This is a genomic window from Pontibacillus salicampi (assembly GCF_042434395.1).
Classification (GTDB): domain Bacteria; phylum Bacillota; class Bacilli; order Bacillales; family BH030062; genus Pontibacillus; species Pontibacillus salicampi.
The window spans coordinates 1-57671 of sequence record NZ_JBHLTP010000004.1 but is presented as its reverse complement, the minus strand read 5'-3'; the positions used below and the strand labels follow the sequence as shown (position 1 = coordinate 57671).

Here is a 57671-nt window from a genome sequence, read left to right as displayed (position 1 = left end):
TTAAAAAGAGTTGTCCAATCCCCGGGTACGTAAAAATGGTCTCTGTTATCAGGGCACCATTTACGATTGTCACTACATCAAACCCCAGAAAGGTAATAAGGGGGATGACAGAGTTACGAAGAATGTGGTGGTTATAAATACGGGATTCTGGCGTCCCTTTTGCCCTGGCAGTCCTTACATAGTCCTTCTGGCTATTATTAATAATATCGTTGCGAAGGAATTGGGTATAACTTGCAGTGCCCATTGCTCCTAATACTGTTGCTGGTAATAATACGTGATAGAATCTGGAGAGCCACCAATCTATTGTTCCTTGTGACGCACCTATATCTACTGAACCTGCAAATGGAAACCAGCCAAGCTGAAAGGAAAATATATAAATGGCAAAAACACCCGCTATATAGATAGGAATGGCCAGCATGAAATAATTAAATCCACCTATAAAATTATCTATCTTCGTATAAGGATTTCTCCCTGCATACATCCCCATAGCGAAGGCAAATAGGTATGTAATGATGATAGAGGTAATCCCTAAAAACAGCGTATTCGGTAAACGCTGGGCTATAAGCTCAGAAACAGGAATCTTATATTTCGTTGATGTCCCAAAATCCCCTTTAGCGAAATTTGTAATCCAGCGAATATATTGTTCATGAACAGGATCATTGTATCCAAGCTTCTCTCTCATTCTTTCAATATATTCTGGATCAGTATTGTTCGGATCAATCTCACCAGATAGGGAATCTCCTGGCATTGCTAATGCCAGGAAAAACACTACCACAGAGATAAGGAACAACATTGGTATCATGCCTAATATTCTTCGAATTGTATATTTTAACATGACCATTCTCCTTATCTGGAAACCCTTATTGATTTACTCCGTTATATACCATTCATTCGGATTATTATTTTCCGATACATCGTACTTGACGCCACCTACACGCTCATTCATTCCAACCAGCTCTTGAAGCTCTCCGATATAAAGCATCGGAAGCTCTTCGTTTAGAAGCTGCTGCCATTCTGTGTAGATGTCTTTACGCTTCTCTTGATCATCGCCCACTACTTCTACGTCGAGAGCTTGTGCTAATAGCTCATCACTCTTCTCGTTATCATAGCGAGTATAGTTCCAAAGTGTTTCTGAACTCCATAATCCTGTTGGATCTGGATCAGAACCAGTACTCCATCCACCAAAAAATACTTCAATATCATCGCTGTCTTTTTCCACTTTGTCATAATATAACGATGCTTCAATCATTTGAAGATCTGTTTGCAGACCAATATCGTTCCAATATTGAGTTAATGCTTTCGCCCGGGATTCAAATGTCGGATTAGTTGTTGCATAGTGAGAGAAATTCACCACAAACTCCTCCCCATCTGGATTCTCACGGAAGCCATCTCCGTTTGTATCCTCAAATCCAGCCTCGTCTAGTAACGTTTTTGCTTTTTCTGGATCGTATTCATAATTTGTCAAATCACTCTCATCAGCAGCAATCCAATGGGAAGTAGGAACCGGGGCATTGACAGGACTTCCATACCCACCAAAGAATGCATCAATCCACTCTTGACGATTAATAGCATGGTACATAGCCTGACGCAGCTTCAAATCATCGTATTTATCATTTTTCGAAGCTATTTCCTTCTTCTCATTATCGAATTTCCCAAATTTAAAGCCTACATAATAATAAGAGAGACCTGGGTACGTGACAAGGTTCACTCCATCCAGCTTCTCAATTTCTTCTCCAAGTGTCGGATGGACACTGATCATATCAATTTCACCGTTTTGTAGTGCACCGGAAACGGTTTTGTTATCAATAACCTTCACAATTACCTTATCTAGCTTAGGTGCGCCCTTCCAATAGTCTTCATTGGCAATGAGCTCATAGGACTCACCAGGTACTACGTTGCCCATTTTAAATGGACCTGTACCCATTGACTTTGTTCGTGACTTTTCGTCTTTCAGCATATCTTTCACAGGAACATCTTTCCAATAATCTTCATGCATCGGATAGGCCCATACATTTACAAGGTTATTAACCCGAGCCTGATCGAATGTCACCTTTATCTCATAATCATTAACAACTTCAAGTCCGGAAATGCTGTCCGCTTCTCCTTTGTTGAAAGCTTCTGCCCCTTCAATGGTTTGTACGTTAGTATATCGAGGGCCATCGTAATCAGGATGTGCTAGCGTCTCGATAGCAAACACCCAGTCATGAACCGTCAACTCGTCGCCATCATGCCATTTAACGCCTTCTTCAAATGTAAAGGTAAATACTTTGTTATCTTCTGTTTCCCATGTAGCAAGGTGTGGTTCTGGTTCTAAATTTTCATCGTATTCAATGAGTGGATCAACCATAAACCCAAGGATTTCGTCATCGACTGCAGATCCATAGAAATGAATATTTAATATTCCTTCCGGCTCAGAGTCAATTCCATACGTTAATGTTCCGCCATCAACTGGCTCCTTTGTTGCCTCTTCCTCTGTTTCACCTTCGTCAGCATCTGTTTGTGCCTCCGTATCCTCTCCACTACTACACGCAGCTAATAACAACGACAGCATCAATACCAAGGTTAAAAACCAATACACATTACGGTGTTTCATTAAGGAATTCCCCCTGTTTCATTAATGGAATGAATGATTATTCATAAAGAAAACATGCGACATGCTGTCCTGGCTTCACCTCCTTTAATGCAGGTTTCGTCGTAACACAATGCTCCATCGCCTTTGGACATCTTGTATGAAAGGGACAGCCAATTGGAGGGTTTTCCGGACTTGGCAAATCTCCTTCCAATACTATCCGCTCTCTTTTCCTCCCCTTATCAGCTGGATTAGGTACCGCTGAAATAAGAGCCTCTGTATAAGGATGAAGTGGATTATCATAAATAGCATGCTTGTCTGCTATCTCTACAATATGACCAAGATACATTACGCCCACCCGGTCACTCATATGCTTTACAACACTTAAGTCATGGGCAATGAACAAATAGGTTAACTCAAATTCTGCTTGGAGCTCCTTCAAAAGGTTCAGTACCTGTGACTGAACGGAAACGTCTAGAGCAGATACAGGCTCGTCAGCAATGATCAGCTTTGGCTTTAACGCAAGAGCTCTTGCGATTCCAACACGCTGCCGCTGACCTCCTGAGAATTCATGGGCATATTTGTAGTATGCATCCTCTGGGAGTCCTACTCGTTGCAATAAATCCATTATCTCCCTCTTTCTATCATGCTGATTTCGATACTTATGGTAGTTTTGCAGAGGCTCCCCAATAATATTTCCTACCATTTGCATTGGATTAAGCGATGCATATGGATCCTGAAATACCATTTGAATGTCCTGTCTTATTTCGTGAAGTCTCTTTCCTTTGACATGCGTAATTTCTTCCCCATCATACATAATACTTCCACCAGTCGGCTCAAGCAGGCGCAATATAGACCGGCCAGTAGTTGACTTACCACACCCCGATTCACCTACTAACCCAAGTGTCTCTCCTTTGTGAATAGCAAAGGAGACATTGTCCACTGCCTTTACCGTACCTATAGTTCTTCTGAAAAAACCTCCCTTAACAGGAAAATGCATTTGCAGCCTATCTACCTCCAGAAGCTTTTCTATAACTGCTCTGCTCACAATGTAACACCGCCTCTCGGCTTACTAGATTCATAGAGCAAGCAAGCTACTTCATGATTGCTTTTTTCTTCAGCTAATACAGGGGTTATATCAGAGCAAGCCTCCATTGCTTTCGGACACCGATTAGCAAAGCGACAGCCTGTTTCCGGCATGTTAGTTAAGGAGGGCACAATCCCTTCTATCGTCTCTAACGTATCAACCGTTTCCTCCATTTTCGGGATAGCACCCATCAATAACTCCGTATATGGATGAAGAGGCTTATCGAACAAATTTCTAACCGTCGTTCTTTCGACAATTCTTCCAGCATACATAACCAGCACTTCATCACACGTTTCTGATACAACTCCAAGGTCGTGGGTAATTAAAATGATGGACATATTATTTTTTCGTTGAATATCCTTTAAAAGCTCTAATATTTGAGCTTGTACAGTTACATCCAACGCGGTGGTCGGTTCATCTGCGATAAGAAGCTTTGGCTGACACGCAATCGCCATCGCAATCATCACGCGCTGCCTCATCCCTCCTGATAATTGATGAGGGTAATCCAGAACTACCTTCTCCGGTCTTGATATGCCTACGGCAGCAAGCAGCTGAATTACTTTATTCCTTGCTTCCTTTTTTGTAATGGTAAAGTGGTTGTGCAGCACTTCCTCTAATTGATATCCAATGGTAAAGACCGGATTTAACGATGTCATAGGCTCTTGGAAAATCATCGTTATATCCTTGCCTCTTATCTTGTTCATTTGCTGATTCGACAGTTGGTCTAGCTGTTTTCCGTCAAATAAGATTTCCCCGCCTTTGACTCTCCCTGCACCTTTTGGCAAGAGACCCATGATCGATAAAGACATAACACTTTTTCCACAGCCAGACTCCCCTACCACCCCTATTACTTTGCCAGGCTTGACCTGAAAGGATACCTGATCTACAGCGTTATAATCCTTACCCTCAATTCGAAAAGCCGTCTCTAGTTTTCTCACTTCCAGCAAAGAAGCTTGATCCTTTGAAACATACTTTCTTTCCATGAGCCCACCTCATATGTATTTATTGTATTTTTACTAATATTCTGAATTCTTCTATATAGTAGCCTATTATTGTAAATTAAGTCAATATATTTTTACAAATATGTTTTATTTTCACTTATATTCCAGCATAATTGTAATCGGAATGTAACATTGTAGTCTTAGCAGCCTTTATGAACGAACAAAAGGTTCATCATTTCATTGATGAACCTTTAATAGTATAGCTTATTGAATTAGTTAATGATTCCATGCTGTTCAACTCCAATGTTCACATTAACGTTAAACGTTATCTCTGGATACACCTCATTCCACTTTACTTTCTCCCAAGTTTCATTATGATAAGCCTTTACTCTTCGCCCAATGCCTAATACATCACTATTCGCTTCAATAAGCTTCTTGGTCAGCTCTTTATATTCTTTCTCCAGCTCTTTCCCGAAGTCCTTTTCTACTTGTTTTATTTTCTTCGTTTCGACAAAATCCATTCCTGGAGATTCTGTAATATCGGTTTGTAAATCTAAGGTAATATCCACAGCTATTTTTTCCGGATTATCCGTATGGATCTCAAGGTCTCTCTTCACTTTATTAACAGCCATCGTTATATAATTCTCAGGACGATTCTGTTTCTCTTGAGCTATCGGTTTCGTCAGCCGTGCATGCTTCCCCTTCTTGCCTTTCAATAACATTAATAGGGTGGATTCGTCATCGGATAAAATTGTTCCGCTAAATTTGTCTTCGTGAAACAGGGCAAGCCCGATAAACTGCAGTGTATCCTCCTCTGAATTCTTAGTCAAAACAGGTAAGGTAAAATCTTCACCTGGTTCCAGCAGTTCCGCTCTCATCAGCTGCAAATTTTCCTTAGGAGCCTGGGAGGAGCTAATCTGACCATCAATCAAGCCATTAATATATCCGCTAATTCTAGGCTCATGATCAATGCGTATCTTCAGCATATCCTCCCCTTTTCCGTTGAACATAATCACCTTCGCGTTCAAATTGCTTCGCGGATCCCGGTAAATCACATCCAACACAGGAGCAATTCCCTGCTTCGCTAATTCTTCTCCAAAGGCAATGACACGAATTTTTGAACCATCAAATTGCTTGGAAATCATTTCGTCTATTTTAGACCTTGTTTCTCTTGTTGAATTCCCATCAGCTGAAACAACTTGTATATATTCTTGACCTGGGCCCTCCATTCCAGCCTCTACAGTAGGGATAACGACAGTAGCACGGATATTCTTCTCCTCTGAAGTATCAAAGGAAGCTGCCAGTACGATTTTCAAACTTTTAAACTGCCGTTGGTCCCAGCATCCAGATAGAACAAGCATACAGCATGAGGAAAGAACAAGAAGTAACCTAGTGTTCATATTAACCACTCTCCTGTCGATCTTTCTTGTTTAACAAAAAGGATAGGAAGAGAATTATCAGCGGTACCCCTACGGAGGCAACGAGTCCTGCATTAGATAAGATAGAGTTAACGCTTTGAATAGTCGTATATTTCACTCCTAATCCAGTAGTAATAAAGAACATAACAACTCCTACGATGATTGTGAAATGCTCATGAGAAGGTTGATTAAAAATATTAGCCAGTCCGAGACCTGCTATATACAAATAAGTAGTGACAGAGGTTGCTACAGATACAATCCAGATGGATAAGAAGAACATATCAATTCTTGTAATAAAGGACATCTCAAATGCTTTTAACAAATAAAGCACAGGTTCAGTAATATACTCTATTTCCTTCGTGCCAAAATACGTATAAGAAACAATAACCGTAAATGCATAGAACAGCACTACAAACAAGTTGGCATATGATATGGTTTTTAAACGTTGGGGAGCTGTACCTTCTGTATAAGGGTAGGCGACCAGTATAATGAAATAGCCTAAAAGAGATATACTCGCTTTAATCACTCCTCCCCCTAATTCTTGAAGGCTTGCGTCCCCCACAGGGAAGATGTACATAAGCTGGCTGTCCTGTATTGCAAAAAGAAGAAAGGCAATCAAGAGTCCTAAAAGGAGAGAAACGAATGTATATACTCTTGCTATAATACGAAGCTGATCTTTTGCCAAATATACACTAACCGACAACATGAGCAGAGAGGTAATCCACAATGGAGTTCTCGGGAGAAGCCAGGCATTAATAATCTTCGCGTATAGCAATAAAATTAGCAGGATTACACCAAGGAAATAGATACAGTAAATAAACACTAAACCTTTCCCAAGGAATTTTCCTAACACCCTTTGAATAATCTCAAAATAATTACTTGTAGGAAAGCGACTTGATAATAACCAGAAGAGAATGATGAGAATTTGAATAATAATGCCTGCAATAAGTAAAGAAATCCAACCATCCTGCTTTGCTTCCATATGAAGATCATAGGGCAAGGAAAGGACACCTACTCCAATTTGGGTTTGAACAATGACAAAAAACAGCTGATTCCTAGATATCTTTTCCTGATTAGCGTTCATTCTTCTTCCACTCCCTGGAGCGGCCGCCTGTGTCTTCTTTCATAGGTGCTGCATCCTTAGGCCGCTTATTCATTAAGAACAAAGGAAGTCGAATAAAGGTATCCATCACGTCTCTCGCCCGAAAAGGGGCAACAGGGGCAAGATAAGCTGTCCCAAAGGATTTCAGTTTGATAAGATGAATCAGCAGGAAGAGAAAGCCAAACACTATCCCTAAAAAACCAAGCGTTGAGGCAAGCAGGATTAAAGGGAACGTCAATAGTCTTAAGGCATTACTTAATTCATTTGATGGAACGACAAAGGAGGCTATAGCTGTCAGAGCCACTATAATAATCATTAAGTTCGACACCAAACCCGCTCGAACCACTGCATCCCCAATAACGAGACCTCCGACAATCCCAATGGTCTGACCAATAGGACTAGGCAGCCGTATCCCTGATTCCCTAATTAATTCAATAATGACAACCATCACCAATGCCTCTAAAATCGGTGGATAGGCGATATTATTGATACTGCTTTTAATAGGAATAACGAGAGGATCTGGAATCACCTCAAAGTGAAATCCAACCACTGCAATATAAAAGGAAGGTAGTCCAATAGCAATAATGAAGCTCATTAACCGAAGCAGCCGCACAAAGGTACTAGAGATCCACCGACTATTATAATCATCTGGTGATTGATAAAAGGCAAAAAACGTAACTGGGAGGATTAAACAAGTAGAGCTCCCTTCCAGAAACACCCCAATCCGACCTTCCATAATGTTTGCAGCAACAGAATCTGGTCTTTCTGTATTTAACATTTGCGGAAAAGGAGACATACTATTATCCTCTATGAGCTCCTCTAAAAAACCGGGACTGAGAACAGCGTCCATAGAGATAGCCTTTAAACGCCTTTCCAGCTCTTTGATATTTTTTGGAGAAGCAATACCATCCATATACATTACAGCCATATTGGAATTCATCTTCTTGCCTATACGATAATATTTCACAACTAAATCACGATTTTGAATTCGCTTCCGCACTAGGTTTATGTTAACCATTATGCTCTCAATGAACCCTTCGTGAGCACCTCGAAGAACTTTCTCAGAATCAGGTTCTTGAATTTTTCGATTATGAGAGGAGGTTACGGTGAAAATCGCCATTCTCTTCTCCCCGTCCTCTATATAAACAGCACTTCCACTCAATAAAGCATAAATCACTTCATTAATATCCTCACTGTGACGGGTATTAGGCAGCCGACCTAAATGATGGGTATCGTAATTCGACTGAGGGATAAAGAGTTTGTTTTGCATCTTCTCCTGATCCACAAGAGATTCTATATACACCACTGCCTTATGGCTATGCTCCAGAAAGATGATTTTTATATCTTCTGAGTAGTGCAGCTCAGCCATAATCAGATCAATATTTTTTTTTAGAGATTTAGTCGCTTCGACCATATGTGTATGCTCATGTTCCTCACGCATATAAGGAAGGTATTTATTCTTTCGCTTCGGAAATAACTTATTAAGCACTCTCATGTCATTTCCCCCAATCCAATAAATGGTTTTCCTTATATTGTTTACCGTAAGATACATTCTCATTCTATACTCCAATAAAAAGACATAGAAAAAAGCTCTCCTTAAAAGGGAGAGCTTTCAGATTAAGCTGGCATCATCGCTTTATCCTGATGGAAGAAATGCTTCATTGCATAAAAGACGTCTGCCTTTCTGCGAAGAACGAAGTGCCTGAACCTTGGGTCATCAATTTTCTTATAGGCCGTCATTAGCGTAGAATGACGATTGTATTGGTTTACCTCTCCGTATCCAAACATACTGGATAGATCCATTAATTCATCCACATATTTCACACAACGCTTGTTATCGGATGTTAAATTGTCTCCATCTGAAAAATGGAACGGGTAAATATTGTAGCGCTCCGGGTGATACTTGGAATCGATCAGGTCTAATGCTTTCTTGTATGCAGAAGAGCAAATAGTACCGCCGCTCTCCCCTTTGGAGAAGAAATCTTCCTCTGATACAACCTTTGCTTCCGTATGGTGTGCAATAAATTCAATATCTACTGTCTCATATTTGGTACGGAGGAATCGCGTCATCCAGAAGAAGAAACTACGACTCATATACTTTTCCCAAACTCCCATGGAACCTGACGTATCCATCATTGCTAACACGACTGCTTTGGATTCCGGTTTAATTACATTATTCCACGTCTTGTAGCGGATATCCTCAGGATAAATAGGGTTAAAGGTAGCATCCCCAGCCATGGCATTTCGCTTAAAAGCTTCCAGCATTGTTCGTTTCTTATCAATGTTACCCTGTAAGCCTGTTTTACGAATGTCGTTAAATTCCACATCGGTAATAATAATGTTATCCTTTTCTTTCTCCTGCAGGTTTGGAAGCTCTAATTGAGAAAACAATGCTTCCTCCAGCTCAGCAATAGAGACATCTGCCTCATAATAGTCTTCCCCAGCTTTATCTCCTGGCTTTGATCCTTTACCAGAGGCTTTCTGAGGCGAACCATCCTTCGCAATTACATCTCCAATCTCACTATCACCCTGACCCTGGCCCACATGCTTATTCTTGTCATAGTTATATCTAATCTTATATTCATCTAAAGACCGAATCGGAATCTTCACAACATCTTTACCATTCGACATAATAATACTTTCTTCAGAAATCAAGTCCGGCAGTTGATTTTTAATAGCATCTTGTACTTTTTCCTGATGTCGTTGCTGGTCATCATAACCTTTACGATGGAGGGACCAGTTTTCTTCAGAAATAACAAAGCTTTTCGAACTACTCATCCTTACCCCTCCTAAATAGTATTTACTCTTATACTATGCAGAGATTGTCATTTTGATTAAAAATTCTGATAATTAAATAAAAAGCATACATTCCTGTCCTAAAACGAGGGACAAACTTCGATGGAATGCTAGTTTTACCTAGTAATAATTCATTGATTGACTCTTCATGACCGTCTCTACGGAAACAAAAAACCGGGCCTTTAAACTGCCCGGTTTCTGATTTGTACTATTGTACACACTATGAAGTTGAAATAGAACTAGTAGTTGCTGGCTGAGACGGATATAATTTTTTCCCTAACCACGTCTGGAAAATCAGAAATATTCCCCCGACCGCCCAGTATAGCGGAAGCGCAGCCGGTGCAGGTATAGAAATAATGAAAATCATAACCGGCGATAACAGCCCCATCATTTTCATCTGTTTTTGTTGGTCCTCTGGTACTCCCACAAGAGACAGGCGATACTGGACAAAATACAAACCACCAGCAATGATTGCCAGCATCATATCAGGCTGACCAAGATCAAACCAAAGGAACGAATGGGTAGCGATTTCTTCAGAACCTCGTATCGCATAGAAAAATCCCATAAGGATAGGCATTTGAAGCAGCATAGGGAGGCAGCCCATATTCAACGGGTTTACACCATGCTTCTGATAAAGACCCATCATCTCTTGCTGGATTTTCTGCTGTTCTTCTTTGCTGCTCGCTTCCTTCATCCGTTTTTGAACATCATCCATCTCCGGCTTAATCGCGGCCATTTTCCCCTTCATATCCTGCTGCTTTTTATACATATTCAGCATAAGCGGCATTAGAATAAGGCGAATAATCAACGTAACCAAAATAATCGCTATGCCATAATTGCCTCCCAGCCCTTCCGCAATAAATTGTATTGCATTAGCAAAAGGCTGGACAAATAATCTAGAAAAGAATCCGTCCCCTTCCCCAGGCTGTGTTGAGCAACCAGCAAGCACAAAAACAGAAATCAAAAACAACGTAAGCAACTGCATATAACGTTTCATTTATAGTCCTCCTCATTATTCAATTCGTCATGCTTATTGAATAATGAGGTAATAATCACCGTCTGATGAGCTCTCCTGCTTCTTAATTGTCTTATGAATCCAGCTCACGATATGATTGGCGGATTCCATCCTATTCATCTCACCAGACACTTGGAACGATTGGTGACTTCGTATGTCCCACTGATTCGTCATCCAGCTCGAAGTACCATTTATGAGGGAAATGAATACACGATTTAAGGCAATAGAAAGAAACAGGCTCACGTAAAATGAATATAGCCAGGGATCACTTACTAAATCAAAATCCAGTATATATTCTAGCAGCATATTCATGAATGCCTTCTCCTTATCACGTGTCGTCTATAACCTTCTACGATACAACAGGCAAAAGGTTTCTATTGATTCATTCTAAACCTAGTACCTATAAAATACAACAGAAGGGATTACCGTCATGCTCAACTACCCTACCACCATACTTAATCCAAAAAAACCTCTCTGACAATTGTCAGAGAGGTTCAAGGGCGCTTATCCTTCTAATAATAGGTTGTATGGGTCTTCTAGCATTTCTTTAATGCGAACTAGGAATTGTACGGCTTCTTTACCGTCGACAATTCTGTGATCGTAGGATAATGCGATGTACATCATTGGGCGAACCTCAATAGAGTCATCTGGCATTACCATGGCACGTTTTTGGATGCTGTGCATTCCTAAGATACCAACTTGTGGTGTATTAAGAATTGGTGTAGAAAGCATAGAACCAAAGATTCCGCCATTAGTAATAGTGAAGGAGCCACCTTGCAGCTCATCTAAGGATAATTCTTTGTTTTGAGCCTTTTTACCAAGACGGCCGATTTCTTTTTCAATTCCTGCAAAGCCAAGGCGATCTGCATCACGTACGACTGGTACGACGAGTCCTTCTTCTGTAGAAACGGCAATACCAATATCATAGAAGAGTTTCTTAACGACTTCATCGCCTTGAATCTCAGCATTAAGAAGTGGGAATTCCTTCAATGCACCAATAACCGCTTTTGTAAAGAAGGACATGAATCCTAGCTTCACATCGTGCTTTTTCTGGAAATCATCCTTACGTTCTTTCCGAAGCTCCATCACAGCTGTCATGTCTACTTCGTTGAAGGTAGTCAGCATTGCAGCCGTTTGCTGCGCTTCTACTAGACGCTTGGAGATGGTTTGACGACGACGAGACATTTTCTCTCTGTCTACTGGCTTATCAAATTCTGTTTTCTCAGCATCTTTATCTTTTTTCTTATCGGATTTTGGTTTCTCGGCCTTTGGTTCCGATTTAGACTTCTCTTGCTGAGATTGTTTAGCATGCGCATCTACGTCTTCTGGGCGAATTCTGCCTAGCGGGTCTTTCGGATAAATATCGCTCAAGTCAATACCTAGCTCTCTTGCACGTTTACGCGCGGCAGGAGAAGCAACAGAATCTCCACTTGGATCTTTCGCTTTAGATTCCTCCTGTAATGCAGAAGAATCGTCCCCTTTTGATTCCTGTTCTGCAGCTTTTGGTTCTTCCTTTGGAGCTTCTTCCTTCGGCTCTTCCTCTGCTGCATTATCTTGCTGCTCGTTGGAGGACGCACCTGCTTCGCCATTTTCATCTACTTTGGCAATGGAGTCTCCAACTTCCACGTCTTCTCCTTCTTGCTTTAAGATTTCAGAAAGGACGCCGTCATAATCGGAGTTTACTTCAACGTTTACTTTATCCGTTTCCAGCTCTAAAATCGGGTCCCCTTTTTTAACAGCTTCCCCTTCTTTAACGAGCCATTCGGCAATCGTTCCTTCTGTGATGGATTCGGCGAGTTCTGGTACTTTAATTTCCTTCATTGGAATCTCCTCCTTTAGATAGCTTCAATGCTTCATGGATGATTCTGTTTTGTTCTGTTTTATGAATGTTTGGTTCTCCTACAGCAGGTGAGGAGCGATGTGGACGACCAATATAACCTAATTCGTTATTATCTTTTACAATGTCATGCAGGATTTCTTTGACAAAATCCCAGGCTCCCATATTTCTCGGCTCTTCCTGGATCCACATTACTTCTTCTAAGTTAGGGAATCTCTCCAGAATAGATTGTAATTTCTCTTCTGGGAATGGATAAATTTGTTCTGCTCGTAAAATATGCAGCCAATCCCAGTCTGCATCTTTCGCATTATCAATAGCATCCTCTAAATCAACCATAACCTTACCGCTGCCGATTACTACACGGGTTACCGCTTCTTCATTTTTGCCAAGACCAGGCTGTTCTACTAATGGCTCGAACTTTCCTTCGCTCAACCACTTCCCATCTGAGGCAACACGCTGATTACGGATTAGACTTTTCGGCGTCATGAGTACAAGAGGTCGAGCTTCATCCTTTCCTCCAATCGCTGCCTGACGGCGAAGCAGGTGGAAGTATTGAGCAGATGACGTAACATTGGCAACTGTCCAGTTATGCTCAGCGCTTAACGTCAAATAGCGCTCTAAACGGGCACTGGAATGCTCTGGCCCTTGCCCTTCATATCCATGTGGAAGGAGCATAACAAGGCTTGATTTTTCTCCCCATTTTGCTCTGCCTGCAGAGATGAATTGGTCAATAATAACCTGTCCGGCATTTGCGAAGTCTCCGTATTGTGCTTCCCATAATACAAGAGCTTCTGGAGCTTCGACACTATATCCATATTCAAAGCCGATAACACCTGTTTCATTTAACGGGCTGTTATGAATCGAGAAGGATGCTTTCGCTTGTTCTAGTCCATGCATAGGGCAGTAGGTCGAACCATTTTCCACATCGTGCAGTACGAGATGACGATGGGCAAAAGTTCCACGTTCACTATCCTGACCTGTTAAACGAATCGGTTTCCCATCCGCTAAAATGGAAGCAAAAGCCAATGACTCTCCTAAAGCCCAATCTACTTTGTTGCCTTCTTCCAGCGCATTTTCGCGGCGTTGTAAGATTTTTTCTAGCTTTTTAAATACGTTAAAGTTATCTGGACGTTCCAGCAATCCTTTGTTTAATTGCTTTAGTTCTTCTAGCGGTACTGCTGTTTCGATATCTTCCAACGTGCTTTCCACTGCCTCTGGAAGCTTCTCTACTTCTCGTTCGCCTGCTTCGTTTTCCTTCATATTTTCATAAATATCACGAAGCTTCTTATCGACATCTTCTTTAATTTGCGTGAAATCATCGTCTCCTATAACTTGCTGTGCTATCAGCTGGTCCTTATACACATTCGCTACAGTTGGATGATTATCAATTGCTTTATATAAGTATGGCTGTGTGGATCTAGGCTCATCCATTTCATTGTGACCATATCGGCGATATCCTACTAAATCAATCAGGAAGTCCTTATGAAACTTCTGACGATACTCATAGGCAAGCTGCACAGCTGATAGACATGCTTCAGGGTCATCGGCGTTCACGTGCACGATTGGAATCTCGTATCCCTTTGCAAGGTCACTAGCATAACGAGTAGAGCGGCCGTCACTCTGACCGGTTGTAAACCCGAGCAGGTTATTCGCAATAATATGGATGGAACCGCCGGAACGGTAGCCAGGCAAGTCACTCATGTTCAGTGTCTCTGCAACTACGCCTTCTCCAGGAAACGCTGCATCTCCATGAATTAATATAGAGAACGCTTTACTAGTATCCTGGACAACTTCCCCACGCTCGCTTCTATCATCCTGAGCAGCCCTTGTAAAGCCTTCTACAACTGGATCAACAAATTCAAGGTGAGAAGGGTTGTGGGCAAGTGTTACCTTAGTGGAATGCTCTTCTTCTTGACCATTCTTTAATTCACGACTAGCACCAAAGTGATATTTAACGTCACCTGTCCATCCGTAGTTAATTCCCATAGATCCTTCGGAAGGAACAAGCTCCTTGTTAGGCGCATGATGGAATTCGGAGAAGATATTATCATATGGTTTCCCTAAAATATGGGCTAATACATTCAAACGCCCGCGGTGAGCCATTCCCATCATAATATTCTTCGTTTTTTCCGCATTCGCCTTCTGTACCATATGGTTTAACATAGGCACCATTACATCCAGACCTTCAATGGAGAAACGCTTCTGTGCTACAAACGTTTTGGCAAGAAAATGTTCAAAGCCTTCCACTTCGGTCAATTCTTGTAGTAATTGTTTCTTAGCGTTTCCATCGAGAGAAACACGATAGGATCCTGTTTCAATCTTATCTTGTATCCATTCTCTTTCTGCATCATTGTGGACGTGGTCCACTTCGAAGGATATCTTACCAGCATATTTCTCCTTCAATTCATGAACGACCTCTAAGCCGTCCTGTACACTAGCTGGTGCTTCCTCCCAAATCCAGCTAGCTGGGATTGATTTTAAATCCTCTTCCGATAAACCATACGTCTTTGGATCCAATAGCGGAGAATAACGATCCTCCTGCGGTGGAATTGCATATATATCAGCTTCCATATGGCCATCACGACGGATAGCTTCTACCAGCTTCATAGCAGAAGTAACCTTCTTTACATCGTTAGCAGATGCCCCCTGTGGTGTGGTGGTCTGTCCGCCACCATCAGATTTAAGCCAATCCGGAGCTCCATATGTGTCAAACATCTCTTTAAGAGATGCATCAACCCTTGCCGGGTCTTCTAAATACAAATCATACTGCTCTTCAATGTACCCCATATTTGGTCCATGAAACTGTTCCCAAATATTCTCTTTAGAACCAATGTTCATATTCGACACGATTTACTACCTCCAATAGAAGTTCGCTTTCTTCGAAGTAACCGTTTGCAAACTCATCTACTATTATAATTTTTTTCCTTTTCACTCTTCAACTACTTTACCCTAGTTTTTTTATAGAAAATACAAAAATTTATATTAATTAAGAAAAAAAGTACAAATATACAGGTTTTCTGTACATTTGTACTTTCATTATCAAGATATTTACTCTTCATCTTCTTTAACGGTATACGCCATGCTGAACAATTCCATCTGACTATCAATTTCTTTATCTTCGTCCTGTTTCTTCACATAATGGTAATTTCCATGCTCATCCTGCACTCTAGCCTTCATGTTGTCATTCAGCATAATTTGTAAAATGTTGTAGAGACGGTCTTTAATATCCCTGTCAAAAATAGGGAAGAGCAGTTCAACCCGTTTCTCCATATTTCGAGTCATCATATCCGCAGAAGACAAGTAAAGATTTCCCTTTCCATTATTGTGAAAGTAGAAAATGCGGCTATGCTCTAAAAATCTGCCTACAATGCTCTGAACACGAATATTCTCACTGACACCCTCAATACCAGGGCGTAAACAGCAAATACCACGAACAATTAAATCAATCTTCACACCTGCACAGGAGGCCTCATACATCTTCATAATTAAGTTTTTATCCGTCAAGGAATTCATCTTAGCTATAATATGCCCATTCCCATATTGCCTGTGACACTCCATTTCATCATCCATGTACTTAAGGAAATCGTTTTTGATTTCAAAAGGCGACATAGAAACATGATGGAACGAAGGCTTTTCCGTATATCCACTTAAATAATTAAAGAAGTTCGTCGCATCTACTCCAAACTCACGATTAGACGTTATGATTCCCATATCCGTGTATAATTTAGCTGTTTGATCATTGTAGTTTCCGGTACCAAGATGAACAAATCGTTCAATGCGGTGCTTCCTGCGCCGGACGACCAATGTGATTTTACTATGCGTTTTCAAGAAATTCATGCCGTAAATAACATGGCAGCCTGCTTTTTCTAATTCTTTAGCCCACTGGACGTTATTCTCTTCATCAAAGCGTGCTTTTAATTCTACCAGAACGGTTACTTGTTTACCCTGCTCTGCCGCCCGCTTTAACCCATCAATTACTGGAGAATCACCACTAACACGATAGAGGGTTTGCTTTATGGCGAGTACGTCAGGATCGTCTGCTGCGTCCAGTACAAAATCGAGTACAGGCTGAAACGATTCATACGGATGGTGAAGGAAAATATCACGTTCTGCAGCTAATTGCAGTAGATCCTCGTTTGACCCGATATCCTTCGGTGGCTGCGGAATGAGTCCTTCATAGATTAAATTCTCACGGAAAGGTGCTAGTTCTTTATGAAAGCCAAATAAGAAGGTTAAGTCTAATGGGCCTTCAATCTCATAGACGTCCTTACGATGGATTTCCAGTACGCTCAGAAGGAATTCCAAGACTTTAGGGTCATATTTCCCCTGTTTGATTTCCAGCCGTACTGCCGCTCCCCATTTACGCTTCTTCAGTTCCTTCTCAATCTCTTTCAGGAGATCGCGCGCCCCTTCCTCATGAATGGTCATATCTGCATTTCTTGTAATCCGGAATTCAGTCACTGACTGCACACGATAGCCTGTGAAGAGCTTTTGGATAAAGTGACTAATGACCTCCTCCAGCATAATAAACCGCTTCTCGTCTTCTTGTTCCGTTTCGATTTCAATGTACCTGTCAAGCACCGCAGGGACTTGAACAATTGCAGTCTTGATTTCATTGTCTTCTTCGTCAAATTCGTCCTCTAACACAACTGCTAGGTTAATACTTTTGTTTAATAGCATGGGAAAGGGACGATATGCATCGACAGCCATAGGAGTTAAAACGGGGAAAATTTGCTCATCGAAATATTGCTCCATGACTCTTTGTTTGTCTAGATTAAGCTCATCAATGGTTACAAATGAGATATTTTCATCTTCTAACATTGGTAACAACACATGCTGATACGCAGAATATTGCATATCGACTAGTTTATGATTTTTCTCAGATATTTTTGAAAGTTGCTCTTTTGGCGTTAGGCCAGCTTTATTTTCAGGTTTATTAAAGCCCGCTTTTACTTGGTCTTTTAACCCTGCCACACGAACCATAAAAAATTCATCTAAATTGGAGCTGAATATAGCTAGAAATTTAAATCGTTCTAGTAAAGGATTCCGTTTATCCAAAGCCTCCTGCAGAACACGTTCATTAAATGCTAACCAGCTAAGCTCTCGGTTATTATAATATCGAGGGTTTCCTAAATCGTTTGTCTGGCTCATATGGTTCCTCCTAACCCCTTAGACATAATAAGGCATTTTTCAACAATTTTATCTTACAGGAAAAAGGTTAAAAAATAATTAATATTTTGTTTAGGCAATGTAAAGAACGTTATTTTTCCTATGCTCTTTGACATAGATACGCCAAAAAAAGGGAAGTTGTATGCCATAAATACACACCAAAAGTACCATCTCGTACGAATCACTTCCCTTAACTATACCCTCTTCTACATCTATTCATACAAATAGAGGATGACAATCAATGTCATCCTCTGAATAAATGAAACTGAACAGAAATATTCTTTTTCAACGCTTTTTCCAGATGTTTTTTTTGTTTTTCCACCTGATACTCTTCTGGCATCCATTCTTGATCACAATACACGTCTATATATAAGTCTTCTTCTTCAAGCTCTACTTGTATATCCTTTACAATACTTCTTCTTGTGGAATCAAAGCAATAGGCGAGCTTTAGTAACGAGCCCAGCGTCTTAAGCTTATGTTTCTCTTCCTTCACAAACCAATGCTTATATGGCTCGAGGTATTGCTTGAATATTTGTTTGCTCTTATAGGAAGCGATAAGTGCTACCTTTAAGCGCTCTAAGTGAACCAGGCCATCTATCGTTCGATTGGCAAGTAAATAGAAGGTATGCTGAGAGGAGGACTCCGAATCTATATATTCTCCAAGGTTAAACACGTATGCTCCACGCTTTAGCAGGTTCATATCCGATTTCATCACGTGTCCTACCCCATGCTGACGAAGTTCCTCAAATAATTGCAAAGCAATATTGGTCGCCTGATGGACATGCTTATAATCAATGTCAAAGTCCATCGCAAGCTCTGTAAAGCTCTCCTCAATCACATTAGGAAACATAGATATACCAAAGTCCTGAGTCAGCTGTTCGTAAAACACACCGTCCCTTAACCCTTTGCGACTAAGTATGAAGGATGTCGATTCTACATGCTCATAAAGAGAATGAAACACCTCAAGCGCTGGTAAAATAATATCAGCACGATCCTTGGAAAGCCCTTCTACCTTCTGGAGCTTCTTAAAGGATAAAGTTAATAAGTAATTTTTTATAAAGGCCATATCATTCTCATACATACGGTATTGGTGCACGCCGGCTAATGGGTAGTTCTTTAACGCTTGATCCACCTGCACCATGTTCCGAGCACTTCCTCCAATACCAACCAACGGGACATTCTTCCCTTTTAACCAAGTAAGCGTTTCGAACTGATCATGAAGAAACGTCTTAATTTTATACATTTCCTTTTCAGTAGGTACGTCTCGTTTCACAAACATTTGCTTTAATGTAATCGCACCGAACGGAAAACTGTGAGAATGCATAATGTTCCTGTCTTGAAAATACGTAATCTCCGTACTTCCTCCACCTATATCAACGGTGATTCCATCCGACACAGACGTCGAATTCACAACTGCTAAATACCCATAATACGCTTCTTCCTCTTCCGAAAGAACTTGCATACGAAAACCCGATACTTCTTCCACTCGTGCAATAATAGCATGCTGATTCTCTGCTTGCCGTATAGTAGCAGTAGCCACACATATGATTTGATGTAGATCATACGTATCCGTTACCTCTTTAAAGCTTTTGAGGATTTTCAGTAATACGTCTATTCCGTCCGTATTCAGCGTATTGTCTTCCTCTAGATAATACCGTAATCGCGCTACGGCTTTAACGTTCTCAATTTCTTTGAAACGTCCGCTTTTTTCCCGCACATAGATAACTAGTCGAACCGTATTGGAACCTATATCAATAATGGCATAATGTTCTTTTCCCAACGATAACACCCTTTATGGTCTCTATAGTATTGAGTTTGTTTTGAATTGGCTTCATTATAGCACACGAAATTGTTCTAGTTTATGATTTATGGAAAAAACAAGCTATGTAGTATTCCGTCAGACATTGTAACATGGATCCCTTTACAGCAACAAAAAGAAGCCCATGCACCGAGTAAGCATGGGCTCCTTTATGATTAACGATTAAGCAGGCTTCCTACATAACGAAGTAGTTCATTGGCTGAAGTTGAATTGTACCCATACTCATCAATAAGGGTTGCCACCACTTCATTTACTTTCTTCAACTGCTGCTCATCCGGTGTTTTGGTAGATGTAGTAATCTTAACAACATCTTTTAAATCGGCAAACAGCTTTTTCTGAATGGCTTCTCGTAATCTTTCGTGAGAGGAATAATCAAACTTCTTCCCTTTTCGAGCATAGGCGGAAATTCGTATGAGAATCTCTTCACGGAACGCTTTTTTCGCATTTTCTGATATGCCTATTTGTTCTTCGATGGAACGCATAAGCTTCTCATCAGGATTTAGCTCTTCTCCAGTTAAAGGATCACGCAGCTTTGCTTTATTACAATAAGCCTCTACATTATCCAAATAGTTATCCATTAGCGTTTTGGCAGACTCCTCATAGGAATACACAAAGGCTTTCTGCACTTCTTTTTTAGCAATTTCATCGTATTCCTTACGCGCAGTTGAAATGAAGTTCAAATATCTCTCACGGTCCTCTTTCGAAATAGAAGCGTGACTACTTAATCCATCCTTCAAGGAACGAAGAACATCTAATGCGTTAATAGAAGTCATTTCCTTCTTAATAATAGTAGACGAGATACGGTTAATGACATAACGTGGATCAATGCCGCTCATACCTTCATCGTGATGTTCATTTTTCAATTCTTCAATATCCACATCGCTAAACCCTTCTACTGTCTGCCCATCATACAGTCGCATCTTCTTCAGCAAGTCGATATTATTCTTCGTGGTCTCTTTTAATCTCGTCAAGATAGTAAACATCGCAGCAACCTTTAGGGTGTGAGGTGCAATATGCACATCCTTAATATCACTCTGGTTAATCATCTTCTCGTAAATCCGCTCTTCCTCCGCCACTCGCAAGTTATAAGGAACCGGCATGACAATCATTCGAGAATGGAGAGCTTCATTCTTCTTATTGGCAATAAACGAACGATACTCTGATTCGTTGGTATGGGCAATAATCATCTCATCAGCAGAAATAAGTGCAAATCGCCCTGCCTTGAAATTACCTTCCTGTGTTAACGACAACAGATGCCATAGAAATTTCTCATCACACTTCAGCATCTCCTGAAACTCCATAATTCCGCGGTTTGCCTTGTTAAGCTCCCCATCGAAACGGTAAGCACGCGGATCTGACTCCGAACCAAACTCTGCAATCGTAGAAAAGTCTATCGAACCCGTTAAATCAGCGATATCCTGAGATTTAGGATCAGACGGACTAAACGTACCAATTCCGACTCGTTTATCCTCTGAAAAGAAAATACGTTCAATAATTACATCCTCAATCCTTGAGCCATACTCCTTTTCCAAGCGCATCATGTTAAGCGGTGATAGGTTTCCTTCTACTCGAATGCCATACTCATCGTGAAAATCCTCTCTTAAATGATGAGGAATAAGGTGTAAGGGCTCCTCATGCATGGGACATCCTTTAATAGCATACACCGCTCCTTCATCAGTGTGAGAGAAACGCTCCAGCCCTCGCTTCAACAACGTAACAAGAGTTGATTTACCACCACTTACCGGTCCCATTAATAGCAAAATACGCTTTCGTACGTCCAACCGTTTAGCTGCTGGATGAAAATACTCTTCCACTAACCGTTCCATGGATTCTTCGAGACCAAAGATTTCATTGTCAAAAAACTTGTAATTAAATTTGCCATTCTCTTCCTCAATCCCTGAGTGTTTAATCATATTATAAACACGGGAGTGAGCAGATTGCGCAAGATATGGACGTTCCTTTACCATTTCCAAATATTCCGCAAACGTGCCTTCCCACTTCAAACTCTCTTCTTCTTCCCGGTAGCTCTGGATCTTTTTTAAAATGTCCACTCACTAGACCTCCCCTGTCGATGTTGGGAAATTGCTGAATTAGTAAAGTCTATGAGGGCAAGGCTTAAAAAATGAGTTGATAGCTGATTTAGTAACAGAACCTGTCCAAAAAGCCTGCGTGCGTAAGGCAAAAACCTTTATTATTTCAATCAAGCTCTCCCCTCAGTTCTTAAAGCAAGGTAAAGTGTTGACATTCCACATAATGGCGAGATAGTGGACGGGAAAAACAAAGTATATAGGAAACAAAGAAATTCGTTGAGGAATGGTTTATAGGAATCCCTCTCTATACCAATGTAAAAGAAATGGCACACGCTAATTACAGCATGTGCCTTCTTTTTATTGGGTTAAAAATCAGGGTTAAAACCGTCATCGGTCACATATCCATCATACTCCCAAATCTTATACTTCTCTTGTTTCGCACTATTCTCAGCTTCTTGGAATTCATCAAGGTATTTTGCATTAACTTCATTCGCCTCGATATTCGCCACTCGTGCGTATCCCAAACTTACCATTAATTGATTAAGCATTCCGATACTACCTGAACCCATATTTGTCCAGATAAAACCCACCGTATTTCCATCTTCATCTTGTGATGGTTGCCCTCGCTCTAATAATACCGTTTGACCGGTTTGGGATTCAGTCACATAATTTGTTGCACGCGACGCGTACTCTTGTCCCCCATCTGGTGCATTAGGTTCCGGTGTGTCAATTAACAATAGGTTTACGGTTTCTTTTCCGTTTTCACTTTTTACTACAACGGTATCCCCGTCAACAGCTTCCACGAATTCCACGTGTTCGACTAATCCATCTAGGTTTTGTTTTGTGATGTCTTCCTTTGTAACATAATTTGGTAAATCATTTTCTTTTGCTGTAGATTCTTCGGTTTTTGCTTTTGTGTCCTCTCTTTCTTTTGCTAGTTCATTTTCCTCTTTTTCTTGTAACTTTTTAGCTTCCTCTATATTATCCACTCTAACTAATTCATTATTTTCTGCTGCGCCATCTGGGGTTTTTACAACTATTATTTTGTCTTTATTTTCAAAATAACCTTCAAACAAAAATACATTAGAGCCACTTTCTGGATTGACAACTTCTACCAAGAAGTTATCGTCTTGAGTTTCAGTCAATATGTACTCAGCAGTCATTGATTCTTCTCTGTTTACCAATCTCTCTTCACCTATTTCTAGGTATCCTGTTACTTTATCATCTGCAACAGCTTTCCAACTTCCTATTATCTTACTTTCGCTAGAACTACCACATGCCCCCAAAAGTAATACAGTAGTAACTACCGCCAACATGGCCAACCATTTTTTCTTTAAACGCATTTCTTTAGTCCCCCCCATATTTATTTTTTATACTTTTTTAGGAAAAATGTACCAACAATAGTATAGTCATTTTTCACTAAGTTCTCAACCATTCTTTTTGGAAAATTACATCAATCACGATCTTTTCTCTGCTTGTGAAATGAACAAACTTTGTAGTGTTCAAAAATCTCTATTCATCAAACTCACTATAAAATAGTGAAACGAGACATCTGTTATGGAAGGCTTCCTATCTCCAACAGAATTAACGGCACAAAAAAAGACAAAAGTGGCTTTATCCCTTTTGTCTAGCTGCATGTAATAGTTTTTCAAACGTTTGTGTGAGCTGACTTACTTCTTTTTCTTCTAATACAGAAGCAAATAACCCATAAATATACTGTTCATATTGCTCTAAATCGTTTGCATATTGTTTGCCTTTTGGACCAAGCTCCAGCCGTTGCACACGTTTATCTGCTTCATCTTTGAAACGTACAATAAAGCCATCCTCCTCAAGCTTAGAAAGCATTTGACTAATGGCACTCTTGGTTTTTTCCATTTGATCCGCTAAATCCGTTGTCGTTGGGCTTTCTAATCGAATAATCTTCATTAGCAGCGTCTCTAAAGCGGAAGAGAGATTGTACTTCTTAAATCGATCCTCTACATCTGAAAACGTCATCCAAACTTTTTCAAACCTATCATATAATTCAGCAATACGATCTTCTGTAATCATAATCTCTCCCCATCTACAAGTTAATGAACGGCTCTACCCATGTTCAGCACAAGGACTCCGCCAACAATTAGCATAATACCTAGTATCATCATACCATTTATTTGTTCTTTGAAAAGGAAGGCACCAACAGCTACAGTGAGCGCGGTTCCCCCTCCTGCCCAAACTGCGTAGGCCAAATTAAGCGGCATATGATGTAGGGTGAGCTGTAAAAAATATAATGCCGATAAAAAACCAGCTAACCCGCCGACCATAGCCCACACTTTCGGGAATGTTTCCATAGTCGAAAGTTTAAGCATGGTGCTACCTACTACCTCGCTCAGCATAGCCACCGCTAAAAAAATGTATCCCATCCCGTATCCCTCCTTCATATTTTCCGAAGCTAATTGTTTAGTTAACTTAACTAAATTATATCGTCTTTTCTTTTTTTCGTCAAGTATTCATGGTTGTACTTATTCATGAATAAGCTGTAGCGAGGTGATAGTATGAAAAGTAAACACGCCTTCCCTATTCTTATAATTCTGTTACTCGTATTAGTATCTGGTTGTGGGAATAAATCGACTTCTCTTATAGGGGATTGGATAGTTGTGGAGGAAGGTGATCCCTTTATGAAGGGAGATCAAATGACCTTTTACGAGGATGGTCAGATTGCGTTGGATGGATGGTATTCAACCTATGAATATGTAGGTGATGATCGAATAAAAATCGCTGCCTTTCAGGATAATAGCTTAACGTGGAACGTAGAGGTTACGGAAGACACCGTTACTCTAACGGCCACTAATATCACCACCTCCTATACCATTAAGGCCCGCCGGTTACACTAATATCATGTAAGATGTATATGAGTTTATTCGATGCAGCATTAGATAAAACTAGACCTTAGCACTTTAAAAGAGAAAATAAAGAAGAGAGTAAAATAAAAAAAATAGACAATCAGTTCACAGTTTGTCTAGAATTGGGTATAATACAAGTATCATTGATGAAAACGATAACGCGTTTACATAAGGGGGTAACAACCGTATGAAATTAGCATTGATTATTGGTGTCATTATCACCTACTTAGTTTCCATCTTTTCAGCTGGATACGATGTAAAATAAACCCTTACTAGGCAAAAAGCGAGCAAAGGATCTATCCTGCTCGCTTTTTTTGTACAAACCTAACGGAAAGAAGGTGCTGGTTCTGCTACGCAATATACACGTTTATCTTATCAAAGTAGTGTTCACCCTTGCATTGGTCTACTATGCTCTTGTCTATCTTATCGATGGAAGGGGAGGAATACTCTTTCCGATTCTTGCTGTTACCTATATTATTTGGATCGTAACAGATTACAAAAAGCACCAAAAACATCAATCCTGGAAAAAGCCCTTCACCTTTCGAGAACATGCAAAAAAATAGGCTCGGTTCATTTCACAGTAAAAAGCCCATTCGAGTAATGAAAGCTCTCGATGGGGCTTTTTTTATTTCAATCCAGGAAAACCTTGCTGACGAAGTACTTCATATATAAGAACGGCAGCTGTATTGGATAGGTTCAACGAACGCACCTTATCCGTCATATGAATTCGCAAGCATCGATCTTCTTTACCTTCTAAAAGCGATGTAGGGATACCATCTGTTTCTCGGCCAAAGACAAAGAATAAATCCTCTTCAGGATTACTAAAATCGAAATCTGTCCAATAGCCTGTCCCGAAATTTTCTATATAAAAGAAGCTTCCCTCTGGATAAGATTCGTACAATTCCTCTATAGAATCATAATAGAATATACTAACATCATGCCAATAATCCAATCCAGCTCGACGAAGCATTTTATCATCCGTTGAAAACCCTAAAGGACGAATCAAATGGAGGACGGTATCTGTTGCAAGGCAAGTACGAGCAATATTCCCCGTATTAGCAGGTATTTCTGGTTGATATAACACAACATGGACTGCCATGGTCGTTCACCTCATATTACTTTTTCACAATGGTACGTATTATACCATATTTTAATCTCCAATCCGAAAAAATTTATACTTAATGTTTGCTGTGTAGGCAGTAGAATCCTCATAATCCCAATACCGATGATAGCTGTTGTACGTATGGGCATTGACCAAAGGTTCTCCAAAAGCATCCTTTTCGACTACAATGGTATTATGATTCCACCTGCCATCCCCTTCAAAGTCATAGCAGATAACATCCCCAGGGATTAGCTCCCGTGCCCGTTCCACCTCTGTGCCTTTCAACCCTTTCTTAGCCCCGCTTAAATACCACCTTAACGCATTGGCAACCGTCCAGCTGTAGCTCCACGTCCCTCCAGAATACCACCACCCTTTTCCTCTGGCAGGACTTCCCCACATAGGCGCTCCTCCTGCACGAAGGCATTGAGAAATGAAGTTGGTACAATCATTCTCAAATTGTTTATAAGCAGGATTATAGCTATTCCACCAACGATTTGCATATTGTACGGCCTTCTGACGGTCATATTCAAATCGCAAATCCTCTTCCCAATCCTCATAGTCCCGGACGTACTCAATGGAAGGGATTTCCTCTACCAGCATTGACGGTTCGATGTACACGTCTTTCACAAGACGCTCTCCTTCAAAAAATGCTGCATGTCTCTCCTGTCCTTCTTCTATATAAAAATGTCCTCCTTGTTTTACGAGGAAGGTTGCATAAAGATCGTACTCTACCTTGTATGTAGAATCCCCAAAGGAGAAGGAACGATATGGTACCCCATCTGCTGTTATTCGCACTACTGATGCTCCTCGTTTTTCATGCATCATCCGTTTCCGATCAATCCAGGTAGGGGTAGTACTTCTATGCTTATTGTTCATACGCTCCAGCCAATATTCTTTAATTTTCGTAACTACTGTCATCCGACTTCCCTCCCTCTACTTCCATCATATGAAGCAGGATAAGCTTTCATCATTTATTTTATGAAAAAGGAGATGCAACTTAGAAAAATGCATGGTTAAACAACAAACAAGGATTTATTTCTCATCATTCAAGCAGGAAGCGAGTACCTTAGAATAAAGGATGATGTAGAATGGACATAGTACTTAAACTAGTTATTAGCGCTATATTCGGCTTGATTATTGGGATAGAGCGAGAGGTAAAGCGAAAGCCCTTGGGGTTTCGTACTTGCTTGGTTATTAGTGTCATCGCCTGTATGTTAACAATTACGTCCTTAGAAGCATCGAATATGTATGCTCAAGCATATAGTCAGCCGATGGATGCGGCTCGGATCCCCTCCTATATTCTATCTGGTATCGGATTTCTTGGTGCTGGAGTTATTATGCAGCGGCGCAACGACGCAATTAGCGGCTTAACTACAGCTGCCCTCGTTTGGAGTAGTGCCGGGGTTGGGATTACCATTGGATTTGGGTTCATACTTGAGGCTAGTATTTCCATAGGATTGATCCTTTTTGGGATAAGGTGTCTGCCGTATTTATTACAATGGCTACGCTTTCGACCACTATTAGAGCAGGAAGTGCGAATTTCCATTAGACTGGATGACGAGGAACGCATGACGTCCATTATCACCTCTCTTCATGATGAGCGGTTCTCGATTGTCCGTGTCAAAGTAGACGATTTCAAGACGAAGGATAACTTGATGGAAGTACATTTGCGTGTCCCCAAATCGATGTATCTGACAGACATCTATTATTTAGTGAAAGGCTTGGATGGTGTAAGCCATGTCAAATGTGAAAATTTGTAATGGTAGTAAGGCTCCTACCAGTGCAAAGTACTACACTGCGTGCCCAGCATAAATTATGGAGTGTGTCTCTTTGACCTGTTAGGGAGGTAATGAAAAAGCGCAATCACCAACTATGGTTACGCTCACCGAAAAAAAAAGCCGTCTCCTAGGAGGAGACAGCTTTCACCTGTTCATGTTCTAATAAGTGCTCTTTTTTATCTAATCCGCCTGCATACCCTACTAAAGCTCCGTTACTGCCAATAACTCGATGGCAGGGGTAGATAATGGACATTGGATTTTTATTGACCGCCCCTCCTACAGCTCGAACAGCTTTAGGGGAGTGAATCGCTAGAGCAATGTCTTTGTAGGATCTAGTTTCACCAAATGGAATGTCTACTAGAGCTTTCCAAACTTTTTGCTGAAAGGGAGAGCCATACAAATCCAGCTTTATATCAAACGTTTGTCGAGTTTTTGCAAAGTATTCCTGTAATTGTTTCCTCGCGTCATGGAACTTCTCTTTATCTTGAATCCATTCTGAGCATAGGAAGTACTTCTTAGACCAGCTTGAAAGCTTTGGCTCCAGATCTCGTGGAGTACCATAATCTAAACGACATAACCCTGATTCAGTTGCAACTAGAGTTATGGGACCAACTGGACTTTCCATTTCATCAAAATAAAGAATGGAACGTTTTGCCATAATTACCCCTTCTTTTAAGAAAGATTTTTTATCATTGTACATGGTATTCCATTGGTTTGAAAGTTGTTTATACCATTTTCATAAAAATTATATGCAGCCTACCGTTACGGCAGCACAAAAACCCTTGCAGGCAAGGGTTTTATTTACTACACATTACACAGTAGCATTTGTGAAAAACGCTAAACCTTTATCCATTTCCAGTAGGACTTCCTCATCTGTCTCCTTCTCTTTAGCATGAAGGATGACATCATAGCTAGAAGGTACACCAATCTTCCCTAGCGCCCAAGCTGCTGTTCCACGAATAACAGGCCGAGGGTCTTCCTTCATTACCCGGATAAGCTCCTCTACTGCAGTATCATCCTTATAATGAGCCAGGGCAATAATAGCATTTCGCTGAATAGGCTTCTTCCCTCTCCAAGATCCGGCCATTTTTCCGTATTTCTCTTTGAACTCTCTATTTGAAATAGACAGGAGGGGCTTCAATTCAGGCTTTACTAATTCCGGATCCGGCTCCAGCTCAGGATGCAAGTGAAAATCCTTCTTTTTATTTTTTGGACATACCGTCTGACACGTATCACAACCATATATCCTATTCCCTATCTTATCCCGATATTCATCAGGTAGAAACCCTTTCGTCTGGGTAAGGAAAGCAATACATTTACCAGCGTGTAATTGATTACCTTGAACAAGTGCCCCTGTTGGACACGCGTCCACACAAATATTGCAATCACCACAGCTATCATCAACAGGATCATCCGGTGCAAATGGGATATTGGTTATAATTTCGCCCAAATACACGTAAGAACCAAATTCCTTTGTGATAAGATTTGTATTCTTCCCCGTAAATCCAATACCCGCGCGCTCTGCGACCGCCCGATCGGAAAGCTCGCCCGTATCCACCATCGATCTCCAACGAAAACCAGGATACTTCTCCTCCAGAAATTCCGCTAGTCGGTTGAGCTTATCATTTAACACATCATGATAATCCTGTCCCCACGAGGCACGACAAAACAAGCCCCGCCGCTCCCCACGCTTACTGCGAGGAGCATCCTTCATCTTACTTGGGTACGCTATGGCTATAGAAATGATAGATTTCGCCTCAGGAACGTGCATGTTAGGCGTTGTACGCTCGTCGAGGGAGCCCTTCTCAAAGCCAGACTGATACCCCAATTCCTGCTGCGCCCTAAGCCGCTCCTTCAACTCCGTAAATACATCCGGCGAAGCCACGCCAATCTTATCAATACCAATCTCCTTACTAAAAGCAACCATATCCTCCCGCAAAGCATGAAGATCCATAAAACCCCTCCTTTCTATATATAAAGTGGAAGCGACCGATTAGCGACGTATAGGGTGCATGGCCCTGCATGAGATAAAGGAAACACGAAGAGCGTTAGCGATTCGATGTTGACTTATCGCAAGAAAGGGACAGAACCCCACTAGTCGCTGGGAGCTGCAGCTGGATTATAAAGTGGAAGCGGGTGGTCAGGGGCGTACGCATAAGTCACAGCCTCTGTAGAGGGGGATTTTCCCTCGCAAGAGGTTGTGGCTTATGACGCTAGACCCTACCCGCTGCAACTAGATTTCCTAGATAAAGTGGAAGCGACCGATTAGCGACGTATGGGGTGCATGGCCCATTGGATATGGGGTTCTTCCTCCCCCTCACTTCGCTGTAAGCACCGTTAAAACTGATTGACCTTGGCTGTTCTTAATCTGTTCAAGGTGGCTGCTATTTCATGGCGCCTTGGTCTTGCCAGGTCGCCAGGATGCTGTTCAGGATATGGTGTGAAAGAGGCAAGTCCTTTTTCATCCATTTGCTGTTCGATTGCATCTAATAGCTCATGTAAGCTGCGTTGTTTTTTCAGCCAGCCTTTTTGCTCTAAGTGGAGCAAAATTTCAGCAATCATCGTTGTCTGAGAAGTATCTACTAACTGCTCTACATAATGTAATGATATATCATGCTTGCCCATTAGTATTAAGTGTTGGCCTTTGGCTTGCACTTTAGACTTCTTCCCTTTTTGACTTTGGACGCTTTGAGGAAGGAAATGCCGGTTTGGAATTGAGCCAAAGGCATCATCACTTTCCTTCTCTCGATGAAATGGATGCTTTTCTGCAATTTCTTTCGCTTTCTCCGTTACGTTGTATGGCAAATATTGATCCAGCATAATGACATCGTCTGCTGCGTCAAAATAGTCGCCTGACCCTCCCATTACTAGGATAGTGGAGACGTGTAATTCGTCGCGCATTTGTTTAATGCGATCGATAAACGGAGTGATTGGCTCTTTTTCTTTGACTACCAGTTCCTGCATCCGCTCATCTCGAATCATGAAGTTGGTTGCACTTGTATCCTCATCTATTAATATAGTAGAGGCACCGGCTTCAACTGCCTCCATAACATTTGCAGCCTGGGATGTGCTGCCACTTGCATTATCCGTAGAGAACTGGACTGTGTTCTCCCCATGTGGTAAGTCATTGATAAATGGTGAAATGTTGACACTTGCAACGGAACGCCCATCTTCTGCACGTACCTTTACAGCGTCAGGGTCGGTGATAACAAATTCTCGTCCGTCTCCTTTAATATGAGGATACACTCCACGCTCCATCGCTTTCAACAGGGTACTTTTTCCGTGGTAGCCTCCTCCCACAATTAGAACGATACCTTTCTTTACTGCCATTCCCGTTAGTGGCTCCTCCTGGTGAGGGATGTCTATCGATACTCGGTTCGCTTCAGGGCTTTCGAATGGTACGGCCTGCTTCATAGGACGATTACTAATACCACTTTCCCGAGGAAGGATAGCTCCATCTGCTACAAAGGAAATCCAATTCTCCTCTTTCATTTTGGCACGAACAGCATCATGCTGGTCCGCAAGCTCTGAAGAAGCATCCAGCTCCTGATCCTGTACTGCGAATATGGAAGTATTCATTATAGAAGGTATGGCTTGAAACAGTAATTTTTCTGCTTCCTTCCCGTTAATTCTCCGACCATTTGCCGGCAGTCCAATAGATAAACAGATTACTGTTTGGTTTTCTTCCATTCTCACAGCTGTTCTATCCACTATTTCCTGACCAGGCTTATCAATGGCAACCATACCACTTTTACCTGTCCCTTTAATAAAACTGTTATCTTTATCGATGGATTTCGCTACTTTTCTAGCAATCACATCTTCTGCATATATTTTTCTCGATGTCGTTTCCTTCCATTTAGAATGGATGGGCTTTGCCTTGTCTGGAACGATCACTCTAATTTTGGATGGTGCCGCAAAGGGGTCACCTTGGACATAATCTAGGACAAGGTCATATCCCTTAAAGGAATATCGTCCTTGGATATCTTTATACGCTTTATAGCTCTTTCCATCAATTTGTTTTAATTTGTTTTGAAGGTCTTTCATACTCTTCACCTCTACTCCTATAAGATTTTTGTTATTAGATTATCCTACTGTGTATAAACACCCTCACTGTTCAATGTAACCTTTTTGGAATACGCTCACACAACTTTCTAATCTATTAGCTTACGGACGAGGATCTTCCCCCTTAATAAAGGGTATATTTTAAAAAAGTGCATATAAAAAACGCAATGCTTCGTTTCCACACCTCTAAACGAAACACTGCGTTGGTAACATATAATTGCAATGGAGCGGGTGATGGGAATCGAACCCACGACATCAGCTTGGAAGGCTGAGGTTTTACCACTAAACTACACCCGCATAAAAAAAAATAATGCACCATTAATTGGACTCTTGCACAGAAAAGATATGTGACTAAGCCTCTCGAAATCAATACAAATTTTATATTAACAAAAGCTTAACATTTGTTCAATAGATAATTTAAAAATTTGTCGAAAACCCTCATTTATTCACCTTTTAAGTCGACAATGTAAAGATTTACAATCTTGTAATCTAATTAAACTTCACCTTTTTTCCTTTACTCTACAATGTAACCACATTTTTTATATTATAAACAAATTGTATAAAAAAGTTCCTACAAAAATTGTTGACAAAGATTAGTCTTATCTATATATTTTGCATTAGGGAAACTTTTTGAACCACAACCTATTTTGTATGAAACACGCACATTTGCCTATTTTTATCATATACATTTACAAGGTACTTAAAGATTGTACTGTTTATGAAATATGGATTTTATAATATGATGGGCTGCTATCCTTCTACGAAGAGCCCTGAATGGATATATAAAAAATTTTTACCCAAAAAGTTGCACGAAGGAAAATTAGATGAATTACGCAAACTAATAAACGAAAGTATCATACAGAATTCCAATAAAGGAGGAACACGATGAATAATCTAGCTATCTCCGTAAAAGACTTGCATGTTTCCTATTACGGAACGGAAGCAGTCAAAGACGTCAATTTATCTGTGCAAACTGGTAATCTAGTCGGAATAATCGGCCCTAACGGTGCGGGGAAATCTACCTTTTTAAAGGCTATGCTTAATCTAATCCCGAAGGATAAAGGCGACGTAAGAATAATGGGTCAGACGATTAAGGAGGTACGCAAGCAAATAGCCTACGTTCCGCAGCGTAATGATATTGATTGGGATTTTCCTATTACAGTTCTAGATGCCGTACTTATTGGTACGTACCCAAACCTTAAGCTTTTCCATCGCCCTAAGAAGAAGGAAAAAGAATGGGCATTAGAATGTTTGGAGCGCGTAGGAATGGAAGAGTATAGCAGACGGCAAATCGGCGAATTATCTGGTGGACAGCAGCAGCGCGTATTCCTTGCGAGAGCTCTTGCACAAAAAGCAGAAATGTTCTTCCTCGATGAGCCTTTTGTGGGGGTAGATGCTGCCAGCGAGGAAACCATTGTAAAAATATTAAAGGAGCTGTGCTGGCAAGGGAAAACAGTCATGGTCGTACACCATGACCTCAGCAAGGCGAATGATTATTTTAATCAATTAATATTATTGAATAAGGAGCTTATTAGCTTTGGTTCGGTGAATGAAGTGTTCCAAACCGACGTTATTGAAAGAGCCTACAAAGGACAATTTGCGTTTATGAATGAGATGGGAGTGCAGTCTTAATGGAATTTATCGAAGCCATTATGCAGTATGGGTTTTTACAGAAGGCTTTACTGACCTCTGTCATGGTCGGCATCATATGTGGTGTAATTGGCTGTTTTATTATATTAAGAGGGATGGCTCTGATGGGGGATGCCATATCACACGCTGTCCTACCAGGAGTAGCTATCTCCTATATGCTAGGGATTAATTTCTTCTTTGGTGCCGTGTTTACAGGAGTTATTACAGCTATAGCGATTGGCTTCGTAAGTCAGAATAGTCGTATTAAACATGATACATCCATTGGAATTATGTTTACTGCTGCATTTGCAGCTGGAATTATTATCATTACTATGCTAAAGAGCAGTACGGATTTATATCATATCCTTTTTGGAAATGTGTTGGCGGTCCGAGCGTCTGATATGTGGATCACCCTCGGAATTGGTTTGTTTGTCATAGCGGCAGTCTACTTCTTCTATAAAGAGCTTTTAGTAACATCCTTTGATGAAACAATGGCTGCAGCATATGGATTACCAGTTCGTATCATTCACTATTTCCTTATGACGCTTCTAACGATGGTAACCGTAGCATCGTTACAAACGGTTGGGATAGTCTTAGTAGTTGCTATGTTAATAACACCCGCAGCAGCTGCTTACCTATTGACCGACCGATTATGGATTATGATTTTTCTGGCAGCTGGAATCGGAGTTATATCCTCTGTCATAGGGTTGTATTTTAGCTTCACATACAACTTAGCATCTGGCGCTACTATTGTTATTTCAGCCACAGCTATCTTTGCTCTTGTGTTCTTATTCTCACCTAAGCACGGTTTGCTCTGGAAAATGATAAAGGTGAGAAAGAAACGAGCTTCCTTAATGTAAATAATGTAAAACTTCAACATATAAATTGTCTAACACAAATCGAACTTAGGAGGAATGGATTATGTTTAAAAAGAGTTTTCTATTAATCGCAGTATCTATGTTTATTATCGTACTCGCAGCTTGTGGTGGAGATGAAGCTAATGGTACTAGCTCAGACAACGAAGATAAGGTGCAAGTAGTGACCACTTATTCAATCGTGTATGACATTGTAAAAAATGTCGGCGGAGACAAAGTAGATATTCATAGTCTCGCACCTATCGGCTCCAACCCGCATGAGTATGACCCTCTTCCAGAGGACGTGAAGAAGACGACTGATGCTGACGCTGTTTTCTACAATGGACTAAACCTAGAGGCAGGAAATGCATGGTTTGATAAATTAATGGAAACCGCAGGAAAAGCTGGTGATGATGCTCCTGTATTTCTTATGAGTAAAGACGTCGAAGCTAAATACCTTACCACAAAAGGGAAAGAAGGAGAAGAGGACCCCCATGCGTGGTTAAATATTGAAAACGGAATTAAATATGCTGAGAATGCGAGAGACGGATTAATTGAAGTAGACCCAGAAAATAAAGAAGTATATGAAGAGAATGCAGAGAAGTATATTGCTAAACTTCAAGAGCTCCATAATCAGGCAGTAGAGCAATTTAATGAAATTCCAGAGGAAGAACGCGTACTTGTAACCAGTGAAGGAGCTTTCAAATATTTCAGTGAGGCCTATGGATTCCAAGCAGAATATATTTGGGAAATTAACCAGGAGAATCAAGGTACTCCCGAACAAATTACTAGAATAGTAGATATAATAAACGAAAAGGATATTACTGGTCTTTTCCTAGAAACCAGCATTGATGCACGAAGTATGGAAGCTGTTTCTTCTGAAACCGATGTTCCTATTATGGGCAAAGTGTTTACAGACTCCCTTGCTGAACCTGGAGAAAAAGGCGATTCTTATATATCCATGATGGAGTGGAATATTAAAACTATTAAAGATGGTTTATCTAACTAAGTGGAATAAAAGACAAGAAACATCCTGACAGTCTAAGGCTATCAGGATGTTTCTTTTACATTTGCTTCATTTGATGAAAGGACTTTGCTATTTTATTGTGCTTTTCTTCATCATCCCAGCGAACGACTATGCTTGTAATGGGATCCTGAAATATACCAAGAGATAATTCTTCATTAGACTCTAGAATAAAGTCCTCCTGCTCTGGAATATCAAAGTATTCCGAGCCCATGATGATAGCTCTCACATTAACTGCCTTTCCACTGCCTTCGTTTTTAACGAAGGCATACCAATTCTGCCCTTCATGATAAAAATACGTAGTGACATTAGCTGAATCAGAAACAGCCTCTACCTCCGATTCCTCCTGACGTTTCGCTTGAAGGGTTAACATAATGTAAATCACGGACAGGGTACATAGTAATGTGATATACAGTGCGCCTTCGGTCGTCCATATCCATTTCAAAACACCACCCCTTTATACGATAAAGATTCTATCTCTAGTAAATCGTATGTCCGTTCCTTCTTTCAAGCCCTAAAATGGAGAAAAAAGCCAATATAAATTTGACTTTCTGCAATAATAGTTTTCTACAAAAATAAAAAGACGGGAGCCCCGCCTTTTTAAGCTTCTTTACCTTCATGGATGTGAAAATACTGTATGTGCGATTTGACTACTGTTGTGTTTTCATCAAGCTGAAGTGTTGGGTCCTCAGAGGAGAGCTTCTTACAAAGCTTGTCATTCACTTCTCTTACCGAATGTCCTGACATTACACTGCCAACTTCCCCATTGGTAAGTATAAATTGCACATCAAACTCTTCCACGATCAATCCTCCAAACTAACGTTTTGGTTGAATTGGCTATACCCTGGTTAGCGATAGCCTTATGTATTCTATACCCTATCAAAGGTGTTGGTTAATCATGGTAAGATGAATTCATTCTATTTTCTTATATAATGTTACGACACAAAAAAACTGCCCGAAAGCAGCATAATTTTCCTATAAAAATAATAAATCTAAGTCAGATGGAACACTACCCACTGGTATGGTGGCTATTACCATATCTGTATTTCCATCAATAACAGACACATTATTAGAATACATATTTGCCACATAAATTCGATTATCTACTTTATTCACCGCCATTCCCATAGGATTGACACCGACTGGAATGGTTGCTATGACCATATTGGTTACCCCATCTATAACACTCACACTATTAGATAATGTGTTAGCTACATAAATTTTATTTGTTAGTTCATTTACTACAACGTTTAATGGGCCATCTCCTACAGCAACCGTAGCAATCACCATATTCGTAACTGCGTCAATGATGGATACATCATGGGAGGCTTTGTTGGTGACATATACCCGGTTTGTTACATCATTTACGGCTACTCTTTGAGGTAAATCTCCTACATCAATTGTAGTGACAACGTTGTTGGTCGCTGTATCAATCACCGTAACCGTTCCTGAGCACGTGTTTACGACGTATAATCTTCCTTTTTGCATCCCCATACTATACACCTCCTTTAAGGAAAGGGAATTACCTTCTTGTGGATTGATTACTTCATGGAATTGTTCCTCTTCATCCAACCACGATGATTCATGATCTTCCTATATAAATTCTTATCAAGCTGGTAGAAGCCTTTCACCTCTGGTTGTCTATTTACCTCAAAGATATAAATAAGACCATCTGCCGTTATTCCAAAATCAACACCTAATTCTTGATCAGCTATCTCTTTTCCGATACAACTAACTGCTAAAGTAGCTAAAGCATCCAGTTCTTCTTTTTTGGCAGTTAGTTTATTTCTTGGCATCTGAAGAATTTCTGATAGTAAGATATCTGTAGTTATTACTGTTCCTTTTCTAGATCTGTTCACCACGCCATCTTTAGAAGAAGAAGGAGCTATAACGCCGAGAGACCCACCGACTACCCATTTTTCTCCTAGTTTTTGCATGTGATGTCTAATAATCAATGGTGTCCCATCTGCTCCTATACTTGGAATAGCTTCCTGAACAATATAATCATAATAATGACCAATCGATTGTAGCGGCTGCAGGGCTCTGGTAATGGTGTCCATGTCCCCAACTACCTGTATGGGCTGACCACCGATACCATATCCATGTAATGCATACTGGTTTGCCTCCATCTTTGCTAATTTATATACACCTCTGCCTTGCCCTGACGTATTATGTTTAACGTAGATAGTATTGTAGCTATTTAGCATTTCATCAAGCGCTTTGCTTGAATAGGTAAGGGTGTAGGGAAGGTGTGGTGTTATGGAGGAACAAGCTTCCAGCTGTTCATACTGCTCTCGTTTTCCGATTGAATCCACTATACTCCCTCTTTCTTGTTATTCTGTAGTAGATTCTTTCTTTATCTTTCTTCTATTTTCCATAATCCTCTTCCACATGGAAGCATCAATGGTGTGAAAGGAGGCGATTCCAGCATTTTTGTTTACTTCAATAATGATGGGGATAAGCTGCTGATTCAGGGTAATATCAAGACCAAATTCTTTGGAGTCATAATGTGGCTCTAGCGATTGGCACGCTTTCTTACATACATCCTCCAATTGATCGAGCACCTTCACTCTCTGATCTTCTTGAAGGTATTGCTCAAAGAGTGCCTCAACAGATATAACCTGGGCACCTCGGCAGTTATTCACAATAGCATTTTCTTTTGTGTTCTCTACTCCAATCGATACGATATGTCCGGGAACTTCCCAAATTCCATTGACCCTTTGCACATGACTTCTAATTACAAAGGGAGTAGTAGGACCTGCTGCGCTCTCCACGGCTTGCTGAATGATGTATTTATCCTCCCGGCCTAGCCTCTCAAAAGGCTGGAGCAATTGATGAAAAGCGCTCGCTGACATATCCTCCTTCAGAAGCTGACCGCTAAATGTGTAGCCGTTTATTCTATACACACCCTGCTTCCTTTCGGTAACACGGTACACCCCTCTTCCTTGCCCAGATAAATCCCGCTTCACAAAAACGGAATGGTACTTCTTTACATACCTGCTTAACTCGGCTTTGGAATACTTGGAGGAATCAGGTAGATGAAATGATGTTTCCGGATTTTTCGACAACCACTCATACTGTTCCAGCTTTCCTGCCACAACGATCCCCCGCTTTCTGATTCCATCTACTATCAATTTATTCTGATTCGTGAACTAAGTGTGGGTTTTACGTTAGGGCATTCGACTATTTTCTACTTTCATCCAGTTGTCTGTATGTAGGTAAGAACACAAGCATAATTTGGGGTAGAACCATACCATTAACCTAGAGGAGTGATTTCATTGAAGGAAATATCTATCGTGGAGCTAATCCAGGTAGTACAAGGTACACATATACAGGGTGATACAAATTGGGTCATTGAGGATGCTATTATATATAACCGCCACCCACTAACAAGGGGGAAGTCACTTGTGCTTGTGTACCGAAAAGAGACTATACATTGGGAGGACATCGCTCCCTATACACCATGCGTATTGTTAGTCGATCGAGAGGTAAAGGATGTTCCACATCACCTGACAAACGTAACCATTATTCAAGTAAAAAGTATGATCCAGGCATTTTGGTCGTTTACGACGTATTATCGAAACCTATTCCATATTCCAGTAGTCGCGATTACGGGCACATGCGGAAAAACGACGACCAAGGAGATGATTAAACACATTGGGGAGGCTTTTTATCATGTGCATGCCTCCTACAGCAGTCAAAACGAACCTAGACGCTCCTTTCCGTATTTGATGGGAATGGAGGACAACACAGAAATGGCTGTGTTTGAAACTGGATTAGGCAATATTGGGAACATAAAGCACCAGTGTATGATATATCAACCGACAATTGGAATCATAACGAATATTGGCGCCCATCACTTGGATGGCTGTAAATCACTGGAGGGGTATATTGAAGCTAAAGGGGAAATGATAGAGGGCGTTCGGGAAGGCGGCCTTTTACTCATAAATGCCGATGATACCAATAGCAAAACCCTATCGCTCACTTCGTGTAAGGGGACTGTGCAAACATTCGGGATGAATCAAGAGGCCCACTATACAGCCAAAAAAGTAACTTATGCGCCAGGTGGTATGTCTTTTATAGTAGAAACTCCAGAAACGAGTTGTCAGGCTTTTGTTCCAGGGTATGGAGAACATCAAGTATATAATGCATTAGCCGCACTAGCTGCTATCCAGCACATGGGTATTGCTCTAGAAGCAGCTGTTCAACGATTAGCCACATTCCAAAACATGGAGCGTCATCTAGAAATCTCAACAGGGAAAAAGAATGCCACCATTGTTGACGATACATGGACGATTAACCCTACATCCATTGAAGTAGCCTTAGATGTAGTAGCTACGATTGGGGAAGAGAAGAACATTATAGTAATACTTGGCGACATAAACAGACTTGGAGATTACGAGGAGGAGTTTCATCATAAAATGGGCACCCTCGTTGCACATCACCCTGCCAAAACGTTAATTACAATAGGCAAGAAAGCAAAGAATATCGCTCTACAAGCTGAAAGGGATGGCTTTAAAGGTACTATTTATACGTTTGCTAATGGAAAAGGGGTTGAGGAGGTACTGTTGCCAATGCTGGATGAGAATACACTTGTTTTAGTTAAAGGTCCTATGAGCAGCAGAGCAATGATCGCTCTTGCACAACAACTGAAGGAACACAGCTAGCAGAGCAGCCTTTGCTAGCTTTTTTATGGAATAAATTACATCCTAACCGTGCTGGCTCCCTATGTTAAACTCAACATGTTACATAATAGCCAAACATAGGAGGGGACTATGCGAAACATTATATCCAGTATTACATTAGCAGTTTTCATCACGCTAGGCAGCTTCAGTTTACCTGTAACCACGATGGCTGCTGAGCCCGCTTCTGCAGCAGCACCTGCATCAGAAGGAGTGGAGGAAAAAGCAGATCAGTTGATAGCAACCGCTAAAGACCTTATCGGACAAGCGACGTATAGCACTTCAGAATACAAGAAAACCGCTCCTTATCAGTTTTCCTGTGCTACTTTTTTGAACTTCATTTTTGCAAAGCACGATGTACATTTAGGAACCTATAACGAGGATTATATGATGCAGCAAGGAATGGAAGTATCGAAGCAGGAGCTGCAAAAAGGTGATTTACTCTTTTTTGATGGGAATGACAACGGCAAACCAGACCATGTAGGCATGTATATTGGCAATCAACAAATGATTCATATGGCAGACGCCCAGCATGATATTATGATCTCCGATATTAATGGTAAATCATATTACACTGATCACTACATGTCCGCCAGGAGAGTATTACCAGCTTTAATGGATGAGAGCCCTGTTTCCACGGCAGATCAAGTAGTGAATAATGCCTATGATAGCCTCGATACAGAAACAGCCGAGAACGTTAAGTTCATAAAGGAAATCTACTCAAAGGAACAAATTTCCGTTAATGCCTCGAGTGTTAACAGCTTGATGAATAGTGGCTCCTCTGTCTCCAAGCAGGAGCTGCAAAAAGGCGACCTCGTCTTCTTTGGAGCATCATCAACGTCTAACACTCCATCTATCGCTGCCATTTATGGCGGAGAACACCGAATGATCGTACCTACATCGAATGGCGTGAAGAGTCGAGTCCTATTTGTACCGTGGTACGAGGATCGTTACTTAGGCGCAACGCGTCTACTATCGAAGGATAAGAAGGTTCAGTCCATTTCCACGAAAAAGGACAAGAGAATTGCACAAACAGCAGCAGATTTAGTTGGGGCAGGCTCATACGGATACGATTATGCTCCGTCTTCTTTAACGTTTACCCCCGCCGGCTTTACTCACTATGTCTATGCAGAGAATGGCATAGAACTATCATCTACTATGGCAGCTAATCAGGCAACAGAAGGCAATGTCATCTCAAAGGATAATCTTCAAGCAGGAGATTTATTATACTTTTCATTAGATGGAGAAGGGAAAGACATTCGACATGCAGCGATCTATGTAGGAGATAATCAGATGGTGCATATGACAAAAGAAGGTATAGTGAAAGAATCCATTACAACACCATGGGCACAAGCAAATTTCGCCACAGCACGTCGTCATCTATAAAGAAAAGTGGCTGAAACCTAACGATAAGCCCTAGTTATAAACCCAGTCATATGATTAAGAAAAATCCGAACTATCTCGAGATAGTTCGGATTTCTTTGTAGGCTAATACACTTCTGGCCCAGCCAGATACTTATATACCGTACGCTTTATCTCGATTAAATAAGGGCCTTATGTTCTCCATCCGTTGGTAGAAAAATTGTATGGAAGGACCGAGGCATAATGAAATGACAAAGGTACCAATGCCAATAGGTCCTCCTAATATAAACCCAGTAAACAGCAAGGAGAATTCATACATAATTCGGTTCACACGTAAAGACCAATGATTTTTACGCATTAACGTTTTGATTAAATCGTCCACAGGGATTTTGGGTAGAGAGGTATGAAGATACATACCGAGACCAACTCCCATTAACACTAACCCCACTACTAACAACAGCCAACGGAATAGCAAGAATTCCAGCTGTAAATCCGGAATAATATAATTCCAAAAATCAACAGTTACTCCTCTTAGCAGAATAGGTACAAATACGAATAATTCCGGTCTTGTCTTACTTAAGAAAGTGTTTAATGAAATGACTATGATGTGAATGAACATCATTCCTATTCCGACTGTAACAGGAATATGAGAGGATAGCCCGATGGCAACACTATCTGTCGTTCCCACTCCCACATCTGCCTGAATAAAACATATAATACCAAGGCTGGACACAATCATGCCTAATAGGTAGAAAACATAGTTCATTCTTTCCTTCCCTCCTTACAATCATGACAGCCTCTTTATTAAACCCTCTATCCCCTTCACCATGCAACTTATTTGTTCACACCAAAACGAAAAAGAAATTTTTCACTTTTCTGGGCAGGTGCCCATTCCAAAACCTACATTTCTTTATACGATGGAAGTATGTCATTCTTTCTTGGAGTTGAATTAAATGAATACTATTATCTTTATCGGCTTAAATAAATCCGGTTCCAGCCGCGATGCAGTACGTGCTGCATATGACCTTGGCTACCATACTATCGTTTTTACAAGAAATGAACGTAAAATAAAACAACGGGAGCAATACCCAGATGTCCACCAGCTATTTTGGGTGGAGGAACTTGATCAACACACATTAACGAAGGAAATAATCATGCTGCAGCAAAGAGGTTTTGTGATAAAAGCCATCTCCAGCTTCATCGATCAGCATGTTCACCTCGCCTCCACACTAGCAGACACCTTTTGTCCAGATCATCCATGCTGTACCGATGCCATTCATATTATGGAAAACAAACAAAATACTCGAGTTTATTTCTCTGAAGAGCCATACACCCCTAACTTTATACTAATAGACAAACAGGAAGATATAGCATCCATCCACCTGGATATATGGACAGACTACCCAGCCATGGTGAAGGTGTCCAAATCTACAGGATCAAAAGATGCATTACAGGCTGTAAATCTAGAAGAGCTCACCAGGAACATTCAAAAGCTCCGCAACAAATATCCAGAGGAAACCATTATTGTAGAGGAGTTCATAGACGGACCCCAATACTTAGCCGAGGTACTCGTCTTTAACGGAGAGATCCACTTAGCCGCCATTATTGAACAAGAAATTACGAAAGGAAAACGTTTTATCATTACAGGCTATGGCGTACTAGCCGAATGCGATGCTGACATAGAACGAGGTATCAAACGAGTTGCTGCCTCTATCGTACAATCCCTTCATATGACCAATGGCACCTTCCACCTAGAACTGCGCCACAAACCAAACGGCTGCTGGAAGCTAGTAGAAATAAACCCCAGAATATCAGGGGGTGCCATGAACCGTATGATTGAAGCAGCCTTTGGAATCAACCTTGTTAAAGAAACCTTAAAAATCCAGCTTGGTGAAGCACCAGATCTCACCAAAACGAAAGAACACTTTGTATTTACCCAGCACATCTGCATCGCCCGCCAAGGAATTCTAGAACGCGTCCTCGGAAAAAACAAAGCCCTCCAATCAGAAGGAGTGGTAGACGTGTACATCAAACCAAGAAAAGGCACCACCCTCTTCCCACCAATGTCCATGGGCCACCGTTATGCTCATGTCATCGCCATCGGCTCCACCCTTGAAGAAGCCACCCATCGAGCCAAACAAGCAGCCAAACTCATCCAATTCCACCTCCATACCTCCGATACCTTGACCGCCATATACTGATTAATGGAAAAAGAAGCGCTGGCAGACTGCCAGCGCTTCTTACAGATGAGATGGGGAGCGAGGGGCGGGTTTTCTGCCATAATTAGCTCTATTTCCGCCATGGTCAGCCCCTTTTCTGTCGTGCTCCCAACTCTTTCATAACTTTCTATTAGACTATTTTTATTTATAGCAGTCCCTAATCTTCTCCTAATAACCTCTTCTTTCTACCATGCTTCAGCATTTCTTGATACATGGATAAATCATCTAATTGCTTAAATAAGGAGAAATCGGGAACGAAATTTGCCTCAATAATCCATATCTCTCCCTTTTGATCAACTCCGATATCGTATCCAATCGCTCGCGCATCTGCATAATAGTGGGATAGGTGATAAGCTGTACGTAGAGCCAGCTGATTAATAGATTGTATCGTCTCCTCTGTCAGCACGGTATGTGACTCAAGATAATGCTTTGTCACGTTTGTCGTAATGTAGCCATCATTGGCAACTCTAAGAAGTGATCCAGTAGCAATCCATTGACCTGTATCCTTTTCTCGCTGCACCATCACTCTTACATCAAAGGGAAGCCCATTATATTGCATCAATGCTAGCCTCGGTTGAATCATATAGTGACTCAGCTTCATCACGTTGCGCTTTACAAATGAATACGCATCAGAAAGACGGTGAAATGTAAACTGCTTTTGCTTCACCTGGACTAAAAATTTGTCTCTCTTTACCCTTTCTATACTCGCAATGCCACGTCCCCCTTGTCCCTTGCTCGGCTTGAAAAGAACCGCCCTATTCGGCTCCATCCATTCCCTTACATTTTCTAGAGTACAAGGAAGCGTTTGTGGAAGATGGGATACTATAATGGGGTCAGCTGCCATCACTCCATACAACGTCCATTTTTGCTTTAATAATCCAAGGTGTACTTCCTCAATTCCTATTGTTTCCCCATCACAGCCTACCTCAATAAAAACTTCCTTTGTTTCTGAATAACAGGAAGCTAAAGTCTTCCCAACTTCCCTGCAAAGCTCAGGAAGTCCTTCTTTATACTCCAGACACTCCTTCATACAAAATGCTCCACGCTTATAAGTAAGTACAGCAACGTGCACTGGTTCGCTCTCTACGATTTTTACCATATACCGCTCCGGCCAATTTCGGTCAGCTTGTAAAATATAATGCTTATTTAATAGAGGAAGATTGGAAATATACTCGTACACTTGGGTAGCTCCAGCGATGTCCACCTCCTCCTCCGATGTTCTGACTCGGTAAAGATGATTTTCCAATCGCTTTACCCACAGCCAATCAAATGGTCGTTCCCCATAGCATGGTTTTAAAACGACATGGTCATATGCTTGCAGGAAAGAAACAAACGCCCTTTCTTTACATAAAGCAATGTCTGGCAGAAAATGCTTCACATCTTGGTTAGCTCGCAGTGCTTGCATAATACTCCATCTACCCTTTGACCTTTCTCCCATCCCCAATCCCCCTCTCTATGTAAAACAAGGAGAGAGTCCCCTCCCTCCTTACACTTCCCCAATCGTATCAGATAGAAATTTTACGGTATCAAACATATGCGTTTTGCTAGCACCCTTCACCAATATCGTATCATTATCCTGCAGCCGTTCCATTAATGCTTCGTGCATCTTCTCCTTATCTAAAAAATGCAGGATCATCTCTTCCTTGATTCCAGCGGCTTTTGCAGCAATTCCGATAGCATCCGCTCGATATCCATAGGTCACCACCATATCAATATTTTTCTCTGCTACATATTCTCCAATATGCTGATATTGAGCGTCGCGCAAATCACCAAGCTCCCTCATCTGTCCTAATATAGCAATTGTTCTACCCTTAGCAATATTAGCCAATACATCCACGGCAGCCATTACTGCTTGGGGGTGGGAGTGGACCGTATCATCAATCATGGTCATATTTCGGTTAAGATGATACATCGTCATCCGACGTGGAGGCTTTTTAAATAATAAGCCCGATTTAATCTCTATAGGGGAAAACCCTAGCTGATCAGCTATTGCTACAGCATTCATCGCGTTATAGACATGGTGTTCACCGAAGATGGGGATGAACAGTTCATGCTCCTCGTGCTGTAATTCCATTGAGAATGTCATTCCGTTATCGGCATAAGCAATACGAGAAGCACGGTAATCTGCATCCTTGTATATCCCTGTCGTAATAATCCGCCCTTTAAACTGGTCCATTTCCAATAATTGCGAATGCTCATTATCCTTATTGATTACCAATAATCCATCCTGCTTCATACCATGAATAAGCTCTGATTTAGCATGAGCAATTCCCTTCACATCACCATCAAAATTTCCAATGTGCGCCATACCAATATTGGTCACTATACTAATGTTCGGCTGAATAATGCTACAATGCTCTGTTATCACACCAGGGTAAGCCATCCCATATTCCAGTACGACTGCCTCATGGTTATGGCTGATTTCCTCTGCATGCTTTTGAGTATGCTCCGTCGTATTCCAATAGTCCTTTGACTCAAATACATTCCATCTAGTACTAAGCACAGAGGCAAGGAACGATTTAGTCGTGGTTTTCCCCGCACTCCCCGTTACCGCAATAATCGGTATATCCCGCTTCTTCATTTTTTTCTGCTTAAACGCAAGTATCTCCCGCTTTATCTTCTCCTGATATTGAGCTAGATACATAGCATATAAGATAGTGTTCCTTACTACATCCATCTCTAAATAGAAGGTGGGAGGACAGCCCGGGCGCCAGTTAACCTCGTAAATCCATAGCTTTCGCTGTGTATCGAGTCCAACATCTATCCCAATCTCATCAATAACCTCCTGGTATTGCACCATCTGCAGCTCATCTAAATGCCGTGCAAGAGCAAGACCGAAATATTCCAGTGTCTTCTTTATATTAAACGCTTCCTGCTGAAATTCCTGATGGAGAAAAGGGTCCAGATAATTCGTGTAACCACCGTTATTAATGTTCGTAATAATAGTACCTTCTGGTGCAATTCGAGGGTAAATCGCCGTATTCACCCACTTACCAGCACCATCCTTCTGCACGTGAATGCGAAAATCATAAGCAAGCCCCGACTTCGTTCTGCTTCTAATATACGGTTGAACAATATACGCTTTTTCCGACAACAGATCCGTCATCCTATTAATAAAGGAGGCTAGATTCCACCTTTCTTCATGAGAGGATTGATTGACTATGAAATGAAGCTGCTCCTTAGTAATATAATAAATGTCCTGCCCTTTTCTCCCGTCCACTGGCTTCACAACTACATCCGAGAAGGCTTCCATGAAATGGAGTAATTCTTTCGGTGTTTTCACCACTTTAGAAGGGATTAAGTATTGAGCAAAGTCGCCCGCTTCTTTCAACCGCTCATTCACCCGCCATTTATTTCCGATAGAATGAGTTGTAAAGGGCACCTTCTCCTTCAGCTTCCGAAGAACGTCCATCGCTTTACTTAGCTTCTCTGGACTACCTGTATTATAAATTACATCGGGAAACCTAGTACGACGCGGCTTCCATTTACCATCTTCATATACTAAACCAGATATCGTCTCACTTCCAAAATGAACCATGCTTGGTGTGAAATAAATAAAATCCGCTCCCTCCGCTTTAGCCACAATAGCGTAGGCATAGGATTTGATTACGGTCTCAGGATCCTTTCTGTGATGCAGCATGCCGATTAAAGTCATCTGACGATAGACTCCCTTCTCTCTAACATCTCCTTTAATAGTACATTCTGGGATAGGCTTCGCTGCTACAAAAAAACGAGAAAGGATTTTATTATTTTGTTCACCAATTTGGGCGTATGTCATATTCTAAAAATGTAAAGGAGGAGGTTAATGATGACGAGTATTCAAACGTATGAGGAGCCTTGTATATTGGATGCCTTATTAGAACTGAAGAAGCAGCAGGAACAGCTCGAAGGGTGCCCATCAGACGTATATAGCAGCTTGCTATGTAAACTGTTAGATATAGATACCATCCCATTCACCCTTCAATGCAAAGACTCCCTGTTAACTCTTTATGGAGCTACCTCTAAAAAAGGGAAGCTACATACCTTTGAAACAACCTACTTCCGCATTGAACAAGTTCACCTAAAGAAAAAAACAGCAACGGTTTCCTTGCTTCTTCCTATTGATATGCATGAATGTGTCGCTAAGCATCATAAAGATATGTTCCGATTAGAAAAAACCAACTCTACCACGGTCATTGATACTCGCTGTATATGCGCCATCCACTGCCTGGATATCAATCTCCTCAAGAAGATCATCATAGAGCCCAAATGGTAAAAAGGACTAAACCAGTGTACACGTTTAGTCCTTTTCCATACTTAATTTACGGCAAACCCTCGCACACTATTCCGTCCTGATCACTGCCATCTAACCGATGTGGATCCTCCTTGGAACCTCCTGCTTCTTGGAAAAAGTGCTGCGCCTCCTTCTGAGAAGAGAAATCACTGCAATCCCTGTCCGCACCAAAGGGATCATATGAATGCTCCTCTTTTGCCTTGTCAGCCTCCACATCCTTTCGGAAGCCTCCATCCTCTGTTTCCTTCACATACCCTTCTATGCTCCAAATACGCTTCCCTTGCTGCTTTGCTTTTTGCTGTACCTTATAGTATGATTCTGCCCTTTCCGTATTCGGTTCCCATACATAAGCCACTCGGGCTAATCCTTTCTCAATAAGAGATTTATTAAAATCAACTCCGTTCACATGTAAATAAACAAGCAGCCTGTCATATGTATCTCGCTTGGATTCATCATAATGTAACGTAACATTCTCCCCAGAAAGCGTCTCCTCTGCATAAGCAGCTGCTTCAGGTCCAAATGCCTGCACAGGCAATTCAGGATGCTTCGTCTCTGGAGTATCCACTAATAACAAACGCACTGTTTCCTTTGTACCATCTGCTAATTCCACCTTCATCGTATCCCCGTCTACCACTCTGGTGACAACGGCCTTGTCCGATGATGCATCACCGAGCTCACCGCAGCCAACTAACACCAACAGCAGAAGTAAGGACAATACTATCCCACGTCTAGCCATAACATCCACTTCCCCTTAGCTTATTTAAAAATAGCCCGCATTCTTCTTCACGTGAATGCGGACCATACATAGTAAACCTATTCTTTATCCTGCGTATCTCCCGCTTGACCAGCTTGCTGTAGAAGCTCAATCAAATATTCAGGAGACACTCCCTTTTGCTCCATCTGATTAATAAACGGCAGCCATTTTTCATATTTACTGTTCTCCTCATCCGTTTCATCCGGATCCTCTCCGATAAAATGAGACAAGGATTCATTATACACTACCGCAAAATCTCTAATTAGCTTAAGGGAAGGCGTCGATTCCCCATTCTCTATCTCTGCCAGCTCCTCCACACTGACCTTTACCTTCTCACTCAAATCCTCTAACGAATCTCCATGTTTTTCTCTAATGTGCTTCATTGTATTGCTATACGTAGTCAATATTACACACTCCTTTCACACAACTCTCGTCTCTCTAGTATCTCATACTTGAACCTTTGTTGTATTCCCATTCACCTTAGGAGACACATATGAAACCGAAAACCTAAAAACAGCGACCCAGTCAGCACTAGGTCGCTGTTCATTATTCGTATTCCTTCTCCATTGCCTTCGTACTCCGAACTGTATCGATGGTGCGAACATACTCCTCAATTTCCTTACGCTTTGGTTCCAGCATAGGAGGCAGGGATAAAATTTCACCAAGCGTCTCATAGGGCTCATCACCCATGAACCCAGGTCCATCCGTCGCAAATTCAAACAAGATCTGTGGAGCCACCTTAGCATAAAGAGACTCAAAATAATGACGATTCACATAGCCAGAGGTAGGATACCCAAACTTCGGCATCCGTTCAATCCAAGCCTCTAACGCCTCTCTGTCCTCTACACGAAACGCAGCATGGTGAACCGTTCCATACCCTTGCCGCCCAGGCGGCAGCACATTATTATACTCCACAATAACTTGCGCGCCATTGCCACCAGCACCAACTTCAAATAAACGATACGCACCCTCACGCCCTATCTCAGTAAATAACAGAACCTCCTCCAGCATCTTCTTAAAGTAGTCCACATCATCTACACGAACATGAATAGGCCCTAAACCAGTAATCGCATACGCCAGCGGAATCGGTCCAGCTTGCCAAGGCGTACCAGCAGGAACACCCTCATTATGTTCATCTGACACCAACTCATAAGACTGACCATCAAAATCCACAAACGGAAGCACCTTCCTCCCGAATCGCTCCTGAATACCCTTATGGCGAACCTCCAACCGATCAAACCGCTTCACCCAATAATCCAAAGCATCATTACTCGGCACCCGAAACGAAGTCCTCGAAATCTCATTCGTACCATGCGACCCTTTCGGAATACCCGGAAAATCAAAAAACGTCATATCCGTCCCTGCACTACCCTTATCATCCGCAAAAAACAAATGATACGTTTGAATATCATCCTGATTAACCGTCTTCTTCACCAAACGCATCCCAAGCACATACGTAAAAAACTCATAATTCTTCTCCGCACTACTCGTAATCGCCGTAACATGGTGGATTCCTTTTAAGCCATATTCCATACCTGTTCCCTCCATATGATTTTCTATTTATATTTACACAACGCAATATATCTCGAATTCAAGATAATTGTATAATGTGTGTGGAGGGATGTCAATTTTTAAGGTTTAAGAGTTTTCACCGCTATGTCTATGCACACGATTTAAAGTAAAACAGTCGTGAAGATCATACTGTCAAGAAACGCAAAAAACCGTTCCCCACAATTACTGTGAGAAACGGTCTATACTATTAATATATTCACTTACATTACTGTTCGAAACAAGTACCGGTGGCCGGGGTCGAACCGGCACTCCATAAGGAACACGATTTTGAGTCCCACAAAAGTACGATTATGTAACGAAAGCAGTCATATCAAAGTAAGTTGAATACTTAAGAAAATTTGCATTACACGATTATTGATAATTATGCCTCTGCTACATTAAATCGTCAAGAACTAATGAACTTGTTTATTGAAAATCGCTTGTCCCATTGCTTTATATTTTTTTATTAATATACTTTCATGTGCTCTTGCTAAACTTACTTCTTCAAACTCTGCGACTATCTGATATTGTATTTTCCCAGATGCCATTACCTCTCGATGTAACGGGTTTCTTCTATTAGTATATCTTCTGCATCTGTACCAGATACCACTACCTACATAAACGACTTTTCCATTTAGCCAATGTTCATATACAATGTAGTGATCATCTTTTCTTAATTTTGCAGGAATAAGCTGATATTTCTTTATTAATTGAATAACCTTCTGAAATGATAAACCATATATGCTTGCAATATCTTGATTGGTCATTTTATCTAATAAGTGATCTTCAAGTTGTTCTTTTGTAGGCAGCACCACCAACATCTCCAAATATGTTGTATCATTTTGTGGGTAAGTGTAAAGTAAAACCGAAAAATAGTCTCTTTCTCATCGCTTAAAAGTTTGTGGGCTGTCTACCTTATGAATATTGCGTTTATACTTTTCTTTATCTTTTCTTAGCAAGTCTCTAATAAACGGAGACTCGGTTCTTTGAAGCCCCCCCATATGAGGTGGAAGTGATAATTGTTTAGCAGTTTCAGAGTCTTTAATCCAATCAAGAGTAATCTTTTTAGTAACTCTGTTAGGAGATATGTGAATTAATTTACCATCACTTGAATCTGTTGATGTAAAAGAACCGATCTCCCTATCTAGTTCACCCATCTTAGATGTTTTCCTATTCTTATAGTGCATTTTTTTGATGTAATCTTCCTTCACTCTTTGGTTTAAAAACACATTATTATATGCGTTTAAATAGAATAACTCATTCAAGCGATCAACATCTCTAGCTCTATGTAACGTTAAAGCACCTTCTTCCGCCCCAGGAATATTGTAGGCAACGCTATCATATAGCAATATGCACTTATGTGGGGTAATTGGGAAAAACAATTGCAACCCTCTGGTAATATAACCAAAACCCCTATCCTGGTAATTTCTTCCTATGTAAAAGGAATTGTAACGAACTAATGGATTATCAGAAGTAATAAACTTCCTAGGGGTTTTATGTACTATTATTAACGGTTTCAAATCTAAAACCATTGGCACGCTTTCTAATGCTATTCCTATCCCTTGATTAGCAGGTTCCTTTATTTTCACATCGAATGAATTTGTATCAAGATGTTTGTAGTCAGGATGCTCTTTGATCATAGTCTTAGCAACAAAGTCAGTCATCCGTTCTGTTGAGTTTGCATTTTTTAAGTTTCTACCTTCACTAACTAGTAAAAAAGCTACCATATGGTGATAATTCTCAGGTTCATGTTCTGGGCTTGGAAACTTATTTGTTTCGTCAATTTCCCTAATGATCTTAGAAGCTTGTCTTTCTATATCTACATCTAAAAAATTTTCAATTACCTTATCTTCTCCATAGAAGTTATTTTTTTGGCACATATCTTTTATTGAAGCAGTGCCAATATATTTGGAATTATCAATGCTTAATGTGCTTATTGATTTATCTGTTTCCGAAAAATTTCTAAGGTAAAATTTTGGAACATAATGTTGTCTGCCTTTTTGCCCCATAATTCCCTCCCCCTCTGTAACACTCATCATCTTTATAGAATAATTTGAATTACACTATAATTCTACCACATCAAAATCCCTATAAACTAACTACTCCACATTTAATTGTGAAGTTATATGTATAGATAAAATCCCCACGATTAATATACCGGGGGATTTCCATGAGATTATAAAATTAATATTTTATTTTAGGAAGTGAAATCCTTACTCTTCTATTTCTTTTTTTTGATAAGTCATTCCCTTTATGTCAAATACTTTAACATCGGTACAATCAAATAGCTTAGGATTAAAAACAGCTAAATTGAAGCCCTCTGGGTTCATAGTACTCTTATATTTTATTCCATCGTATCCCTTACTTTTTAAGTAATCAGAAATATATTGGGTTGGTAAATAATCAAGAGTACCGTCCCCTCTTCTAAGAGGCTTAGCAATTTCATTACTAATTTTTCTTAGATGCTTCTTATTAATAGCGTGTTGCTCCAAACCAATATCTGAGAAAGGACTAATTTTATCTAGGTTAATAAAGTCAATCACTTCAATATCTTCATTTAATTTAAAGGTACCAATTGTTATGTAATCATGAGTCCCTGCTCTTATTTCGTGAATAGTAGTATCACGATCATTAGATAAATAGAGATAACTTATTCCCAATGGATTCACCCTACCGTCAGAGGCTTTACCCATTGGGGGGGGACCCATTTCGTCAATAGGAATGCCTTCTTCTTCCTCAGAAATTCTTGCTCTATATAATGTTTCTCCTTCTTTATAAGGTACTTTTACATAATCACAGAATATATCCAACACTTCAATATTAATAAAATTAGTGTGAAATCTATTGTGAAACTTAATTTCATCTACGAAACTTTTCCAATCGTTTGTTTTTAACAGTGAATTATCCTTTAGGTAATCGCTATCATTTAATTCCAAGATGCCAACAGCAGCATCAAAAAGTTCAGGAGTTTCATTATATTTATCTATACATATACTTTTTATTAGTGAATGAATTTTTTCTTTTTCAATATTAAACACATTCCACCTATCGTGGAGATCATCTTTAAGAAAGTATTTTTTTTCCATTGGATAATCATCAGGTAATTGAAATTCAGGAGTATATATTTCTAATAAACCATTAAAATTGTCAACTAACTGATCATTTTGTTCAGTATCATACATATAGCCATTTCTTTTTCCACAAGTATCACACTCGTTTTGGATTCTTTGTCCAATACCTCGTATAATAGCTTTTATTTCGGAGTCCTTAAAACATTTATTACAACAAATCATTTGTTGTGTACTCCATCAAAATATTGACTAATCAACTCAATATGATGCATAATTGCAAGTTTCTTAACTGTACCTAAACCTGGATAAGTTTCATTGGAGCTGTGCTCTACAAATTTTTCCAAACCATATGTATTTATGTTAGTAGCTTTTTTCCATTCCACTAATTTCCCCAAAGCCTCTCCAAATTTTCCAGCTGGATCATTTATATCTTCATTTGAGTTTGAAACAAAATGTTTAACTCTTAAACTATTATCAGTATCAAAATACACTATGTGAATTGCTACAGCGTAGGGTGCAAATCCAGATTCAGAATATTCTTCACCTACAATAGAGTAATCTGAATAGCCCATAAAGCCTTCTTCTTCAAAATATAAATGATCCTCGGAGAAAGCTCTGCTATCAATAGCTTTGTAATCGGCGTTTCTTGCTTCCTTTTTGAATCTGTCCTCAATTAAAACTGGATTAACGTTAATTTTTCTCTTAAACGCTCTTTCTTCCGGTATTAGTGCGTACCTCGGATTTTGAGTTTCAAATATTTCAACATAGTTGCTTATAAAATCTTTATTTTTATTAATAACTATAAGTTCATTTTCTTTTACGCCACTATTAAACAATTCAATTAACTCATTATTACTGTTTTCATTCATTATATGAGAAATAACAATGCTCTTATTCTCGAGTGCTTCACTAAAATCCTTTTTCCATCCTTCTTTCTTCGAAGTAGAAATATCTTTTTTAAAATTACCCACTTGTGGGTTTCGTATCACAGCTAAATCCTTTTCTTTCTCTATAAACATACCCATAGTCTTCAGTAGAGTTGCCGAAGGTTTTATCGGTTCAATAATAGGCAAAATTTTATTATTGATTAAGTCTTTTTCTGCTAACTCTCGCAAAGCAAGAAGTTCGTACTGCCTTCCCCTTAAATAAGGTAAATACATTATTGTTCCCTCCACTCTCCATTTAAAAAGTTATTTAATTTATAGTAGTCATTTTTTCTGAATTTAGAAAAATAAACCATAAACTTTAGTTCATAAGGAACCTTTTCGTACTCCTCTTTTTCAGTCAAGCTTCTTTGTTTAAGTTGGGTAAGCATGTATTTATAAGCAGTTCCTTTGTCGATTTTAGTAAACCATTTAAAGCACTCTGTATAGTAACTAAATTGAGTAGTAACAGGTAACTCTCCAAAATGAGTAAGCAATAAAGACTCAAACTCATTCTTTCTTAACATTTTAAACATAACATCATATTCTAATTTGGAATTATCTTCTTGAGGATCTTGTCTGGTACTTATTGTATTTCTACTCGTTAATACGCAAATTCCTATTTTAGTATCTGTGAACATTCTTTTTGCTTTTGGGTAGTTTGATTCTGAAGTAACTAAACAAACATGGTTGAAGGCTTTATAGTAGTCCTCTATTTGATTATTTAACCTATCGAATGTATCTAGATCAGTTTTTATTTCATACGCTGTTGCTTTCCCATTAATTAAAACAAAATCAACTTTAGATTTATTAATTGGTATTTCAGTTAAAGCAGTAGTCGTATTTAAACTGTGTCTGCCCAATAACAACTTATTTAAGAGCGTGTTTTTATAGTAATACTCGTTTCTATATTCTTTGTTGAGGTAATTATAAATTTCACTTATTAGAGCCTTATTACTCATTGAAGTGTAATTTTCAACATATCTTTCTACACAATTCTCAAATAAAGTATTATCATTTTCATTTATTAGGTCCACAAATATATTACGAGTAAAAAGCCTATTTAAAAGTAAATTATTACTCATATTTATGTTCCCACCTTACTTTTAGTTAGAAATACTCACCTATATCATAGCATATGACAACACTTAAGTAATTAATTATAGTCTTATCTTTATTCAAAGATGTTCTCTACAAATAAATGGATATACATAAAAAATTCTACTTGCCTGCTTTACATTTTCATTTTATGCCATATAACAATGCTGGAAAAGCAAACTAAATGGAGGTTGTTAAAATGATCGACCCAATTTTATTGTCAAACATAATTTTTCAAGCAGAAGAGATAGTAGAAAAGAGATGGGAAGAAGTAGGTCCAACGTTTACAGCTGCAGGAAAGACGAAAAAGATGGTTAAAGAACAATTCTTCGAAAAAGTACTCAATGAGCTAGTCTTTGAAGGAACCCAGTATGAAATTGTGGAAACTAAAATCTCTACTTCTTCAAAATGATTCAGCATATACATCGATAAATTTACTATTGTAGATAAAATTGTACTTTTTAATCAAGTTATTTAAGATAATTAACATTTTGTCTGAACTTTCTCCCTCTAACACATAGCATTAAATTTCTTGATTATCTAAAGTTTCTATAATTTTTGTGAGCATGTTGGGAATCTCTAACTGTAGTAATTCTAGCACCTTTTTTAATCAAAACAGCATATCCATCTTGCAAACTACCAACAATACATGGAACATCTTCAACATCACCAGCTTCAAGGGAATTGGTAATTACAACTTCTAATCCAAATAGAGTATAATTCGGTTTTCCATTTTGTACATAAAAATTACCACCTACGATTAGAGGTTGAATGTTGAGTAAGGAAAATGCCTTGAAAACACAAAAAGACGCCTTCTCACATTGACTGTAAAAAGACGTCTATTACTATATTATATCAAGGCAATTCAATTCTAATTGATTATATTTACGAATCGTTTCAAGTACCGGTGGTCGGGTTCGAACCGACACTCCGTGAGGAACACGATTTTGAGTCGTGCGCGTCTGCCAATTCCGCCACACCGGCATGAAGTTGGAGGCGGTAACCGGATTTGAACCGGTGATAAAGGTTTTGCAGACCTCTGCCTTACCACTTGGCTATACCGCCCTATGTAGAATCATTATATTACATGGTATGTAGATTGTTCAAATATTAGACTTAAAATAAAAATGGAGCAGAAGACGGGATTCGAACCCGCGACCCCCACCTTGGCAAGGTGGTGTTCTACCACTGAACTACTTCTGCATCTGAGTTGGCTGGGCTAGCTGGATTCGAACCAGCGCATGACGGTACCAAAAACCGTTGCCTTACCGCTTGGCTATAGCCCAAATATGAAAATGGGGCGACTAATGGGATTTGAACCCATGCATGCCGGAGCCACAATCCGGTGTGTTAACCTCTTCACCATAGCCGCCATAATATTGGCAGGGGTAGTAGGACTCGAACCCACATTGGCGGTTTTGGAGACCGCTGTTCTGCCTTTGAACTATACCCCTACGCACATATAATTTTTATTAAAAATGGTGGAGGGGGCAGGACTCGAACCTGCGAACCCAGAGGGAGCGGATTTACAGTCCGCCGCGTTTGGCCAACTTCGCTACCCCTCCATATAAAAAGAGAATGAGAGTGCAGGCCAGAGGACTTGAACCCCCAACCTACTGATTACAAGTCAGTTGCTCTACCAATTGAGCTAGGCCTGCGAAATAGATGGTGGCTCGGGACGGAATCGAACCGCCGACACACGGATTTTCAGTCCGTTGCTCTACCGACTGAGCTACCGAGCCAGTCTATATGTATAATGAAAATGGCGGTCCGGACGGGACTCGAACCCGCGACCTCCTGCGTGACAGGCAGGCATTCTAACCAACTGAACTACCGGACCAATTTGGTTGCGGGGACAGGATTTGAACCTGCGACCTTCGGGTTATGAGCCCGACGAGCTACCAGACTGCTCCACCCCGCGATGATATAAAATGAAATTGTAGAAATGGTGGAGGATACTGGGCTCGAACCAGTGACCCCTTGCTTGTAAGGCAAGTGCTCTCCCAACTGAGCTAATCCTCCAATTTTTAAATGGTGACCCGTACGGGATTCGAACCCGTGTTACCGCCGTGAAAGGGCGGTGTCTTAACCACTTGACCAACGGGCCAGAAAGTTTATCTGGCGGAGAGCGAGGGATTCGAACCCTCGAGACCCCGGTAAGGGTCTACACGATTTCCAATCGTGCTCCTTCGGCCACTCGGACAGCTCTCCATGGCTCCAACGGCAGGATTCGAACCTGCGACCAATCGGTTAACAGCCGATTGCTCTACCACTGAGCTACGTTGGAATAGTTGCTAGCCTGGCGGCGTCCTACTCTTGCGGGGGAAAACCCCGACTACCATCGGCGCTGAAGAGCTTAACTACTGTGTTCGGCATGGGAACAGGTGTGACCTCTTCGCTTAAGCCACCAGACCTTGCATCCTTTAAGTAACGGACAGAAAATATTATATCTTATATCTTCCGCTTTTTCAAGGGATAATTTTAAAAAATGTGTACCTTGAAAACTAGATAAGAATCATTATCCGGCATCGAGATCTAGCTCCGGCTCCTAGGGGCTAGCGTCATAAGCAATAATCCCTCCAGAGGCTTATCGCCTCCTCCGGTATTTTTGCTTATGCGTACGCCCC

Annotated in this window: 49 protein-coding genes, 16 tRNA genes and 1 rRNA gene (1 of these 66 running past the window's edge); 10 read left to right on the top strand and 56 right to left on the bottom strand. The window is 40.5% G+C overall.

Going from position 1 to position 57671, the window contains the following annotated elements:
* The 18 genes from opp4B to ACFFGV_RS06895 all read right to left on the bottom strand — a co-directional run.
* Positions 1 to 835, bottom strand: partial view of an oligopeptide ABC transporter permease gene (gene opp4B, locus ACFFGV_RS06980; RefSeq protein ID WP_377346008.1) — the 5' portion only. Its footprint begins 131 nt before the window's first position; only the first 835 of its 966 coding nucleotides appear in the window; the start codon lies at positions 833 to 835; its stop codon lies beyond the left edge, outside the window.
* A gap of 33 nt (positions 836 to 868) precedes the next feature.
* Positions 869 to 2593: an oligopeptide ABC transporter substrate-binding protein gene (opp4A, locus tag ACFFGV_RS06975; RefSeq protein ID WP_377346006.1), complete on the bottom strand. Its 1725-nt coding sequence runs from the start codon at positions 2591 to 2593 to the stop codon at positions 869 to 871.
* Between the two features lie 37 nt (positions 2594 to 2630).
* Positions 2631 to 3617, bottom strand: coding sequence for an ABC transporter ATP-binding protein (locus tag ACFFGV_RS06970; RefSeq protein WP_377346004.1), 987 nt, complete (start codon positions 3615 to 3617; stop codon positions 2631 to 2633).
* Entirely contained in the window at positions 3614 to 4639 is a 1026-nt protein-coding gene (locus ACFFGV_RS06965; RefSeq protein ID WP_377346002.1) for an ABC transporter ATP-binding protein, read from the bottom strand. Before ACFFGV_RS06965 ends, ACFFGV_RS06970 begins: the two co-directional genes overlap by 4 nt.
* A 230-nt stretch (positions 4640 to 4869) precedes the next feature.
* Positions 4870 to 5997, bottom strand: coding sequence for a Ger(x)C family spore germination protein (locus ACFFGV_RS06960; RefSeq protein WP_377345999.1), 1128 nt, complete (start codon positions 5995 to 5997; stop codon positions 4870 to 4872).
* Between the two features lies 1 nt (position 5998).
* Positions 5999 to 7099 (bottom strand): GerAB/ArcD/ProY family transporter, encoded by a 1101-nt coding sequence (locus ACFFGV_RS06955; protein WP_377345996.1) that lies wholly within the window; start codon positions 7097 to 7099, stop codon positions 5999 to 6001.
* On the bottom strand, positions 7089 to 8612 hold the full coding sequence (locus tag ACFFGV_RS06950) for a spore germination protein (RefSeq protein WP_377345994.1): 1524 nt from the start codon (positions 8610 to 8612) through the stop codon (positions 7089 to 7091). The genes ACFFGV_RS06955 and ACFFGV_RS06950 overlap by 11 nt, the downstream gene beginning before the upstream one ends.
* A gap of 122 nt (positions 8613 to 8734) precedes the next feature.
* Positions 8735 to 9895, bottom strand: a complete 1161-nt coding sequence (gene yhbH, locus ACFFGV_RS06945) for a sporulation protein YhbH (protein WP_377345992.1) — start codon at positions 9893 to 9895, stop codon at positions 8735 to 8737.
* Positions 9896 to 10133: 238 nt separating this feature from the next.
* Positions 10134 to 10910, bottom strand: coding sequence for a membrane protein insertase YidC (gene yidC / locus ACFFGV_RS06940; RefSeq protein WP_377345989.1), 777 nt, complete (start codon positions 10908 to 10910; stop codon positions 10134 to 10136).
* 33 nt (positions 10911 to 10943) lie between these two features.
* Entirely contained in the window at positions 10944 to 11240 is a 297-nt protein-coding gene (locus tag ACFFGV_RS06935; RefSeq protein ID WP_377345987.1) for a hypothetical protein, read from the bottom strand.
* 192 nt (positions 11241 to 11432) lie between these two features.
* Entirely contained in the window at positions 11433 to 12749 is a 1317-nt protein-coding gene (gene odhB / locus ACFFGV_RS06930; protein WP_377345985.1) for a 2-oxoglutarate dehydrogenase complex dihydrolipoyllysine-residue succinyltransferase, read from the bottom strand.
* Complete coding sequence (locus ACFFGV_RS06925; RefSeq protein WP_377346470.1) at positions 12736 to 15603, bottom strand: 2-oxoglutarate dehydrogenase E1 component; 2868 nt, start codon at positions 15601 to 15603, stop codon at positions 12736 to 12738. The genes odhB and ACFFGV_RS06925 overlap by 14 nt, the downstream gene beginning before the upstream one ends.
* A gap of 210 nt (positions 15604 to 15813) precedes the next feature.
* The gene (locus ACFFGV_RS06920) at positions 15814 to 17916 is read right to left on the bottom strand and encodes an RNA degradosome polyphosphate kinase (RefSeq protein WP_377345982.1); all 2103 of its coding nucleotides are present in this window, start codon (positions 17914 to 17916) and stop codon (positions 15814 to 15816) included.
* 262 nt (positions 17917 to 18178) lie between these two features.
* Positions 18179 to 19714 (bottom strand): exopolyphosphatase, encoded by a 1536-nt coding sequence (gene ppx / locus ACFFGV_RS06915; RefSeq protein ID WP_377345980.1) that lies wholly within the window; start codon positions 19712 to 19714, stop codon positions 18179 to 18181.
* 194 nt (positions 19715 to 19908) lie between these two features.
* Complete coding sequence (locus ACFFGV_RS06910; RefSeq protein WP_377345977.1) at positions 19909 to 21804, bottom strand: ATP-dependent protease PrkA; 1896 nt, start codon at positions 21802 to 21804, stop codon at positions 19909 to 19911.
* A gap of 344 nt (positions 21805 to 22148) precedes the next feature.
* Positions 22149 to 23126: a thermonuclease family protein gene (locus ACFFGV_RS06905; RefSeq protein ID WP_377345974.1), complete on the bottom strand. Its 978-nt coding sequence runs from the start codon at positions 23124 to 23126 to the stop codon at positions 22149 to 22151.
* Positions 23127 to 23397: 271 nt separating this feature from the next.
* Positions 23398 to 23832, bottom strand: a complete 435-nt coding sequence (locus ACFFGV_RS06900; RefSeq protein WP_377345972.1) for a MarR family winged helix-turn-helix transcriptional regulator — start codon at positions 23830 to 23832, stop codon at positions 23398 to 23400.
* Between the two features lie 20 nt (positions 23833 to 23852).
* Positions 23853 to 24182, bottom strand: coding sequence for a DMT family transporter (locus tag ACFFGV_RS06895; RefSeq protein ID WP_377345969.1), 330 nt, complete (start codon positions 24180 to 24182; stop codon positions 23853 to 23855).
* Positions 24183 to 24314: 132 nt separating this feature from the next.
* Between ACFFGV_RS06895 and ACFFGV_RS06890 the strand changes: the two genes are divergently transcribed.
* On the top strand, positions 24315 to 24653 hold the full coding sequence (locus tag ACFFGV_RS06890; RefSeq protein ID WP_377345966.1) for a hypothetical protein: 339 nt from the start codon (positions 24315 to 24317) through the stop codon (positions 24651 to 24653).
* 634 nt (positions 24654 to 25287) lie between these two features.
* On the opposite strand, the gene trmL is transcribed toward ACFFGV_RS06890, so the two are convergent.
* A complete protein-coding gene (gene trmL / locus ACFFGV_RS06885) occupies positions 25288 to 25761 on the bottom strand; it encodes a tRNA (uridine(34)/cytosine(34)/5-carboxymethylaminomethyluridine(34)-2'-O)-methyltransferase TrmL (protein ID WP_377345963.1) in 474 nt (157 codons plus the stop codon).
* Between the two features lie 51 nt (positions 25762 to 25812).
* Positions 25813 to 26682, bottom strand: a complete 870-nt coding sequence (locus tag ACFFGV_RS06880) for an amidase domain-containing protein (protein ID WP_377345960.1) — start codon at positions 26680 to 26682, stop codon at positions 25813 to 25815.
* 170 nt (positions 26683 to 26852) lie between these two features.
* Between ACFFGV_RS06880 and ACFFGV_RS06875 the strand changes: the two genes are divergently transcribed.
* Positions 26853 to 27524, top strand: coding sequence for an MgtC/SapB family protein (locus ACFFGV_RS06875; RefSeq protein ID WP_377345957.1), 672 nt, complete (start codon positions 26853 to 26855; stop codon positions 27522 to 27524).
* 145 nt (positions 27525 to 27669) lie between these two features.
* Here ACFFGV_RS06875 and ACFFGV_RS06870 read toward each other — a convergent pair whose 3' ends face one another.
* The 4 genes from ACFFGV_RS06870 to ACFFGV_RS06855 form a co-directional block, all read right to left on the bottom strand.
* Positions 27670 to 28200: a methylated-DNA--[protein]-cysteine S-methyltransferase gene (locus tag ACFFGV_RS06870; protein WP_377345954.1), complete on the bottom strand. Its 531-nt coding sequence runs from the start codon at positions 28198 to 28200 to the stop codon at positions 27670 to 27672.
* Between the two features lie 153 nt (positions 28201 to 28353).
* Positions 28354 to 29496 (bottom strand): tRNA epoxyqueuosine(34) reductase QueG, encoded by a 1143-nt coding sequence (gene queG / locus ACFFGV_RS06865; protein WP_377345951.1) that lies wholly within the window; start codon positions 29494 to 29496, stop codon positions 28354 to 28356.
* Positions 29497 to 29879: 383 nt separating this feature from the next.
* Positions 29880 to 31586, bottom strand: coding sequence for an ABC-ATPase domain-containing protein (locus ACFFGV_RS06860; RefSeq protein WP_377345949.1), 1707 nt, complete (start codon positions 31584 to 31586; stop codon positions 29880 to 29882).
* Positions 31587 to 31827: 241 nt separating this feature from the next.
* Positions 31828 to 31901 (bottom strand) — tRNA-Gly (locus ACFFGV_RS06855).
* A gap of 588 nt (positions 31902 to 32489) precedes the next feature.
* Between ACFFGV_RS06855 and ACFFGV_RS06850 the strand changes: the two genes are divergently transcribed.
* The 3 genes from ACFFGV_RS06850 to ACFFGV_RS06840 all read left to right on the top strand — a co-directional run bounded on the left by ACFFGV_RS06850 (position 32490) and on the right by ACFFGV_RS06840 (position 35096).
* Entirely contained in the window at positions 32490 to 33236 is a 747-nt protein-coding gene (locus tag ACFFGV_RS06850; RefSeq protein WP_377345946.1) for a metal ABC transporter ATP-binding protein, read from the top strand.
* Positions 33236 to 34093 (top strand): metal ABC transporter permease, encoded by an 858-nt coding sequence (locus ACFFGV_RS06845; protein WP_377345943.1) that lies wholly within the window; start codon positions 33236 to 33238, stop codon positions 34091 to 34093. Before ACFFGV_RS06850 ends, ACFFGV_RS06845 begins: the two co-directional genes overlap by 1 nt.
* Before the next feature lie 61 nt (positions 34094 to 34154).
* Positions 34155 to 35096: a metal ABC transporter solute-binding protein, Zn/Mn family gene (locus tag ACFFGV_RS06840; protein WP_377345940.1), complete on the top strand. Its 942-nt coding sequence runs from the start codon at positions 34155 to 34157 to the stop codon at positions 35094 to 35096.
* A gap of 55 nt (positions 35097 to 35151) precedes the next feature.
* Here ACFFGV_RS06840 and ACFFGV_RS06835 read toward each other — a convergent pair whose 3' ends face one another.
* The 5 genes from ACFFGV_RS06835 to ACFFGV_RS06815 all read right to left on the bottom strand — a co-directional run bounded on the left by ACFFGV_RS06835 (position 35152) and on the right by ACFFGV_RS06815 (position 38209).
* Positions 35152 to 35556: a hypothetical protein gene (locus ACFFGV_RS06835; RefSeq protein WP_377345937.1), complete on the bottom strand. Its 405-nt coding sequence runs from the start codon at positions 35554 to 35556 to the stop codon at positions 35152 to 35154.
* 155 nt (positions 35557 to 35711) lie between these two features.
* Positions 35712 to 35912, bottom strand: a complete 201-nt coding sequence (locus tag ACFFGV_RS06830) for a hypothetical protein (protein ID WP_377345935.1) — start codon at positions 35910 to 35912, stop codon at positions 35712 to 35714.
* A 174-nt stretch (positions 35913 to 36086) separates the two neighbouring features.
* Complete coding sequence (locus ACFFGV_RS06825) at positions 36087 to 36605, bottom strand: YncE family protein (RefSeq protein ID WP_377345933.1); 519 nt, start codon at positions 36603 to 36605, stop codon at positions 36087 to 36089.
* A 47-nt stretch (positions 36606 to 36652) separates the two neighbouring features.
* Positions 36653 to 37426 (bottom strand): YheC/YheD family protein, encoded by a 774-nt coding sequence (locus ACFFGV_RS06820; protein ID WP_377345931.1) that lies wholly within the window; start codon positions 37424 to 37426, stop codon positions 36653 to 36655.
* Positions 37427 to 37444: 18 nt separating this feature from the next.
* On the bottom strand, positions 37445 to 38209 hold the full coding sequence (locus ACFFGV_RS06815; RefSeq protein WP_377345929.1) for a YheC/YheD family protein: 765 nt from the start codon (positions 38207 to 38209) through the stop codon (positions 37445 to 37447).
* Positions 38210 to 38389: 180 nt separating this feature from the next.
* On the opposite strand from ACFFGV_RS06815, the gene ACFFGV_RS06810 reads away from it, so the two are divergent.
* Positions 38390 to 39778, top strand: coding sequence for a UDP-N-acetylmuramoyl-tripeptide--D-alanyl-D-alanine ligase (locus tag ACFFGV_RS06810; protein WP_377345927.1), 1389 nt, complete (start codon positions 38390 to 38392; stop codon positions 39776 to 39778).
* Between the two features lie 108 nt (positions 39779 to 39886).
* A complete protein-coding gene (locus tag ACFFGV_RS06805) occupies positions 39887 to 41179 on the top strand; it encodes an NlpC/P60 family protein (RefSeq protein ID WP_377345924.1) in 1293 nt (430 codons plus the stop codon).
* Between the two features lie 130 nt (positions 41180 to 41309).
* Here ACFFGV_RS06805 and ACFFGV_RS06800 read toward each other — a convergent pair whose 3' ends face one another.
* Entirely contained in the window at positions 41310 to 41921 is a 612-nt protein-coding gene (locus ACFFGV_RS06800) for a YczE/YyaS/YitT family protein (protein WP_377345922.1), read from the bottom strand.
* A gap of 187 nt (positions 41922 to 42108) precedes the next feature.
* Here ACFFGV_RS06800 and ACFFGV_RS06795 point away from each other — a divergent pair, with 187 nt between their 5' ends.
* Positions 42109 to 43356 (top strand): ATP-grasp domain-containing protein, encoded by a 1248-nt coding sequence (locus ACFFGV_RS06795; protein WP_377345920.1) that lies wholly within the window; start codon positions 42109 to 42111, stop codon positions 43354 to 43356.
* Positions 43357 to 43531: 175 nt separating this feature from the next.
* On the opposite strand, the gene ACFFGV_RS06790 is transcribed toward ACFFGV_RS06795, so the two are convergent.
* Positions 43532 to 44812, bottom strand: coding sequence for a YheC/YheD family protein (locus tag ACFFGV_RS06790; protein ID WP_377345918.1), 1281 nt, complete (start codon positions 44810 to 44812; stop codon positions 43532 to 43534).
* 48 nt (positions 44813 to 44860) lie between these two features.
* A complete protein-coding gene (locus ACFFGV_RS06785; protein ID WP_377345916.1) occupies positions 44861 to 47152 on the bottom strand; it encodes a YheC/YheD family protein in 2292 nt (763 codons plus the stop codon).
* Positions 47153 to 47179: 27 nt separating this feature from the next.
* Between ACFFGV_RS06785 and ACFFGV_RS06780 the strand changes: the two genes are divergently transcribed.
* The gene (locus tag ACFFGV_RS06780) at positions 47180 to 47629 is read left to right on the top strand and encodes a CotY/CotZ family spore coat protein (protein ID WP_377345914.1); all 450 of its coding nucleotides are present in this window, start codon (positions 47180 to 47182) and stop codon (positions 47627 to 47629) included.
* A 46-nt stretch (positions 47630 to 47675) separates the two neighbouring features.
* Here ACFFGV_RS06780 and ACFFGV_RS06775 read toward each other — a convergent pair whose 3' ends face one another.
* The 8 genes from ACFFGV_RS06775 to ACFFGV_RS06740 form a co-directional block, all read right to left on the bottom strand.
* Entirely contained in the window at positions 47676 to 48383 is a 708-nt protein-coding gene (locus ACFFGV_RS06775) for a thermonuclease family protein (RefSeq protein ID WP_377345912.1), read from the bottom strand.
* Between the two features lie 77 nt (positions 48384 to 48460).
* Positions 48461 to 48805: a helix-turn-helix domain-containing protein gene (locus tag ACFFGV_RS06770; RefSeq protein ID WP_377345909.1), complete on the bottom strand. Its 345-nt coding sequence runs from the start codon at positions 48803 to 48805 to the stop codon at positions 48461 to 48463.
* A 142-nt stretch (positions 48806 to 48947) separates the two neighbouring features.
* Entirely contained in the window at positions 48948 to 49934 is a 987-nt protein-coding gene (locus ACFFGV_RS06765; protein ID WP_377345907.1) for a ring-cleaving dioxygenase, read from the bottom strand.
* Between the two features lie 431 nt (positions 49935 to 50365).
* Positions 50366 to 50773 (bottom strand): hypothetical protein, encoded by a 408-nt coding sequence (locus ACFFGV_RS06760; RefSeq protein WP_377346467.1) that lies wholly within the window; start codon positions 50771 to 50773, stop codon positions 50366 to 50368.
* 63 nt (positions 50774 to 50836) lie between these two features.
* A complete protein-coding gene (locus ACFFGV_RS06755) occupies positions 50837 to 51961 on the bottom strand; it encodes a DUF4238 domain-containing protein (RefSeq protein ID WP_377345904.1) in 1125 nt (374 codons plus the stop codon).
* Between the two features lie 204 nt (positions 51962 to 52165).
* Positions 52166 to 53245: an RES family NAD+ phosphorylase gene (locus ACFFGV_RS06750; RefSeq protein ID WP_377345902.1), complete on the bottom strand. Its 1080-nt coding sequence runs from the start codon at positions 53243 to 53245 to the stop codon at positions 52166 to 52168.
* The gene (locus ACFFGV_RS06745) at positions 53242 to 54183 is read right to left on the bottom strand and encodes a sce7725 family protein (protein WP_377345900.1); all 942 of its coding nucleotides are present in this window, start codon (positions 54181 to 54183) and stop codon (positions 53242 to 53244) included. The genes ACFFGV_RS06750 and ACFFGV_RS06745 overlap by 4 nt, the downstream gene beginning before the upstream one ends.
* Entirely contained in the window at positions 54183 to 55031 is an 849-nt protein-coding gene (locus tag ACFFGV_RS06740) for a sce7726 family protein (RefSeq protein WP_377345898.1), read from the bottom strand. Before ACFFGV_RS06740 ends, ACFFGV_RS06745 begins: the two co-directional genes overlap by 1 nt.
* 212 nt (positions 55032 to 55243) lie before the next feature.
* Here ACFFGV_RS06740 and ACFFGV_RS06735 point away from each other — a divergent pair, with 212 nt between their 5' ends.
* Positions 55244 to 55456, top strand: coding sequence for a hypothetical protein (locus ACFFGV_RS06735; protein ID WP_377345896.1), 213 nt, complete (start codon positions 55244 to 55246; stop codon positions 55454 to 55456).
* A 490-nt stretch (positions 55457 to 55946) separates the two neighbouring features.
* Here the strand turns inward: ACFFGV_RS06735 and ACFFGV_RS06730 are convergent.
* The 16 genes from ACFFGV_RS06730 to rrf form a co-directional block, all read right to left on the bottom strand.
* Positions 55947 to 56028, bottom strand: a tRNA-Leu gene (locus ACFFGV_RS06730).
* Positions 56029 to 56035: 7 nt separating this feature from the next.
* Positions 56036 to 56109 (bottom strand) — tRNA-Cys (locus ACFFGV_RS06725).
* A 63-nt stretch (positions 56110 to 56172) separates the two neighbouring features.
* Positions 56173 to 56247 (bottom strand) — tRNA-Gly (locus ACFFGV_RS06720).
* 8 nt (positions 56248 to 56255) lie between these two features.
* Positions 56256 to 56330: transfer RNA gene (locus ACFFGV_RS06715), tRNA-Gln, on the bottom strand.
* Between the two features lie 10 nt (positions 56331 to 56340).
* Positions 56341 to 56416, bottom strand: a tRNA-His gene (locus ACFFGV_RS06710).
* Between the two features lie 8 nt (positions 56417 to 56424).
* Positions 56425 to 56498 (bottom strand) — tRNA-Trp (locus tag ACFFGV_RS06705).
* A 25-nt stretch (positions 56499 to 56523) separates the two neighbouring features.
* Positions 56524 to 56609 (bottom strand) — tRNA-Tyr (locus ACFFGV_RS06700).
* Positions 56610 to 56629: 20 nt separating this feature from the next.
* Positions 56630 to 56702, bottom strand: a tRNA-Thr gene (locus tag ACFFGV_RS06695).
* A gap of 8 nt (positions 56703 to 56710) precedes the next feature.
* A tRNA-Phe gene (locus tag ACFFGV_RS06690) sits at positions 56711 to 56786 on the bottom strand.
* 21 nt (positions 56787 to 56807) lie between these two features.
* A tRNA-Asp gene (locus tag ACFFGV_RS06685) sits at positions 56808 to 56884 on the bottom strand.
* A 4-nt stretch (positions 56885 to 56888) separates the two neighbouring features.
* Positions 56889 to 56965: transfer RNA gene (locus ACFFGV_RS06680), tRNA-Met, on the bottom strand.
* Positions 56966 to 56990: 25 nt separating this feature from the next.
* Positions 56991 to 57066, bottom strand: a tRNA-Val gene (locus ACFFGV_RS06675).
* 10 nt (positions 57067 to 57076) lie between these two features.
* A tRNA-Glu gene (locus tag ACFFGV_RS06670) sits at positions 57077 to 57151 on the bottom strand.
* A 12-nt stretch (positions 57152 to 57163) separates the two neighbouring features.
* A tRNA-Ser gene (locus tag ACFFGV_RS06665) sits at positions 57164 to 57255 on the bottom strand.
* A gap of 1 nt (position 57256) precedes the next feature.
* Positions 57257 to 57331, bottom strand: a tRNA-Asn gene (locus ACFFGV_RS06660).
* Positions 57332 to 57341: 10 nt separating this feature from the next.
* Positions 57342 to 57456: ribosomal RNA gene (gene rrf / locus ACFFGV_RS06655) — 5S ribosomal RNA — on the bottom strand.
* Positions 57457 to 57671: the final 215 nt, after the last annotated feature.

Coding starts and splice junctions, on each gene's coding strand:
- ACFFGV_RS06960 (WP_377345999.1), bottom strand. CDS start 5,997: ATGAACACTAGGTTACTTCTTGTTCTTTCCTCATGCTGTATGCTTGTT.
- ACFFGV_RS06755 (WP_377345904.1), bottom strand. CDS start 51,961: ATGGGGCAAAAAGGCAGACAACATTATGTTCCAAAATTTTACCTTAGA.
- ACFFGV_RS06805 (WP_377345924.1), top strand. CDS start 39,887: ATGCGAAACATTATATCCAGTATTACATTAGCAGTTTTCATCACGCTA.
- ACFFGV_RS06925 (WP_377346470.1), bottom strand. CDS start 15,603: ATGAACATTGGTTCTAAAGAGAATATTTGGGAACAGTTTCATGGACCA.
- ACFFGV_RS06845 (WP_377345943.1), top strand. CDS start 33,236: ATGGAATTTATCGAAGCCATTATGCAGTATGGGTTTTTACAGAAGGCT.
- ACFFGV_RS06840 (WP_377345940.1), top strand. CDS start 34,155: ATGTTTAAAAAGAGTTTTCTATTAATCGCAGTATCTATGTTTATTATC.
- ACFFGV_RS06900 (WP_377345972.1), bottom strand. CDS start 23,832: ATGATTACAGAAGATCGTATTGCTGAATTATATGATAGGTTTGAAAAA.
- trmL (WP_377345963.1), bottom strand. CDS start 25,761: ATGGCAGTCCATGTTGTGTTATATCAACCAGAAATACCTGCTAATACG.
- ACFFGV_RS06750 (WP_377345902.1), bottom strand. CDS start 53,245: ATGATTTGTTGTAATAAATGTTTTAAGGACTCCGAAATAAAAGCTATT.
- ACFFGV_RS06905 (WP_377345974.1), bottom strand. CDS start 23,126: ATGCGTTTAAAGAAAAAATGGTTGGCCATGTTGGCGGTAGTTACTACT.
- ACFFGV_RS06850 (WP_377345946.1), top strand. CDS start 32,490: ATGAATAATCTAGCTATCTCCGTAAAAGACTTGCATGTTTCCTATTAC.
- ACFFGV_RS06780 (WP_377345914.1), top strand. CDS start 47,180: ATGATGACGAGTATTCAAACGTATGAGGAGCCTTGTATATTGGATGCC.
- ACFFGV_RS06775 (WP_377345912.1), bottom strand. CDS start 48,383: ATGGCTAGACGTGGGATAGTATTGTCCTTACTTCTGCTGTTGGTGTTA.
- ACFFGV_RS06825 (WP_377345933.1), bottom strand. CDS start 36,605: ATGGGGATGCAAAAAGGAAGATTATACGTCGTAAACACGTGCTCAGGA.
- ACFFGV_RS06745 (WP_377345900.1), bottom strand. CDS start 54,183: ATGTATTTACCTTATTTAAGGGGAAGGCAGTACGAACTTCTTGCTTTG.
- opp4A (WP_377346006.1), bottom strand. CDS start 2,593: ATGAAACACCGTAATGTGTATTGGTTTTTAACCTTGGTATTGATGCTG.
- odhB (WP_377345985.1), bottom strand. CDS start 12,749: ATGAAGGAAATTAAAGTACCAGAACTCGCCGAATCCATCACAGAAGGA.
- ACFFGV_RS06950 (WP_377345994.1), bottom strand. CDS start 8,612: ATGAGAGTGCTTAATAAGTTATTTCCGAAGCGAAAGAATAAATACCTT.
- ACFFGV_RS06875 (WP_377345957.1), top strand. CDS start 26,853: ATGGACATAGTACTTAAACTAGTTATTAGCGCTATATTCGGCTTGATT.
- ACFFGV_RS06860 (WP_377345949.1), bottom strand. CDS start 31,586: ATGAAAGACCTTCAAAACAAATTAAAACAAATTGATGGAAAGAGCTAT.
- ACFFGV_RS06955 (WP_377345996.1), bottom strand. CDS start 7,099: ATGAACGCTAATCAGGAAAAGATATCTAGGAATCAGCTGTTTTTTGTC.
- yidC (WP_377345989.1), bottom strand. CDS start 10,910: ATGAAACGTTATATGCAGTTGCTTACGTTGTTTTTGATTTCTGTTTTT.
- ACFFGV_RS06870 (WP_377345954.1), bottom strand. CDS start 28,200: ATGGCAAAACGTTCCATTCTTTATTTTGATGAAATGGAAAGTCCAGTT.
- ACFFGV_RS06790 (WP_377345918.1), bottom strand. CDS start 44,812: ATGGGAGAAAGGTCAAAGGGTAGATGGAGTATTATGCAAGCACTGCGA.
- queG (WP_377345951.1), bottom strand. CDS start 29,496: ATGGATCTTCATGCTTTGCGGGAGGATATGGTTGCTTTTAGTAAGGAG.
- ACFFGV_RS06760 (WP_377346467.1), bottom strand. CDS start 50,773: ATGTTGGTGGTGCTGCCTACAAAAGAACAACTTGAAGATCACTTATTA.
- ACFFGV_RS06935 (WP_377345987.1), bottom strand. CDS start 11,240: ATGAATATGCTGCTAGAATATATACTGGATTTTGATTTAGTAAGTGAT.
- ACFFGV_RS06785 (WP_377345916.1), bottom strand. CDS start 47,152: ATGACATACGCCCAAATTGGTGAACAAAATAATAAAATCCTTTCTCGT.
- ACFFGV_RS06735 (WP_377345896.1), top strand. CDS start 55,244: ATGATCGACCCAATTTTATTGTCAAACATAATTTTTCAAGCAGAAGAG.
- ACFFGV_RS06765 (WP_377345907.1), bottom strand. CDS start 49,934: ATGGAATATGGCTTAAAAGGAATCCACCATGTTACGGCGATTACGAGT.
- ACFFGV_RS06880 (WP_377345960.1), bottom strand. CDS start 26,682: ATGACAGTAGTTACGAAAATTAAAGAATATTGGCTGGAGCGTATGAAC.
- ACFFGV_RS06795 (WP_377345920.1), top strand. CDS start 42,109: ATGAATACTATTATCTTTATCGGCTTAAATAAATCCGGTTCCAGCCGC.
- ACFFGV_RS06740 (WP_377345898.1), bottom strand. CDS start 55,031: ATGAGTAATAATTTACTTTTAAATAGGCTTTTTACTCGTAATATATTT.
- ACFFGV_RS06890 (WP_377345966.1), top strand. CDS start 24,315: ATGAAAAGTAAACACGCCTTCCCTATTCTTATAATTCTGTTACTCGTA.
- yhbH (WP_377345992.1), bottom strand. CDS start 9,895: ATGAGTAGTTCGAAAAGCTTTGTTATTTCTGAAGAAAACTGGTCCCTC.
- ACFFGV_RS06920 (WP_377345982.1), bottom strand. CDS start 17,916: ATGAGCCAGACAAACGATTTAGGAAACCCTCGATATTATAATAACCGA.
- ACFFGV_RS06895 (WP_377345969.1), bottom strand. CDS start 24,182: ATGGGATACATTTTTTTAGCGGTGGCTATGCTGAGCGAGGTAGTAGGT.
- ACFFGV_RS06965 (WP_377346002.1), bottom strand. CDS start 4,639: ATGGAAAGAAAGTATGTTTCAAAGGATCAAGCTTCTTTGCTGGAAGTG.
- ACFFGV_RS06800 (WP_377345922.1), bottom strand. CDS start 41,921: ATGAACTATGTTTTCTACCTATTAGGCATGATTGTGTCCAGCCTTGGT.